Annotated in this window: 57 protein-coding genes and 2 pseudogenes (2 of these 59 cut by a window edge); 37 read left to right on the top strand and 22 right to left on the bottom strand. The window is 70.6% G+C overall.

Features of this window, described 5'->3' with window-relative positions; genetic code table 11:
* Positions 1 to 1123, bottom strand: partial view of an NAD-dependent malic enzyme gene (locus ACIA5D_RS01100; protein WP_396027788.1) — the 5' portion only. It extends 338 nt beyond the left edge of the window; only the first 1123 of its 1461 coding nucleotides appear in the window; it begins with the start codon at positions 1121 to 1123; the stop codon falls past the left edge of the window.
* Between the two features lie 216 nt (positions 1124 to 1339).
* Here ACIA5D_RS01100 and hflX point away from each other — a divergent pair, with 216 nt between their 5' ends.
* Both hflX and ACIA5D_RS01090 read left to right on the top strand, forming a co-directional pair.
* Positions 1340 to 2761: a GTPase HflX gene (gene hflX, locus ACIA5D_RS01095; RefSeq protein ID WP_396027787.1), complete on the top strand. Its 1422-nt coding sequence runs from the start codon at positions 1340 to 1342 to the stop codon at positions 2759 to 2761.
* Positions 2762 to 2832: 71 nt separating this feature from the next.
* Positions 2833 to 4566, top strand: a complete 1734-nt coding sequence (locus ACIA5D_RS01090) for a hypothetical protein (protein WP_396027786.1) — start codon at positions 2833 to 2835, stop codon at positions 4564 to 4566.
* Positions 4567 to 4633: 67 nt separating this feature from the next.
* On the opposite strand, the gene lexA is transcribed toward ACIA5D_RS01090, so the two are convergent.
* The gene (gene lexA / locus ACIA5D_RS01085; protein WP_396027785.1) at positions 4634 to 5422 is read right to left on the bottom strand and encodes a transcriptional repressor LexA; all 789 of its coding nucleotides are present in this window, start codon (positions 5420 to 5422) and stop codon (positions 4634 to 4636) included.
* 268 nt (positions 5423 to 5690) lie between these two features.
* Here lexA and ACIA5D_RS01080 point away from each other — a divergent pair, with 268 nt between their 5' ends.
* From ACIA5D_RS01080 to ACIA5D_RS01055, 6 genes are all read left to right on the top strand, one after another.
* Positions 5691 to 6011, top strand: a complete 321-nt coding sequence (locus tag ACIA5D_RS01080; RefSeq protein WP_396027784.1) for a LysM peptidoglycan-binding domain-containing protein — start codon at positions 5691 to 5693, stop codon at positions 6009 to 6011.
* A 306-nt stretch (positions 6012 to 6317) separates the two neighbouring features.
* Positions 6318 to 6770, top strand: coding sequence for a transcriptional regulator NrdR (gene nrdR / locus ACIA5D_RS01075; protein WP_396027783.1), 453 nt, complete (start codon positions 6318 to 6320; stop codon positions 6768 to 6770).
* A gap of 56 nt (positions 6771 to 6826) precedes the next feature.
* Positions 6827 to 9700: a vitamin B12-dependent ribonucleotide reductase gene (locus ACIA5D_RS01070; RefSeq protein WP_396028556.1), complete on the top strand. Its 2874-nt coding sequence runs from the start codon at positions 6827 to 6829 to the stop codon at positions 9698 to 9700.
* Positions 9701 to 9917: 217 nt separating this feature from the next.
* Positions 9918 to 10637 carry a hypothetical protein gene (locus tag ACIA5D_RS01065; RefSeq protein WP_396027782.1) on the top strand — a complete coding sequence of 240 codons (720 nt, stop codon included), beginning with the start codon at positions 9918 to 9920 and terminating at the stop codon, positions 10635 to 10637.
* Positions 10634 to 11044 carry a phage holin family protein gene (locus ACIA5D_RS01060; protein ID WP_396027781.1) on the top strand — a complete coding sequence of 137 codons (411 nt, stop codon included), beginning with the start codon at positions 10634 to 10636 and terminating at the stop codon, positions 11042 to 11044. The genes ACIA5D_RS01065 and ACIA5D_RS01060 overlap by 4 nt, the downstream gene beginning before the upstream one ends.
* Positions 11020 to 11619, top strand: a complete 600-nt coding sequence (locus ACIA5D_RS01055; RefSeq protein ID WP_396027780.1) for a DUF3618 domain-containing protein — start codon at positions 11020 to 11022, stop codon at positions 11617 to 11619. The genes ACIA5D_RS01060 and ACIA5D_RS01055 overlap by 25 nt, the downstream gene beginning before the upstream one ends.
* An 82-nt stretch (positions 11620 to 11701) precedes the next feature.
* Here ACIA5D_RS01055 and ACIA5D_RS01050 read toward each other — a convergent pair whose 3' ends face one another.
* A complete protein-coding gene (locus tag ACIA5D_RS01050) occupies positions 11702 to 12733 on the bottom strand; it encodes a LacI family DNA-binding transcriptional regulator (RefSeq protein WP_396027779.1) in 1032 nt (343 codons plus the stop codon).
* 124 nt (positions 12734 to 12857) lie between these two features.
* Between ACIA5D_RS01050 and ACIA5D_RS01045 the strand changes: the two genes are divergently transcribed.
* Positions 12858 to 14657 carry a glycoside hydrolase family 127 protein gene (locus ACIA5D_RS01045; RefSeq protein ID WP_396027778.1) on the top strand — a complete coding sequence of 600 codons (1800 nt, stop codon included), beginning with the start codon at positions 12858 to 12860 and terminating at the stop codon, positions 14655 to 14657.
* 205 nt (positions 14658 to 14862) lie between these two features.
* Here the strand turns inward: ACIA5D_RS01045 and ACIA5D_RS01040 are convergent, their stop codons facing one another.
* On the bottom strand, positions 14863 to 15282 hold the full coding sequence (locus ACIA5D_RS01040) for a hypothetical protein (protein WP_396027777.1): 420 nt from the start codon (positions 15280 to 15282) through the stop codon (positions 14863 to 14865).
* Positions 15283 to 15613: 331 nt separating this feature from the next.
* Here ACIA5D_RS01040 and ACIA5D_RS01035 point away from each other — a divergent pair.
* Positions 15614 to 16312: pseudogene (locus ACIA5D_RS01035) on the top strand (MGH1-like glycoside hydrolase domain-containing protein); the annotation flags it as partial.
* A 566-nt stretch (positions 16313 to 16878) separates the two neighbouring features.
* On the opposite strand, the gene ACIA5D_RS01030 reads toward ACIA5D_RS01035, so the two are convergent.
* Positions 16879 to 17064, bottom strand: coding sequence for a hypothetical protein (locus ACIA5D_RS01030; RefSeq protein WP_396027776.1), 186 nt, complete (start codon positions 17062 to 17064; stop codon positions 16879 to 16881).
* Between ACIA5D_RS01030 and ACIA5D_RS01025 the strand changes: the two are divergent.
* The 3 genes and pseudogenes from ACIA5D_RS01025 to ACIA5D_RS01015 all read left to right on the top strand — a co-directional run.
* Positions 17054 to 17422: pseudogene (locus ACIA5D_RS01025) on the top strand (discoidin domain-containing protein); the annotation flags it as partial. The gene ACIA5D_RS01030 and the pseudogene ACIA5D_RS01025 overlap by 11 nt on opposite strands.
* 373 nt (positions 17423 to 17795) lie before the next feature.
* A complete protein-coding gene (locus ACIA5D_RS01020) occupies positions 17796 to 17969 on the top strand; it encodes a hypothetical protein (RefSeq protein WP_396027775.1) in 174 nt (57 codons plus the stop codon).
* Positions 17970 to 18056: 87 nt separating this feature from the next.
* A complete protein-coding gene (locus tag ACIA5D_RS01015) occupies positions 18057 to 20495 on the top strand; it encodes a beta-L-arabinofuranosidase domain-containing protein (RefSeq protein WP_396027774.1) in 2439 nt (812 codons plus the stop codon).
* Positions 20496 to 20572: 77 nt separating this feature from the next.
* On the opposite strand, the gene ACIA5D_RS01010 is transcribed toward ACIA5D_RS01015, so the two are convergent.
* The 3 genes from ACIA5D_RS01010 to ACIA5D_RS01000 all read right to left on the bottom strand — a co-directional run bounded on the left by ACIA5D_RS01010 (position 20573) and on the right by ACIA5D_RS01000 (position 22415).
* Positions 20573 to 20977: an SRPBCC domain-containing protein gene (locus ACIA5D_RS01010; protein WP_396027773.1), complete on the bottom strand. Its 405-nt coding sequence runs from the start codon at positions 20975 to 20977 to the stop codon at positions 20573 to 20575.
* A gap of 83 nt (positions 20978 to 21060) precedes the next feature.
* The gene (locus ACIA5D_RS01005; protein WP_396027772.1) at positions 21061 to 21960 is read right to left on the bottom strand and encodes an alpha/beta fold hydrolase; all 900 of its coding nucleotides are present in this window, start codon (positions 21958 to 21960) and stop codon (positions 21061 to 21063) included.
* Positions 21957 to 22415, bottom strand: a complete 459-nt coding sequence (locus ACIA5D_RS01000; protein WP_396027771.1) for a hypothetical protein — start codon at positions 22413 to 22415, stop codon at positions 21957 to 21959. The genes ACIA5D_RS01005 and ACIA5D_RS01000 overlap by 4 nt, the downstream gene beginning before the upstream one ends.
* A gap of 127 nt (positions 22416 to 22542) precedes the next feature.
* Between ACIA5D_RS01000 and ACIA5D_RS00995 the strand changes: the two genes are divergently transcribed.
* Positions 22543 to 23100 carry a hypothetical protein gene (locus ACIA5D_RS00995; RefSeq protein WP_396027770.1) on the top strand — a complete coding sequence of 186 codons (558 nt, stop codon included), beginning with the start codon at positions 22543 to 22545 and terminating at the stop codon, positions 23098 to 23100.
* Between the two features lie 112 nt (positions 23101 to 23212).
* Here ACIA5D_RS00995 and ACIA5D_RS00990 read toward each other — a convergent pair whose 3' ends face one another.
* On the bottom strand, positions 23213 to 23917 hold the full coding sequence (locus ACIA5D_RS00990; RefSeq protein WP_396027769.1) for a metal-dependent transcriptional regulator: 705 nt from the start codon (positions 23915 to 23917) through the stop codon (positions 23213 to 23215).
* A 129-nt stretch (positions 23918 to 24046) separates the two neighbouring features.
* Here ACIA5D_RS00990 and ACIA5D_RS00985 point away from each other — a divergent pair, with 129 nt between their 5' ends.
* From ACIA5D_RS00985 to dtd, 3 genes are all read left to right on the top strand, one after another.
* On the top strand, positions 24047 to 25231 hold the full coding sequence (locus ACIA5D_RS00985) for an acetoin utilization protein AcuC (protein ID WP_396028555.1): 1185 nt from the start codon (positions 24047 to 24049) through the stop codon (positions 25229 to 25231).
* Positions 25232 to 25240: 9 nt separating this feature from the next.
* A complete protein-coding gene (locus tag ACIA5D_RS00980; protein WP_396027768.1) occupies positions 25241 to 27787 on the top strand; it encodes a GNAT family N-acetyltransferase in 2547 nt (848 codons plus the stop codon).
* A gap of 125 nt (positions 27788 to 27912) precedes the next feature.
* A complete protein-coding gene (gene dtd / locus ACIA5D_RS00975) occupies positions 27913 to 28335 on the top strand; it encodes a D-aminoacyl-tRNA deacylase (protein WP_396027767.1) in 423 nt (140 codons plus the stop codon).
* Positions 28336 to 28357: 22 nt separating this feature from the next.
* On the opposite strand, the gene ACIA5D_RS00970 is transcribed toward dtd, so the two are convergent.
* A complete protein-coding gene (locus ACIA5D_RS00970; RefSeq protein ID WP_396027766.1) occupies positions 28358 to 29146 on the bottom strand; it encodes a sporulation protein in 789 nt (262 codons plus the stop codon).
* Positions 29147 to 29390: 244 nt separating this feature from the next.
* Here ACIA5D_RS00970 and sigB point away from each other — a divergent pair, with 244 nt between their 5' ends.
* Positions 29391 to 30365 carry an RNA polymerase sigma factor SigB gene (gene sigB / locus ACIA5D_RS00965; protein ID WP_396027765.1) on the top strand — a complete coding sequence of 325 codons (975 nt, stop codon included), beginning with the start codon at positions 29391 to 29393 and terminating at the stop codon, positions 30363 to 30365.
* A 76-nt stretch (positions 30366 to 30441) separates the two neighbouring features.
* Here the strand turns inward: sigB and ACIA5D_RS00960 are convergent, their stop codons facing one another.
* Positions 30442 to 31107 carry a phosphotransferase gene (locus ACIA5D_RS00960; RefSeq protein WP_396028554.1) on the bottom strand — a complete coding sequence of 222 codons (666 nt, stop codon included), beginning with the start codon at positions 31105 to 31107 and terminating at the stop codon, positions 30442 to 30444.
* A 320-nt stretch (positions 31108 to 31427) separates the two neighbouring features.
* Positions 31428 to 31778 carry a hypothetical protein gene (locus tag ACIA5D_RS00955; protein ID WP_396027764.1) on the bottom strand — a complete coding sequence of 117 codons (351 nt, stop codon included), beginning with the start codon at positions 31776 to 31778 and terminating at the stop codon, positions 31428 to 31430.
* Between the two features lie 162 nt (positions 31779 to 31940).
* Here ACIA5D_RS00955 and ACIA5D_RS00950 point away from each other — a divergent pair, with 162 nt between their 5' ends.
* Positions 31941 to 32591, top strand: coding sequence for an HAD family hydrolase (locus ACIA5D_RS00950; RefSeq protein WP_396027763.1), 651 nt, complete (start codon positions 31941 to 31943; stop codon positions 32589 to 32591).
* A 43-nt stretch (positions 32592 to 32634) separates the two neighbouring features.
* On the opposite strand, the gene ACIA5D_RS00945 is transcribed toward ACIA5D_RS00950, so the two are convergent.
* Together ACIA5D_RS00945 and ACIA5D_RS00940 are read right to left on the bottom strand one after the other, a co-directional pair.
* On the bottom strand, positions 32635 to 34974 hold the full coding sequence (locus ACIA5D_RS00945) for an FtsX-like permease family protein (protein WP_396027762.1): 2340 nt from the start codon (positions 34972 to 34974) through the stop codon (positions 32635 to 32637).
* Entirely contained in the window at positions 34968 to 35702 is a 735-nt protein-coding gene (locus tag ACIA5D_RS00940; protein WP_396027761.1) for an ABC transporter ATP-binding protein, read from the bottom strand. Before ACIA5D_RS00940 ends, ACIA5D_RS00945 begins: the two co-directional genes overlap by 7 nt.
* Positions 35703 to 35822: 120 nt before the next feature.
* On the opposite strand from ACIA5D_RS00940, the gene ACIA5D_RS00935 reads away from it, so the two are divergent.
* From ACIA5D_RS00935 to ACIA5D_RS00920, 4 genes are all read left to right on the top strand, one after another.
* The gene (locus tag ACIA5D_RS00935; RefSeq protein ID WP_396027760.1) at positions 35823 to 37241 is read left to right on the top strand and encodes a histidine kinase; all 1419 of its coding nucleotides are present in this window, start codon (positions 35823 to 35825) and stop codon (positions 37239 to 37241) included.
* Positions 37238 to 37888 (top strand): response regulator, encoded by a 651-nt coding sequence (locus ACIA5D_RS00930; protein WP_396027759.1) that lies wholly within the window; start codon positions 37238 to 37240, stop codon positions 37886 to 37888. The genes ACIA5D_RS00935 and ACIA5D_RS00930 overlap by 4 nt, the downstream gene beginning before the upstream one ends.
* A 122-nt stretch (positions 37889 to 38010) precedes the next feature.
* Entirely contained in the window at positions 38011 to 38577 is a 567-nt protein-coding gene (locus tag ACIA5D_RS00925) for an HhH-GPD-type base excision DNA repair protein (protein WP_396027758.1), read from the top strand.
* 114 nt (positions 38578 to 38691) lie between these two features.
* The gene (locus tag ACIA5D_RS00920) at positions 38692 to 39075 is read left to right on the top strand and encodes a DUF3099 domain-containing protein (RefSeq protein WP_396027757.1); all 384 of its coding nucleotides are present in this window, start codon (positions 38692 to 38694) and stop codon (positions 39073 to 39075) included.
* Here ACIA5D_RS00920 and ACIA5D_RS00915 read toward each other — a convergent pair.
* Complete coding sequence (locus ACIA5D_RS00915; protein WP_396027756.1) at positions 39072 to 39947, bottom strand: carbohydrate kinase family protein; 876 nt, start codon at positions 39945 to 39947, stop codon at positions 39072 to 39074. The two genes, ACIA5D_RS00920 and ACIA5D_RS00915, sit on opposite strands and share 4 nt — an antisense overlap.
* Entirely contained in the window at positions 39944 to 40891 is a 948-nt protein-coding gene (locus ACIA5D_RS00910; RefSeq protein WP_396027755.1) for a pseudouridine-5'-phosphate glycosidase, read from the bottom strand. Before ACIA5D_RS00910 ends, ACIA5D_RS00915 begins: the two co-directional genes overlap by 4 nt.
* A 133-nt stretch (positions 40892 to 41024) precedes the next feature.
* Between ACIA5D_RS00910 and ACIA5D_RS00905 the strand changes: the two genes are divergently transcribed.
* Genes ACIA5D_RS00905 through ACIA5D_RS00880 form a run of 6 tightly spaced genes read left to right on the top strand, consistent with a single transcriptional unit; the run spans position 41025 to position 45548 of the window.
* On the top strand, positions 41025 to 41243 hold the full coding sequence (locus ACIA5D_RS00905) for a DUF3039 domain-containing protein (protein ID WP_396027754.1): 219 nt from the start codon (positions 41025 to 41027) through the stop codon (positions 41241 to 41243).
* Positions 41210 to 41845: a trimeric intracellular cation channel family protein gene (locus ACIA5D_RS00900; protein WP_396027753.1), complete on the top strand. Its 636-nt coding sequence runs from the start codon at positions 41210 to 41212 to the stop codon at positions 41843 to 41845. Before ACIA5D_RS00905 ends, ACIA5D_RS00900 begins: the two co-directional genes overlap by 34 nt.
* Positions 41846 to 41895: 50 nt before the next feature.
* Positions 41896 to 43626 carry a DEAD/DEAH box helicase gene (locus ACIA5D_RS00895; protein ID WP_396027752.1) on the top strand — a complete coding sequence of 577 codons (1731 nt, stop codon included), beginning with the start codon at positions 41896 to 41898 and terminating at the stop codon, positions 43624 to 43626.
* 16 nt (positions 43627 to 43642) lie between these two features.
* Positions 43643 to 44779, top strand: a complete 1137-nt coding sequence (locus ACIA5D_RS00890) for a lanthionine synthetase LanC family protein (RefSeq protein WP_396027751.1) — start codon at positions 43643 to 43645, stop codon at positions 44777 to 44779.
* Positions 44780 to 44820: 41 nt separating this feature from the next.
* Complete coding sequence (locus ACIA5D_RS00885; RefSeq protein ID WP_396027750.1) at positions 44821 to 45312, top strand: hypothetical protein; 492 nt, start codon at positions 44821 to 44823, stop codon at positions 45310 to 45312.
* The gene (locus ACIA5D_RS00880; protein ID WP_396027749.1) at positions 45312 to 45548 is read left to right on the top strand and encodes a helix-turn-helix transcriptional regulator; all 237 of its coding nucleotides are present in this window, start codon (positions 45312 to 45314) and stop codon (positions 45546 to 45548) included. Before ACIA5D_RS00885 ends, ACIA5D_RS00880 begins: the two co-directional genes overlap by 1 nt.
* 52 nt (positions 45549 to 45600) lie before the next feature.
* On the opposite strand, the gene ACIA5D_RS00875 is transcribed toward ACIA5D_RS00880, so the two are convergent.
* Both ACIA5D_RS00875 and ACIA5D_RS00870 read right to left on the bottom strand, forming a co-directional pair.
* Positions 45601 to 45840 carry a hypothetical protein gene (locus tag ACIA5D_RS00875; protein ID WP_133874972.1) on the bottom strand — a complete coding sequence of 80 codons (240 nt, stop codon included), beginning with the start codon at positions 45838 to 45840 and terminating at the stop codon, positions 45601 to 45603.
* 241 nt (positions 45841 to 46081) lie between these two features.
* A complete protein-coding gene (locus ACIA5D_RS00870) occupies positions 46082 to 47683 on the bottom strand; it encodes an RNA polymerase sigma factor (RefSeq protein ID WP_396027748.1) in 1602 nt (533 codons plus the stop codon).
* 217 nt (positions 47684 to 47900) lie between these two features.
* On the opposite strand from ACIA5D_RS00870, the gene ACIA5D_RS00865 reads away from it, so the two are divergent.
* Positions 47901 to 48704 carry an inositol monophosphatase family protein gene (locus tag ACIA5D_RS00865; protein ID WP_396027747.1) on the top strand — a complete coding sequence of 268 codons (804 nt, stop codon included), beginning with the start codon at positions 47901 to 47903 and terminating at the stop codon, positions 48702 to 48704.
* On the opposite strand, the gene ACIA5D_RS00860 is transcribed toward ACIA5D_RS00865, so the two are convergent.
* Entirely contained in the window at positions 48701 to 49249 is a 549-nt protein-coding gene (locus ACIA5D_RS00860; protein WP_396027746.1) for a LytR C-terminal domain-containing protein, read from the bottom strand. The two genes, ACIA5D_RS00865 and ACIA5D_RS00860, sit on opposite strands and share 4 nt — an antisense overlap.
* A 347-nt stretch (positions 49250 to 49596) precedes the next feature.
* Here ACIA5D_RS00860 and ACIA5D_RS00855 point away from each other — a divergent pair, with 347 nt between their 5' ends.
* Together ACIA5D_RS00855 and ACIA5D_RS00850 are read left to right on the top strand one after the other, a co-directional pair.
* Positions 49597 to 49893, top strand: coding sequence for a DUF4193 domain-containing protein (locus tag ACIA5D_RS00855; RefSeq protein ID WP_020512573.1), 297 nt, complete (start codon positions 49597 to 49599; stop codon positions 49891 to 49893).
* Between the two features lie 126 nt (positions 49894 to 50019).
* Positions 50020 to 50820: a hypothetical protein gene (locus tag ACIA5D_RS00850; RefSeq protein WP_396027745.1), complete on the top strand. Its 801-nt coding sequence runs from the start codon at positions 50020 to 50022 to the stop codon at positions 50818 to 50820.
* On the opposite strand, the gene ACIA5D_RS00845 is transcribed toward ACIA5D_RS00850, so the two are convergent.
* On the bottom strand, positions 50804 to 51307 hold the full coding sequence (locus ACIA5D_RS00845; RefSeq protein ID WP_396027744.1) for a DUF3093 domain-containing protein: 504 nt from the start codon (positions 51305 to 51307) through the stop codon (positions 50804 to 50806). The two genes, ACIA5D_RS00850 and ACIA5D_RS00845, sit on opposite strands and share 17 nt — an antisense overlap.
* 84 nt (positions 51308 to 51391) lie before the next feature.
* Between ACIA5D_RS00845 and dut the strand changes: the two genes are divergently transcribed.
* The 4 genes from dut to ACIA5D_RS00825 are packed head-to-tail and all read left to right on the top strand — an operon-like array spanning position 51392 to position 53712.
* On the top strand, positions 51392 to 51874 hold the full coding sequence (gene dut, locus ACIA5D_RS00840; RefSeq protein ID WP_396027743.1) for a dUTP diphosphatase: 483 nt from the start codon (positions 51392 to 51394) through the stop codon (positions 51872 to 51874).
* Positions 51861 to 52535, top strand: coding sequence for a DUF3710 domain-containing protein (locus ACIA5D_RS00835; RefSeq protein WP_396027742.1), 675 nt, complete (start codon positions 51861 to 51863; stop codon positions 52533 to 52535). The genes dut and ACIA5D_RS00835 overlap by 14 nt, the downstream gene beginning before the upstream one ends.
* Positions 52536 to 52567: 32 nt before the next feature.
* Positions 52568 to 52945 (top strand): OB-fold nucleic acid binding domain-containing protein, encoded by a 378-nt coding sequence (locus ACIA5D_RS00830; RefSeq protein WP_396027741.1) that lies wholly within the window; start codon positions 52568 to 52570, stop codon positions 52943 to 52945.
* A complete protein-coding gene (locus tag ACIA5D_RS00825; protein WP_396027740.1) occupies positions 52942 to 53712 on the top strand; it encodes a DUF3159 domain-containing protein in 771 nt (256 codons plus the stop codon). Before ACIA5D_RS00830 ends, ACIA5D_RS00825 begins: the two co-directional genes overlap by 4 nt.
* 113 nt (positions 53713 to 53825) lie before the next feature.
* Here ACIA5D_RS00825 and ACIA5D_RS00820 read toward each other — a convergent pair whose 3' ends face one another.
* Entirely contained in the window at positions 53826 to 54512 is a 687-nt protein-coding gene (locus ACIA5D_RS00820) for a potassium channel family protein (RefSeq protein WP_396027739.1), read from the bottom strand.
* Complete coding sequence (locus ACIA5D_RS00815; RefSeq protein ID WP_396027738.1) at positions 54509 to 55180, bottom strand: potassium channel family protein; 672 nt, start codon at positions 55178 to 55180, stop codon at positions 54509 to 54511. Before ACIA5D_RS00815 ends, ACIA5D_RS00820 begins: the two co-directional genes overlap by 4 nt.
* A 113-nt stretch (positions 55181 to 55293) precedes the next feature.
* Here ACIA5D_RS00815 and ACIA5D_RS00810 point away from each other — a divergent pair, with 113 nt between their 5' ends.
* Positions 55294 to 55860: the start of an APC family permease gene (locus ACIA5D_RS00810; protein WP_396027737.1), read on the top strand. Its footprint extends 1464 nt past the window's final position; the window shows 567 of its 2031 coding nt (coding positions 1–567); the start codon lies at positions 55294 to 55296; its stop codon lies beyond the right edge, outside the window.

Raw genomic sequence — 55860 nt, 5'->3', positions numbered from 1 at the left:
CCTCGCGCGGGTCGACCTCGGGGTCGGGGTTGGCCAGCGCGAACACGATCGAGCGGTCGGCCATCTTCGCGATGTCGTCGCCGGTCAGCAGGTTGGGCGCGCTCACGCCGATGAAGACGTCGGCGCCCACGATCGCGCCGGGCAGGTCGCCCGAGTAGTTGGCCTTGTTGGTGTTCTCGGCCAGCCACTGCCAGGTGGGCGTCATGTCGGGCATGCCGCGGTGCAGGGCGCCCTTCCGGTCGTACGCGATGATGTCGCCCACCCCCTGGCGCAGCAGCAGCTTCATGATCGCCGTGCCGGCGGCGCCGGCGCCCGAGACCACCACGCGCACGTCCTCGAGGTGCTTGCCGACCACCCGCAGCGCGTTGGTGAGCGCGGCCAGCACGCAGATCGCGGTGCCGTGCTGATCGTCGTGGAAGACCGGGATGTCCAGCTGCTCGCGCAGGCGCTCCTCGATCTCGAAGCAGCGCGGGGCGGCGATGTCCTCGAGGTTGATGCCGCCATAGGCCGGGGCGATCGCCTTCACGATCCGGACGATCTCGTCGGTGTCCTGCGTGTCGAGCACCACGGGCCAGGCATCCACCCCGCCGAAGCGCTTGAACAGCGCCGCCTTGCCCTCCATCACCGGCATGGCCGCCGCCGGGCCGATGTTGCCGAGGCCGAGCACCGCCGAGCCGTCGCTGACCACCGCGACCGTGTTGCGCTTGATGGTGAGCCGCCGGGCGTCGGCCGGGTTCTCCGCGATCGCCATGCAGACCCGGGCGACGCCGGGCGTGTACGCGCGGGACAGCTCGTCACGGTTGCGCAGCGCGACCTTGGAGTTCACCTCGATCTTGCCGCCGAGGTGCAGCAGGAACGTGCGGTCGGACACCTTGCGGACGTCGACGCCGTCCAGCTCTTCCAGCGTCTTGACGACCTGGTCGGCGTGGCCGGAGTCGGCCGTGTCGCAGGTGAGGTCGACGAGCACGTGGGTCGGGTCGGAGTCGGCGACGTCGAGCGCCGTCACGATCGCGCCCGCCTCCCCGACGCAGGTCGTGAGGCGGCCGATCGACGAGGCGTCCGCGGTAACGGCGATGCGAATCGTGATCGAGAATCCTGCGCTCGGCAGGCGGGTGGTCACCACGGTGTGTCCTCCGGATCGGGCGAATGCTTCACCGCATTGTTGCTCTTCCGGAATATCGGTTTCCAATCCGGTGGTTACCCCAGAGTCACTCACTCAGGGATAACGCTTTGATCCGGTGATGGGTGGTGGGGCGGGGCGGTTGGATGGGCCTGGCCCCGTTATGTGGATGCGCCCGCCCTCGCGACGTGCCACGATCGGGCCGAGGAGGTCACTTTTTTGCGAAACACTTACCAGGCACCCGTCCTCGACGAGTTCGAGGCGGACCCCACGACCGGCGAGCTCGAGCTCGAGGAGCGGCACTCGCTGCGACGCGTCGCCGGGCTCTCCACCGAGCTCACCGACATCACCGAGGTCGAGTATCGCCAGCTGAGGCTCGAGCGGGTCGTCCTGGTCGGCGTCTGGACCGAGGGCTCGATCGCCGACGCGGAGAACTCGCTGACCGAGCTGGCCGCGCTGGCCGAGACTGCGGGCTCCCAGGTGCTCGAGGGCCTCATCCAGCGGCGTGGCCGGCCCGACGCGGCCACCTTCATCGGCCGTGGCAAGGTCGACGAGCTGCACGACGTGGTGGTCTCCACCGGCGCCGACACCGTGATCTGCGACGGCGAGCTCTCCCCGTCCCAGCTGCGCAACCTCGAGCAGCAGACCAAGGTCAAGGTCGTCGACCGCACCGCGCTGATCCTCGACATCTTCGCCCAGCACGCGAAGAGTAAAGAGGGTAAGGCGCAGGTCGAGCTGGCCCAGCTGCAGTACCTTCTGCCGCGTCTGCGCGGCTGGGGCGAGACGCTCTCCCGGCAGAGCGGTGGCTCCGGTCGCGGTGGCGGCGCGGGTGGCGGTGTGGGCACGCGTGGCCCCGGTGAGACCAAGCTCGAGACCGACCGCCGGCGGATCAACAACCGCATCGCGCGCCTGCGGCGCGAGATCAAGGCCATGCGGACCGTACGCCAGACCAAGCGGTCCCGCCGCCAGAGCAGCGGCGTCCCGGCCGTGGCGATCGCCGGCTACACCAACGCCGGCAAGTCCAGCCTGCTCAACCGGCTCACCCAGGCGGGCGTGCTGGTCGAAGACGCGCTGTTCGCCACCCTCGACCCGACCACCCGGCGCACCGCGGCCGAGGACGGCCGGGTGTTCACCCTGTCCGACACGGTGGGCTTCGTCCGGCATCTGCCGCACCAGATCGTCGAGGCGTTCCGCTCGACGCTCGAAGAGGTGGCTCAGGCCGACCTGGTCGTGCACGTGGTCGACGGCGCGCACCCCGACCCCGAGGGTCAGGTCAGCGCCGTGCGCGAGGTGCTGGGCGAGGTCGGCGCCGACAAGATCCCCGAGCTGCTGGTCATCAACAAGGTGGACGCCGCCGACGAGGAGAGCCTGCTCCGGCTCAAGCGGGCCTGGCCCGACGCGGTCTTCGTCTCGGCGCACAGCGGGACCGGCATCCCCGAGCTGCACGCCGCGATCGCGCAGCGGCTGCCCCGCCCGGCGGTCGATCTGCGGGTCCTCCTTCCGTATGACAGGGGTGACCTGGTCGCACGGATTCATAGGTCCGGTCAGGTACTCAACACCCGCTATACGGATGAGGGGACTGAGCTGCAGGCGCGGGTCGACGAGAGGCTCGCTGCCGAGCTGGAGTCGTTCCGCGACTGAGAGTGGGCGGGCTGAGCTGGGTTGATCCACGCGTAACACCGGTTTGGGACGCCGCATGCGACACTGATCGGATGCGGCGTCTCGTGTTTCCGGTCATCGCGGCCGTTGGCCTGGTGATGGCCGGTCCCTCCAGTGCGTTTGCGGATGATCCGGCGCCCACCGTCAGCGTCAAGGCGACGGCGGGCAAGAAGATGTGCAAGGTCACCGATCCCCGGCTCGACGAGCTGTCCGGGATCGTGGCCACCAAAACCGGATTCATCGTGATCAACGACAGCACGAACGTCGACAGCCACAAGAAGGTGTTCTTCCTCGACACCAAGTGCAAGGTCACCGACGACGTCCCGTACTCGGGCAAGGGTCCGCTCGACCCCGAAGATCTGATCCTCTCGCCGGACGGCAAGACGTTGTGGATCGCCGACATCGGCGACAACAACTACAACAAGGAAGACGGCACCCGCCGCGAGAAGATCGCGCTCTGGAAGATGCCGGCCGACGGCTCCAAGAAGCCGGCGCTCTACCGGGTGAAGTACCCGGCCGGCGATTATCACGACGCCGAGGCGCTGCTGCTCACCGGAAACAACATCCCGCTGATCGTCACCAAGGAGATCGGCAAGGCGAACGTCTACGAGCCGTCCGGCCCGTTGGTGGCGAACAGCGAGGACGCCGTCGCGCTCAAGAAAGTGGCCACGCTCACCATCTCGGCGACCGAGACGGACGGCACGCCGATCGCCCGCATCGGCAACAAGTCGATCGACGGCGGCGCGATCGCCCCCGGCGGCGGCAAGGTGACGCTGCGCACCTACACCGACGCGCTGGAGTGGGACGTCCAGGGCAACGACGTGCTCGCGGCGCTGAAGGGAAAGCCGCGCTACACGGGCCTGCCCAACGAGCCGCTCGGCGAGGCGATCACCTACAGCTCCGACAGCAAGTACTACTACACCGTGTCCGATATGAACGGTGACGAGGAAACAGCCAACAACATCCTGCAGTACACGCCGTCCACCGAGGCCGCGGTCATCAAGAAGAGCTCCGCGGCCGCCGAGGGCGGCGGCAAGGCGTGGTACTCCGACCTGACGATCGACCAGATCACGTACGGGGTCGGCGCGATCGGCCTGGTTGGACTGGTGCTGGTCGGCGTGGGCGTGCTCGGCATCGCGCGGCACCGCAAGCGCCTGGCCGAGATGCCGCCGACGGTCGACCTGGACGACCCGCCGGGCGATCCCGAGACCGAGCTGATCGGCGTCGGTGGTGCGGCCGGTCAGCGGGCCGGTGTCTACGGCGGGGCCCGGTCGGGCCCGGTCGCCGGGGGTAGCGGCCCGGTCTACGGCGGCGCCCAGCAGCGTGGTGGCGGTCCGGCCTACGGCGGTGGCGCGCCGCAGTACGCGCGCTCCCCGCAGGGTGGCGGCCAGGGTGGCGGCCAGCCCCCGCGCGGGCCGCAGCGTCCCCAGCAGCCCGGTCGCAACGGCGTGTACGGCGCGCCCGGCGGCGGTCAGCAGTACGGGCAGCCGCCACGTGGGCCGCAGCAGGGCCAGCGTCCGCAGCGGCCGGCCGGCCCGCCGCCGGGCGGTCAGGGCGGCATGCAGCAGCCTCGCCCGCAGCAGGGTGGGGGTCCGCGCCCGCCACAGGGTGGTCGCCAGCAGCCGCCGCGCGGCCAGGGCGTCTACGGCCAGCCGAACGGCAGGGACGGTGCTCCTCGCCCGCCTCAGCGGGGCGGCGACGAGCGCGACTTCCGGTCCGAGGGTCGCTTCGACGAGCGTGACTTCCGGCCCGAGGGCCGCTTCGACAACCCCGGCTACCGCCGCTGAGAGTTCCTTCTCCCAAGGCCGGCCCACCGCGTGGGCCGGCCTTGGTCTTGTGTGGGGCCGATAGGGGTCAGACGCGACGCAGGACCGCGACCACTCGCCCCATGATGGTGGCGTCGTCGCCCGGAATCGGGTCGAAGGCCGGGTTGGCCGGCATGAGCCAGACGTGGCCGTCGCGTTGCCGGTAGCTCTTCACCGTCGCCTCGCCGTCGATCATCGCGGCCACGATGTCGCCGGCGTTGGCGGTGGGCTGCTGGCGCACCACGACCCAGTCACCGTTGCAGATCGCGGCGTCGATCATGGACTCGCCCTTGACCTCGAGCATGAAGACGTCGCCTTCGCCGACCAGCTCGCGCGGCAGCGGGAAGAACTCCTCGACGGCCTGCTCGGCGAGGATCGGGCCGCCGGCGGCGATGCGACCGACCAGCGGCACGTAGGCGGGCTGGGGTCGCGCGTGGCGGACCGTCTCGTCGTCGACGAGCTCGCTGGGCGCGCGCACGTCGACGGCGCGCGGGCGGTTGGGGTCGCGGCGCAGGAAGCCCTTGGTCTCGAGCGCCTTCAGTTGATAGGCCACGCTGGACGGGGAGACCAGCCCGACCGCCTCGCCGATCTCGCGGACGCTGGGCGGGTAGCCGTAGCGCTCGACCCAGTCGCGGATGAACTCGAGGATGCGTCGCTGGCGTGCGGTGAGGTCGGCGGTCACCAGGTCGGGGAAGTGGCTGACCACGGGCGTGACCGACCGCAGCTGCGGCGACTCGTTGCCCCGCGCCCGGCTCGGTGAGCGGCGGCGCAGCGTGTTCGCCGGCTCGGGCTTGGAGATCTGCTGTTGTTGCCGGCTCGTCCGGTCGTCGGTCGACACGTCCGCCCTCCCTGTCGGCCAAGTGCCTTGTCGGCACGTGGTGCGCTCGCGGAGCCGGCGCGGAATGCCGTGGGGATGGCGATCGCCCGGCTGACCCCTCTTGTCGGGAAACCGTAGTGGTGGGGTCCGACATATTCAAACATCTGTACGACTTTCCCTTCGGCGTGTCGCCCGAAGGTGCTCGACTTCCGTACGTGTGTTCTGGTAAACCGTCGTACGGGCGTTCTATCGAACGAGTGTTCCAATAGTGGATCTTGGGGGTCCTGGGATGGTCGCGCACACTGTTCGGCGGGCCGGGCCGTCGCTGCGATTGACCCGCCGCGGCCGGGTCGTGGTGCTGGTCCTGCTCGCTCTGATGGCCTCGGGGGCGAGCGCCGTGTTGTTCACCACCGCGTCGCGGGCCTCCGACGACCCCTCGACGCCATTGCCCACGATCACTGTCCGGCCCGGCGACACGCTGTGGGACATCGCGGCCTCGCTGCCCTCCCGGCGTGACGGCTGGGCCCGGGTCGACGAGATCCGCCGGCTCAATCATCTGGGCAGCGGTGATCTCCAGCCCGGCCAGGTTCTGGTCGTCCCGCGCGCGTGATCATGCGGCCAACGCCGCGTTGATCTTGCGTGAACGGCGGTCGGTAGTCGAGTGGTACACCGCACGTGTTGAGTCGCAAAATACGGCGCGTCGGCACGCCGCTGCGCTTGCGAACGCGTCCGCCGAGGCATAGCGTCTACCCCAACATCTAGTAGTTACAAGGGTGTAAGTCATCCACAGGTTGGGGTTTTCCTCCCCAGGTTATCCACAGGCCGTCCACGGCGGAGCGCTGGTAGTGACCTTCGCTACGCCGTGCTTTGCCGTGTCCGGAGAGACCATGGAAGAGGACTCCGGAAGGAGATCGCGGTGCGCTGCCCGTACTGTCGCCACGCCGACTCGCGCGTGGTCGACTCGCGTGAGGCCGATGATGGCGCGCTGATCCGGCGTCGTCGCTCGTGCCCCGAGTGCGGCAAGCGCTTCACCACGGTCGAGGAGGCCGTCCTCGCCGTTGTGAAGCGCAGTGGCGTGACCGAGCCCTTCAGCCGCACAAAGATCATGAGTGGGGTCCGCAAGGCCTGTCAGGGCCGGCCCGTCGACGAGGACTCGATCGCGAAACTCGCACAGCGCGTCGAGGAGACCGTCCGGGCCAAGGGAGCGGCCGAGATCCCGAGTCACGAGGTGGGGCTGGCGATCCTCACCCCGTTGCGGGAACTCGACCAGGTGGCTTACCTCCGGTTCGCCAGCGTCTACAAATCCTTCGACTCGCTCGACGAGTTCGAGAAGGAGATCGCAGAGCTGCGCGAACGCCAGAGCAACTGACGGAACACAGACGAGTGGTAGCAGCTATGAGGGGGAGCAGTATGGCCGGGGACGGCATCACAGCAGGGCGGCAGCGCAGCCGGGCGAACGGCAGCGCGGCCGTCGGGGGGCTGCGGGTCGAGCGGGTCTGGACCACCGAGGGCGTCCACCCGTACGACGAGGTCGAGTGGGAGCGCCGGGACGTCGTGATGACGAACTGGCGGGACGGCTCGATCAACTTTGAGCAGAAGGGCGTGGAGTTCCCCGCGTTCTGGAGCGTGAACGCGGCGAACATCGTCACCACCAAGTACTTCCGGGGCGCGGTCGGCACCCCGGAGCGGGAGTGGTCGCTCAAGCAGCTCATCGACCGTGTCGTCTCGACGTACCGCAAGGCCGGCGAGAAGCACGGCTACTTCGCCACCAAGGCGGACGCCGAGCTCTTCGACCACGAACTGACCTGGATGCTGCTGCACCAGGTGTTCAGCTTCAACTCGCCGGTGTGGTTCAACGTCGGCACCAAGTCGCCGCAGCAGGTCAGCGCCTGCTTCATCCTCTCGGTCGACGACTCGATGGACTCCATCCTCGACTGGTACAAGGAGGAGGGGCTGATCTTCAAGGGCGGCTCCGGCTCCGGCGTCAACCTGTCGCGCATCCGCTCGTCCAAGGAACTGCTGTCGTCCGGGGGGACCGCCAGCGGACCGGTGAGCTTCATGCGCGGCGCCGACGCGAGCGCCGGCACCATCAAGTCGGGCGGCGCGACCCGCCGGGCCGCCAAGATGGTCATCCTCGACGTTGACCACCCCGACATCGAAGAGTTCGTCACCACCAAGGCGCGCGAGGAGAACAAGATCCGCGCGCTGCGGGACGCCGGCTTCGACATGGACCTGGGCGGCGCCGACATCGTCAGCGTGCAGTACCAGAACGCCAACAACTCGGTGCGCGTCTCCGACGAGTTCATGCAGGCGTACGAGGAGGGCGGCCAGTTCGGTCTTCGCGGCCGGCTCGACGGCGAGGTCATCGAGACCGTCGACGCGAAGAAGCTGTTCCGCGACATCGCCCAGGCCGCTTGGGAGTGCGCCGACCCGGGCCTGCAGTACGACGACACCATCAACGACTGGCACACCAACCCCGAGACCGGCCGGATCACCGCGTCCAACCCGTGCTCGGAGTACATGTCGCTGGACGACTCGTCCTGCAACCTGGCCTCGCTCAACCTGATGAAGTTCCTCAAGGCCGACGGCGGCTTCGAGGTCGAGAAGTTCGTCAAGAGCGTCGAGTTCATCATCACCGCGATGGAGATCTCGATCGCGTTCGCCGACTTCCCGACCGAGAAGATCGGCGTCACCACCCGCGCCTACCGGCAGCTCGGCATCGGGTACGCGAACATCGGCGCCCTGCTGATGGCGACCGGCCTGCCGTACGACTCGGAGGGCGGCCGCGGGGTCGCCGCCGCGATCACCTCGCTGATGACGGGCACGGCGTACCGCCGCTCCGCCGAGATCGCCGGGGTCGTCGGGCCGTACGAGGGCTACGCCCGCAACGCCGACGCCCACAAGCGGGTCATGCGCAAGCACGCCGCCGCCAACGACGAGATCAAGTCGACCAACCCGGTCGCCACCTCGATCGTCAAGGAGGCCACCAAGCAGTGGCAGAACGGCATCAAGATCGGTGAGAAGAACGGCTGGCGCAACGCCCAGGCGTCGGTGCTCGCCCCGACCGGCACCATCGGCCTGATGATGGACTGCGACACCACCGGCATCGAGCCCGACCTGGCCCTGGTCAAGTTCAAGAAGCTCGTCGGCGGCGGCTCGATGCAGATCGTCAACCAGACCGTGCCGCGCGCGCTGCGCAGCCTCGGCTACCCCGAGGAGCAGGTCGAGGCGATCGTCGAGCACATCTCCGAGCACGGCAACGTCGTCGACGCCCCCGGCCTCAAGCCGGAGCACTACGCGGTCTTCGACTGCGCCATGGGCGAGCGCGCGATCGCGCCGATGGGTCACGTGCGGATGATGGCGGCCGTCCAGCCGTTCATCTCGGGCGCCATCTCCAAGACGGTCAACATGCCCGAGACGGCGACCATCGAAGAGATCGAGAACATCCACTACCAGGGCTGGAAGCTCGGCCTGAAGGCGCTCGCGATCTACCGCGACAACTGCAAGGTGGGCCAGCCGCTGTCGGCGGCCGGCACTTCGAAGAAGCCCGAGAAGGCGCCGGTCGAGGTCGCTTCGGCCCCCGTCGTCGAGAAGGTCGTCGAGTACCGCCCGGTCCGCAAGCGGCTGCCGAAGAAGCGCCCGTCGGAGACGGTGTCGTTCTCGGTCGGCGGCGCCGAGGGCTACCTCACCGCGTCGTCCTACCCCGACGACGGCCTCGGCGAGGTTTTCCTCAAGATGTCGAAGCAGGGCTCGACCCTGGCCGGCGTCATGGACGCGTTCTCGGTGGCGATCTCGATAGGGCTCCAGTACGGCGTCCCGCTCGAGACGTTCGTCGGCAAGTTCACCAACATGCGCTTCGAGCCGGCCGGCATGACCGACGACCCGGACGTGCGCATGGCGGCGTCGGTGATGGACTACATCTTCCGTCGCCTGGCGCTCGACTTCCTGCCGTACGACACCCGCGCCGACTTGGGCATCTTCACGGCCAAGGAGCGCGCCGCCCAGGTGCAGGCCGAGGCCGCAGCCGAGGCCCAGGCGGCATCGGCCGACCTGGCCGGCATGGCCGCGTCGGCCCCGGTCTCCGCCCCGGTGGGCGCGGCGACCTCGGACGCCCCGGCCCCCACGGCCGAGGTGGAGAAGGCGGTGCCGGTCTCGATCGGCTCGTCGACCGAACTGCTCGAGGCCGTGACGGGCCAGTCGGCCGACGCGCCGCTCTGCTTCACCTGCGGCACCAAGATGCGGCGGGCGGGCAGCTGCTACGTGTGCGAGGGCTGCGGCTCCACCTCAGGCTGCAGCTGATCAAAAAATAGGCGCGTGAATGCCGCTCACCCGGATTCCGGGTGGGCGGCATTTCGCTTTTCTTGATCCTTGCCTGACGACAAGAGTCCGGCGTATGCCCTGGCTACCCACCGTGCAGCGATATTAACTAGCAGATTTTTTCGCTCATCGATTCATGGATTAGAGGAGCGTGGGACGGGGGATTCGGTCGCAGAATCACTTCCATCCTGGAGGCAACGTGACCGACCTACCGACCGGCGCTTACACGCCGGACAGTTCCCCTGGTGGCGAGTCGTCGAAGGCCAAGCAGGTCGCCGAGCGGAGCGCTCAGGCGGCCGGCCACGCGGCGACGGACGTCAAGGACACCGCCACGCAGCAGGCACAACGAGTGGGCGCCGAGGCGAAGGCCCAGGCGCGTAACCTGGCCGGCGACGTGCGTGACCGGCTGAGCGAGCAGGCGCGCACGCAGAACGACCGGCTCTCCGGCAGCATCCGCCAGACCGCGGACCAGCTCGACGAGATGCGGGGCGACCGCGGCGACACGCCGGCCGCCGCGATCGTCTCGAGGGTGGCCGATGGCGGGCGCCAGCTCGCCGATTATCTCGATCGGAACGGGCCCGAGGGGGTGCTGCGCGAGGTGCAGGACTTCGCTCGGCGTCGGCCCGGCGCGTTCCTGGCGACCGCGCTCGCGGCGGGCTTCGTCGTGGGCCGGCTCGGCAAGGGTGTCGCCAAGGCCGGGTCCTCCGGCAGCGACGGCACCGGCGGCGCGAAGCCCGCCGCCGACGAGTTCTCCACCACCTATCCGCCGGCCACCAGCGCGTATCCGCCGGCCACCGGCACCGGGTATGCGGCCGACAGCGGGTACGCGGCCGGCACCGAATACGCGGCGACCGGCACCGGCCGACCGATCCCGGTGACCGAGGAATACCCACCGACCTCACCGGAGCCGCGGCGATGACAGCCCCCCGGAACCGTTCCGACGAGGTCGCTGAGACGTCGATCGGCGAGCTGATCGGCGATATCAGCGACGACCTGTCCCGGCTCTTCCGCCAGGAGGTCGAGCTCGCCAAGGCCGAGCTCAAGCAGGAGGCGTCGAAGGCGGGCAAGGCCGCGGGCATGCTCGGCGTGGCCGGATTCGCCGGCTACCTGGCCGTCGTGCTGCTCAGCTTCGCCCTGGTCTTCGCCCTGGCGAACGTCATCGACGCCGGCTGGGCGGCGCTCATCGTGGCCGTGATCTGGGCGGTCATCGGCGCCGTCCTCTATGCCAACGGCCGCAAGAGGCTCAAGACCGTGAACCCCGTTCCACGGCAGACGGTCGACACGATCAAGGAGGACGCGCAGTGGCTGAAGAACCCGACCGGCTGAGGCAGAACATCGAGAGCACCCGAGCCACCCTGACCCGCGACGTCGACCTGTTGGCCGAGAAGGCCAGCCCGCGGCAGGCGGCACGACGGCAGTGGACATCGATCCGGGAGAAGGTCATGGGAAGCGCCGAGCACGGCAAGAACGCGGTCGGCGACGTCGCGTCGTCCGCCAAGGGCACCGCCTCGTCCGCCGTGAGCACGGTGGGGGAGAAGGCCCAAGACGCCGCGGACGCGGTCCGATCCGCGCCGCAGGCGGTGGCCGGCCAGACGCAGGGCAACCCGATCGCGGCCGGAATCATCGCGTTCGGCGTGGGCATGCTCGCGGCGACGCTGATCCCGGTCACCGAGGCCGAGCGAAGCGCCGGGCAGGAGCTCAAGGACCGCAGCGGTGACCTGACCGACCGCGTCAAGGACGTGGCCGGCGACGTCAAGGACGATCTGTCGGGCTCGGTGCAGCAGGCGGTGGGCGAGGTCAAGTCGACCGCGCGCGACGCCGTCGACACCACCAAGCAGCAGGCACAGTCCTCGGCGCAGGACGCCAAGCAGGAGACCCAGCAGGCGGCCCGGAACGCCTGACCCTCCAGTTCCGGGACGGCCGATGCCTCCCACCCGGCACCGGGTGGGAGGCACGTTTCGCTACGGTCCTCGACCAGCTGTTCTAGCGTGGGCGGATCGGGCCGGCCACGGCTGTTGACTCGCGGACGACCAGGCGGCCCGGCTGGCGGATCACCCCGGAGTGGCGGTCGCCGTCCAGGGCGGCGAACAGATGCCGTACGGCCGTCGTGCCCAGCTGTTCGAGGTTGAGGTCGACCGTGGTCAGCGGCGGCCGGCACTCCGCCGCGAGGACCTCCCAGTTGTCGTAGCCGACGATCGCCACATCTTCGGGGACGGTGCGGCCCATGTCGCGCAGCGCCTCGGTCACGCCGGAAGCTATCTGATCGCTGCCGCAGAAGATGGCGTCGACGTCGGGGTGCGAGGCCAGCAGGCGGGCCGTCGCGTGCCGGCCCCAGCGCTGGGACCACTGGCCGAACAGGGGCTCGCCGACCAGCGGGAGGCCGGCCGCGTCCAGCACCTCGATCATGGCCGCGGAGCGGTCGCGGGCGGCGCGGTAGCCGGGGTCGCCGGTGATGTGGGCGATCTTCTTGCGGCCGAGGGTGACCAGGTGTTCGGCCGCGAGGCGGGCGCCGCCGGCGTCGTCGGCCACTATCGAGAGGTCGGCCGGGTCGTCGGATTCGCAGTACGCGTAGACGACCGGGACCGGGATCTCCTTGGACAGCGACGGCCGGATCTCGTTGTTGTCGCCCAGGATGATGAAGCCGTCGACCTGTCGGGCCAGCAACGCGCGAATGTAATGGCGGCGGCGGATCGCGTCGCCCCGGGCGTCGCAGAGCAGGACGCTCATCTGCTCGTTGCCGAGCGCGTTCTCGGCGCCCAGCAGCACCGGTATGGCGAAGCGGGCCTCCGACAGCTCGTCGGTGAGCAGCCCGACCGTACGCGTGTTGCCGGAGATCAGGCTGCGGGCCAGCACATTCGGCTGGAACGACAGCTCTTCGGCCGCCTGCAGCACCCGGTGCCTCGTGGCGGGGGCGACCTCGGCCCGCTCGTTGATCGCCTTGGAGGCGGTGGCCACCGAGACCCCGGCCCGCTTGGCGACGTCGGTCAGCGTCACCTGTGCGCGTTTCCTGCCCACCGAATGCCTCCCGAAACCTTTTCGGGAGCATAGCAGCCTTACTTCGAAATCGATCGTTGACACTGCGGAGTGAGGCCTGCCACTATTCCCGAAAAGGTTTTCGAACATTTCGGGGGTGGTGGCCATGACGGGACCTGTCGCGCCGTCGCGCGGTGCGTTGCGGCCCGTGGGACCGCAGCAGGTACGGCTGGCCGGAGGCTTCTGGGGCCGACGCCAGCAGATCAACGGCGCCGCCACCATGGAGCACAGCCGCACCTGGGAAGACCGGCTCGGCTGGACCGGGAACTTCCGCAACCCGCTCGCCGAACGGCGTCGCGGGTGGGAGTTCAGCGACTCCGAGGTCTACAAGATGACCGAGGCGCTGTGCTGGGAGACCGGCCGCCCGGGCGGCGTCCGGCACGACGAGGCGCTGGCCGAGCTCACGTCGCTCATCGGGGGAGCGCAGGACGCCGACGGCTACCTGCACACCGCGTACGGCCGGCCCGGCCAGCCGGCGCGCTACAGCGACATGAACTTCGGGCACGAGCTGTACTGCGCCGGGCACTTCTTCCAGGCGGCCGTGGCGGGGGCGCGCACCGGCGCGGCGCCCGGGCTGCTCGAGATCGCCACCCGGCTGGCCGACCACATCTGCGTCCAGTTCGCCGACGAGGGGTTCTGCGGCCACCCCGTGGTCGAGACCGGCCTGGTGGAGCTGTACCGGGTGACCGGCGAACGGCGCTACCTCGACCAGGCCGCCAAATTCGTGGCCCGGCGCGGCCACCGCACGCTGCCCGAGCACGAGTTCGGCTGGCAGTACTTCCAGGACGCGGTGCCGGTGCGCAACGGCGAAGTGTTCCACGGCCACGCCGTACGCGCGCTGTATCTCGCCGCCGGCGCGGTCGACGTCGCGGTGGAAACCGGCGACGACGAGCTGCTCCAGGCGGTGGCCCGGCAGTTCGACCGCACGCTCGCGCGTCGCACCTACATCACCGGCGGGATGGGTTCGCGCCACCAGGACGAGGCGTTCGGCGAGGACTTCGTCCTGCCGTCGGACCGGTCGTACTCGGAGACCTGCGCCGGGGTCGCAACGATCCAGCTCGCCCACCGGCTGCTGCTGGCCACCGGCGAGACGCGCTACGGCGACATCGTCGACCGGGTGCTGCACAACGTGATCGCCACCGCGGTCGCCGACGACGGCCGTTCCTTCTTCTACGCGCACACGCTGCACCAGCGGGTTCCGGCCGAGCCCCCGCGGACGGACCGCGAGCAACTGCGCTTCAGCGGCGGGGCGCGGGCGCCATGGTTCGAGGTGTCCTGCTGCCTCAACAACGTGGGCCGGCTGACCGCCTCGCTCGGCACCTATTTCGTCACCGAGGACCCGGGCGGCGTGCAGCTGCACCAGTACGCGCCGATGCGCGTCGAGGCCGGCGGGATGGTGCTGGACGTCGACACCGACTACCCGGACGCCGGCGTGGTCACCGTGACCGTGGTCGAGGCCCCTCCGACCCCGCGCACGCTGACCTTCCGGATCCCGGAGTGGGCCGCGGGTCCGGAAGGCGTACACCGCCGCGTCTTCGAGAAGAACGAGCAGATCCGGCTCGAGCTGCCGATGCGTCCACGGTGGACCTTTCCGGACCCGCGGGTCGACGCGCTGCGCGGCTGCGCGGCCGTCGAGGTGGGCCCGATCGTGATGTGCGCCGAGTCGACCGACCAGGAGGACGGCGTGCGCCTCGACGAGATCCAGGTCGACACGTCGGTCACTCCCGAGGCCGGCGCCGTCAAGGGTCATCGCGTCCACCCGGCCGATCCCGGCTGGCCGTACCAGAGTCACCGCACCGCCACCGAACGCCCCGATCCGGTCGTGGTTCCGCTACTCCCGTACCACCGGTGGGCCCGTCGCGGCCCGTCCACGATGCGAATCTGGTTGCCCGTCAACCCGTCCTGAAAGGAAACCGAAAGGGAGGTGACGCGATGCCGCATCCCCGGCTGGCACTCGCGTTGACAACAGTTCTCCTCAGCTCCACCGCCGCGATCACGCTGACTCCCACAGCGGCGGCCGCGGCACAGACGATCGGCTACCCGACGTTCTCCGGGTCGGCGATCCCGAACCCGCCCGTGGCCATGACCACCGGCAACACCATGCAGGCCATCTACAACGCGGAATCCGGCGGCACCGATTTCTGGATGGATCGGCTGCTGTCCCGCTCCGGCAACGACCCCGCCGGCACCTGGCTGATGAGCCGGGGCCGGGCGGTGTTCATGAAGACGCACACTCCCTCGGTGCTCGGCTTCGGCGGCACGGTCGCGTACTGGGAGAGCATCAACGACCAGCCGGCGTTCACGGTGACCGCCGGGTCGGGCACGTGGACCGAGCAGGTGGCGTCGCGCTGGCAGGCGCCGAGCCACTGGAAGAGCGTGCACACGAACGGCTCGCTGCGGGTCAACCAGACGAAGTTCATCACGCAGAACGACGTGGCCGTCGACAATCTGGCGATCACCAACACGGGTACGGGTTCGGCCACCGTCGCGCTGAGGGTGACCTCGCCGTACGCGACGTCGGGCAGCGGCACCGAACTGACCGGCCAAGTGAACGTTAAAAACGCACTTACTACTATTTATCCCCGTCTAAGCGGCGACGGGTTCACGGCGGCGAGCGGCGCGCTCACAAGATCGATCACGATCGCCGCCGGCGCTACCACCACGGTCAAGGTCCAGCTGGGCTTCATCGCCAACGAGATCCCTGACTCATTGTCCGAATATAATAGCTTTAAGGCTTTAAATCCAGACACAGCCTTCGCGACGCAGGTGCGGGCGTACAACCTCTGGTGGGCGCAGAACCTGCCGTACATCGACGTGCCCGAGCCGGCGATCAAGAAAGAGATCTACTACCGCTGGTGGCTGATGCGGTTCAACTACCTGGACGCCAACATCCCCGGCCAGGACTTCCAGTTCCCGATGAGCGTCGAGGGCGCGCTGGGATACAACAACGCGATCGCGCTGACCCAGCCCATGCACATCGACGACCTCAAGTACCTGCGCAACCCCGCCTACTCGTACGGCCCGTGGCTCTCGGTCGGCCAGGTCTCCAAGGGCGGCCGGTTCATGGACAATCCCGGCGACCCCGAGAACTGGTCCAACAGCTACACGCAGTACATCTCCGAGGCGGCCTGGCGCAGCTACGAGCTGCACGGCGGCCAGCCGGCGATCGCCGGGAACCTGGCGAAGTACGCCGAGGGTGACGCCAAGGGTCAACTGTCCTATTACGACCACAACAACGACGGCCTGATCGAGTACGACTGGGGCGCGCTCACCGGCAACGATGCGGACGCCGTCTCCTTCGACTGGCGCTCCGGCAACATGGACAGGGCCGAGTCCGCGTACGTCTACAGCGGCGCTCTCGCCTCGGCCCAGGCCTACGCGGCGATCGGCAACACCACCAAGGCCGCCGAGATGCAGGCCGTGGCCGACCGCATCAAGAACGCCATCGTCACGTACCTGTGGGATTCGACGAACAAACTCATCGAGCACCGGCACGTGGCCACCAACGCCCTGGTTCCCTGGAAAGAGATCAACAACTATTACCCGTACGCGGTCGGCGCGATGCCGAACACGGACGAGTACCGCCAGGCGCTGCGCCTGTTCGCCGACCCCGCCGAGTACCCGATCTTTCCGTTCTACACGGCGAACCAGAGGGACAAGGCGACCGCGGCCGCGGCCGGCTTCCCGGGCAGCAACAACTTCTCGACCATCAACTCGACGGTCCAGTTCCGCCTCTACTCCTCGGTGCTGCGCAACTACCCCAACCAGTGGATGAGCGCCGAGGACTACAAGAAGCTGCTGTACTGGAACACCTGGGCGCAGTACGTCGGCGGCAACACGGCCTGGCCGGACGCCAACGAGTTCTGGGCCGACTGGAACGCCGGGACCAAGAACATCGACTACCGGTCCTGGATCCACCACAACATCCTCGGCAGCAGCAACTGGACGGTCATCGAGGATGTGGCCGGCTTGCGTCCGCGCACCGACAAGCAGGTCGAGCTGTGGCCGATCAACATCGGCTGGCCCAACTTCGCGATCAACAACGTGCGCTACCGCAACGCCGACCTCAGCATCGTCTGGGACGACCCGGCCGACGGCGTGGTCAAGTACTCCGGCATCCCGCAGGGCTACTCGATCTTCATCAACGGCACCCGGGTCGCGACCGTCGACAAACTCGTCCGGCTGGTCTGGAATCCGGACACCGGCGCGGTCACGCTTCCGGCGGGCGGGGCCACGATCAACTTCAATGCCGCGTACGCCGGGCTGCAGTCACCCACCGGGGTGTCGCAGACCAGCTCGCAGATGGTCGACATGTTCAACAAGGCCGGCGTCGACCTGACCGCCGACCTGCCGAACTACGCGCAGGGCGTCTCGACCGCGGCGTCGTACACGGCCAGTGGCACTTCCGGGGCCAACGCGGTCGACGGCTTCCCGATCAACGAACCGACCTGGGGCACCTGGGGGTCGCCGAACGCGACCGACTATCTCCAGCTCAACCTCGGCACGGCCCGCACGGTCAACGAGGTCCGCCTCTGGTTCCGCAACGACCGGGCCACCAACCACTACCGCCCGCCCGCGTCGTACCAGATCCAATATCTCAACGGCAGCACGTGGACCAACGTCGGCTCGGCGGTGAAGACACCGGCCTCGCCGCAGTCCAACTACAACGTGGTGCAGTTCGGCGCGGTCAGCACTACCGGGCTGCGGGTGCAGGTCACGCACGCCTCCGGGGTCAAGACCGCCCTCACCGAGGTCAAGGCCTACAACCGCGGGGGAGTGGTGACGCCGCCGACGGACACCAACAAGGCGCTCACCGCGACACCGAGCGCCAGCTACACCTCGTCCTGGGAGAGCGTCGCCGCCCTCAACGACGGCATCGATCCGCCCTCGTCGAACGACACCGTGAACCCGCGATGGGGCACCTGGCCCAACACGGGTGAGCAGTGGGGCCTGCTGACCTGGTCATCGGCGCAGTCCCTGTCCAGTGCCGACATCTACTTCTTCGACGACAACGGGGGGCGTCCGCGTACCCGCGTCCTGGAAGTTGCAGTACTGGAACGGCACGGCCTACGTCGACGTGGCCGGCGCGTCCGGCTACCCGACCGCCCTCAACCAGTACAACCACGTCACCTTCACTTCGGTCGGCACCACAAGGTTGCGGGTGCTGCTGCAGAGCGGCGCCGGATCGGTCGGGCTGCTCGAAGTCAAGGCGTCCTGAGCTTTTCGACTCCCCAAAACGGGCCGCCCGCACTTCCGCGGGCGGCCCGGCGATACCCCCGTCCCCGTTTCGCCTGGGAGGTCCCTCGTGTCACCGCATCTGTCCCGCCGAACCCTGTTAGCCGGCTCGGCGGCCGTCGGCGCCGTCGCCACCCTTCCCCTGGCCGCGACCCCCGCCGCGGCCGCCGCCCGGCCGGACACCGGCGTCTCCGCCTATGCCTTTCCCCTCACCGCCGTCCGTCTGCTGACCAGCCCGTTCACCGCCAATGCCGGGCGCACCCAGTCGTACCTGCAGTTCCTCGACATCAACCGGCTGCTGCACACCTTCCGGCTGAACGTCGGCCTCTCGTCCACGGCCACCGCCTGCGGCGGCTGGGAGTCCCCGACGACCGAGCTACGGGGGCACTCCACCGGGCACTACCTCTCAGCGCTCGCCCAGGCCTACGTGAGCACCGGCGACGCGTCCTACAAGACCAAGGGCGACTCGATCGTCACCGTGCTGGCGCAGTGCCAGTCCCGGGCCGCGACCGCGGGCTTCAACACCGGATACCTCAGCGCGTTTCCCGAGAGCTTCATCGACCGGGTCGAGCAGCGGCAGAGCGTGTGGGCGCCCTACTACACGCTTCACAAGATCATGGCGGGCCTGCTCGACATGCACCTGCTGGCCGGCAACGCGCAGGCGCTGACCGTGCTCACCGGGATGGCCGCGTGGGTGAAGTTCCGCAACGACCGGCTCACCCAGACCCAGCGGCAGAACATGCTCGACACCGAGTTCGGCGGGATGAACGAGGTGCTGACCAACCTCTACCAGCTGACCGGCGACGCCGTGCATCTGGCGGCGGCGCAGCAGTTCGACCGCGCCGAGATCTTCGACCCGCTCGCGTCCAACGTGGACAGCCTGAACAACTACCACGCCAACACCCAGATCCCGAAGATCGTCGGGGCGATCCGCGAATACCACGCGACGGGGACGACCCGCTATCGCGACATCGCGGTCAACTTCTGGGACATCGTGGCCCGGCATCACACGTACGCCATCGGCGGCAACTCCAACGGCGAGTACTTCAAGGCGCCGGACCGGATTGCCGGCGAGCTCTCCGACACCACCGCCGAGTGCTGCAACTCGTACAACATGCTCAAGCTGACCCGGCAGTTGTTCCTCACCAACCCGGCCCGCGCCGACTACATGGACTTCTACGAGAAAGCGCTCTACAACCACATCCTCGCCTCGCAGGACCCGTCGTCGGCGCACGGCTTCCAGTGTTACTACGTCCCGTTGCGGGCCGGCGGGATCAAGACCTACAGCAACGACTACAACAGCTTCGTCTGCTGCCACGGCACGGGCATGGAGAGCAACACGAAGTACGGCGAGAGCATCTACTTCCATGACAACGGCACCACCCTCTACGTCAATCTGTTCATTCCCTCGGTTCTCACGTGGTCGGCTCGCGGCGTGACGATCCGCCAGGACACGTCCTTCCCGGAGGCCGGCAGCACCAAGCTGACCGTGACCGGCTCGGGCGCCTTCACCATGCGGATCCGGATCCCGGCGTGGACCTCCGGCGCGCAGATCAGGGTCAACGGCACGGTCTTCTCGTCACCGGCAGCGGGCGCCTATGCCACGGTCACCCGCACCTGGGCGTCCGGCGACGTGGTCGACGTGACGCTGCCGATGGCGCTCACCCGGGAAGCGACAAACGACAACAGCAACGTCCAGGCGGTGAAGGTCGGGCCGATCGTCCTCGGCGGACTCTTCGGCACATCGAATCTGACGGCGCTGCCGATGCTGGACCCGGCGTCCCTGTCACCCACGACCACGCCGCTTCAGTACACCGCCAACGGTGTCTCTCTGGCTCCTTTCTACAAGGTGCACGGGCAGCGCTACAGCGTCTATTGGTCGATAACCGGATCGACTTTGGTCGCGCACTACCCCTTCGACGGCTCGCCCGCCGACGCCTCCGGCAACGGCCGCACGGCGACGGTCTACAGCGCCGGCTACGTGGCCGGCCGCAGCGGCAACGCGCTCGACCTCAACGGCACGAGCGGGTACGCGGCCCTGCCCGGCGGCATCCTGGCCGGCGCCACCAACTTCACGGTGGCCTTGTGGGCCCGCCTCGACACGGTGACGACATGGAGCCGGATCTTCGACTTCGGCACCGGCACGGGCGCCAACATGTTCCTGACCCCGCGCTCGAGCACCGGCACGGCCCGCTTCGCGATCACCGCCGGCGGCGCGGGCGGTGAACAGCGCATCGACGCGCCTTCGGCCCTGCCCGCCGGCGCGTGGACGCACGTAGCGATCACCCGCAGCGGCAACCTGGGCGTGCTCTACGTCAACGGCGCCGAGGTGGCCCGCAACACCGCCCTGACCATCACCCCGGCCTCGCTGGGCAACACGACGCAGAACTGGCTGGGCCGGTCGCAGTACGCCGACCCCTACCTGGACGGCGCCCTCGACAACGTGCGCCTCTACAGCCGCGCGCTGAGCGTGGCCGAGATCTCGTCTCTCGCATCGAGCGGGAGCTGACCGTCGGCGGTCGGCTTTCGCGGTGTGCGGGCGCAGGCGGTCGGCTTTCGCGGTGTGCGGGCGCCGACCGCCGGTTACTAGCCGAGATGTGCCGGCAGTCGGCCAAGGCAGCTCTCCCAGCCGGCCCGGTACATCTCGGCGGTGGCGGCGTCGACCAGGTCGTGCACGACGACCAGGTCGGTGCCGCGGCCCCGCGCCGTGAGTGAGATCGTCACGCGGCTGTCCCGGTCGTCGCCGAGCCAGCGCCACGCCTGCACGATCCGTTCCGGAAAGTCCAGCTCGACGTACTCGCCCTCGAAGCCCATGCCATCGCCGCTGATCCCGAACCGCCCGCCGGCGACGGGATCGGATTTCGCGATCGGATGCACCGACTGCGGCCAGTACCAGGCCGCCAGCGCATCGGCGTCGGTCAGCGCCGCCCACACCCGTTCCGGCGTGGCCTCGACGTGCGTCGAGATCACCGCGGACTCGTCATGCTCCATCCGCTCACCCTTCCATCGATGGCTCGGACGCGCTGCCCCGGTCGCAGATCCGCGGCCCCGCCCGGCCAGCCGGTCCCGAACCGCTAGCGGCTGCCCGTGACGAAGTCGGTGATCAGACCGGCCAGGACGGTCGGCTGCTCGATGACCATGGCGTGTGAGGCGTCGGCCAGGGAGAGGTAGCGGACGCCGGAGGCCGCGGCCTGGTCGACCAGGTAACGGCGGTGGGCCGCGTAGAGCTCGGCGAACGGCTCCTGCTCGGGCAGGTCGCGGGTGGGCAGCACAACGAGCTCGGGGCAGGTCGTGGCGGCGTAGACGGGCGCAAGGTCGAGCTCGTTCATCAGTTTGCGCAGCTGGGACGTGGTGGCGGCGGACGGGCGGGTCGAGGTCTCGCCGTTCTCGTGGACCAGGTTGCGGCGGAAGCCCTCGATCCAGACCTTCTCGTTGGCGCCCATGTCGCGGGCGGCCATCTGCTGGCGCTCGACCAGGTCGGGGAGTTGGTCGGCCTCGATCACCTGGCCGGCCGCCGCCTCCATCTGGTCGAAGATCGCGTGCAGGCGGGACAGCTCGGCGGCCGCCTTCTCGGGGTCGAGGCCGGGCAGGTGGCCGGGGCGCGTGGGCGGTGGGTTGCCGTCGAGGCTGATCACCGCGGCGGCCTCGGGGTGGCGCTGGCCCCACAGCGCGGCGAGCATGCCGCCCAGCGAGTGGCCGACGACGGCGGGGCGGTCGACTTCCATCTGGACGCAGACGGCGGCCAGATCGCCGAGCGCGGCATCCCAGCTCCAGACCCCGTCGCCGGAGCGGCCGTGGCCACGCAGATCAACGGTGATGACCCGGTGGTGCGGGCGGAGCGCGCGGGCCAGCGTGGTCATGTGGGCGAGGTTGCCGCCGGCGCCGTGCAGCAGCAGCAGCGGGGGCGCGTCGCCGCCGAAGTCGCGGACCGCGAGCGGAAGCTCCCCGGCGTCGATCAGGCGGTCGTTGATCACGGTGTCTCCTCGTTCTTGCGGCCGCGCAAGCGGTCGCGGACGGCTTCGGACGGCACGCCACCGTCGGGATGACGGGGTAGGCGGCCGCGTCTTACCAGGTCGTGGACGCCCTGCCGGGTGATGCCGAGCATCGCGCCGGCGGTGGCGTACGAGACCGACTCGGACCAGGGGTGCCCGGCGCGGACGGCCACCGCCTGGCCGAGCGGGCTGGTCCACCAGTCGGGTGGTGGGTCGAAGGCGCGGTCGCTCGGGTAGAGCGTGGCGATCAGCCGGGCCGCCGTCAGCACGGCCGTGCGGTCGTCGCCGTGCTGCATGGTGTCGGCCCAGCGGCGGGCACGCAGCCGCACGAGCTCGCGCACCGCGTCGACCGCGTCGTCGCCGTCGAGCAGCACCTCGAGCGGGTCGAGCAGGCGCACGTCGAGCAGGCGCACGATCTGCTCCACGAGGTCGGTCATGCCGTCATGTTACTTGACGCTCCCCGTCAAGTCCTACGCAGCGTGTGCCTTTGGTGCCTGACTCGGCCTTTCGCCCGATCGCCGGGCAAAGTACGGTGTGCCCCGAAAACCCTCGGGAGGATCACTCGTGCGTTCGCGTTCCGTCGTGCTCGGCGCCGCCCTGCTCCTCAGCCTGGCCGCCTGCGACAACCGCGCCGAGGCGAGCAAGCAGGAGCCGCTGGCCCCGGTCGAACTGATCACGCAGCCGGCGGCCTCGGCGGGCGGCGCGTGCATCCTCTGGGACTACCAGCTGATCAAATCCAAGATCGGTGTCACGTTCGACGTGGCCGCCTCCGACCAGGTCGACGACACCTCGACCTGCGTGGTGCAGACGGTGAACGGCGACTGGCCCGACCTGGCGCTCTCCGTCGTGGAGAGCACCCAGGCCGACGCCGAGCTGTTCCTGTCGGACCTCAAGCCCGACAAGGCGACCAAGCTCAAGGGTCTGGGCAAGGCCGCCTATCGGTTGAACACGGCGGCGAGCGGCGGGCACGGGCCGGTCATCGAGATCGGCTGGCTCAGCGAGGCGAAGCAGCTGCAGACGCTGCGCTTCACCTTCGCCAAGACCGCCAAGACCGCCGATGTGACGGCCATGAACACCAAGCTGCTCGCCCTCGCGAAGGTGATGGACACCACCGCCGGCTAGCGCTTCCGTCCTTTCGGCGCGCGACCTTCAGTGCGGTCCGGCCTTCAGTGCGGTCCGGCCTTCAGTGCGGTCCGGCCTTCAGTGCGGGCCGGCCTTCAGTGCGGGCCGGCCTTCAGTGCGCCGCGACGAACACCCGGGACGCCACCTCGCGCGGCAGGCGGATCTTGTCGCCCGAGCGGTCGATGGTCACGGCGTCGCGTTCCTGGGCCACGGTCACGGTCGTGCCCGGGTCGATCCCCGCGGCGTGCAGCTGGCGCAGCACATCGGAGTTGGTCTGCACGCTCTCGCAGATACGCCGCACCACGACGCTGCCGGTGAGACCGGGGAACGCCAGGTTGCGCTCGCCCTGGCTGCTCACGCTGGTCGCGGCGCCCTCGCTGAGCTCGTCGTCCTCCGGCAGGCCCAGCTTGTCGAGGCCGGGGATCGGATTGCCGTACGGCGAGCGGGTCGGCCGGTTGAGCAGCTCGTAGACCTTGCGCTCGACCGTGTCGCTCATGACGTGCTCCCAGCGGCAGGCTTCCTCGTGGGCCTCCTCGTAGGGCATTCCGATCACGTTGACCAGCAGCAGCTCGGCCAGGCGGTGCTTGCGCATGACGGCAACGGCGGCCACCCGGCCGGCCCCGGTCAGCACCAGATGGGGGTCGCCCTCGACGGTGAGCAATCCATCGCGCTCCATCCGCGCCACCGTCTGGCTGACCGTCGGGCCGCTCTGATGGAGGCGCTCGGCGATCCGCGCGCGCAGCGCCGGAACACCCTCCTCCTCCAGCTCGAGGATGGTGCGGAGATACATCTCCGTAGTATCAACAAGGTCATTCACGGTGCGGCCCTCCCAGCAGCGATGTTACCCCGTTGACAGGGGTTGACAGCCGCGCCGAACTTGTGTGGCCCCGACCCTACCCGACCGCGCTCCGGGAAACTGTCGGAGGACCGTGGCAGCATGACCGTCATGGCAGACCGGACGACCGCCGTGGTGTGGGATCAAGCCCTGCTCGACTACGACATGGGCGACCATCCGCTCAACCCGGTGCGCGTCGAGCTGACCATGGCCCTCGCCCGCGAGCTCGGCATCCTCGATCGCCCCGGCGTGCAAATGATCACGCCTCGCCCCGCGACCGACGACGATCTCACCCGCATTCACCATGCTGACTATCTCGATGCCGTCCGGCTCGCCCCGAGCGACCCCTTCTTCCGCGGCTGGGGCCTCAACACCCCCGACAATCCCGTTTTCGACGGTATGCACGAGTCGTCGGCGCGCATCTGCGGCGCGAGCATCGCGGCGGCCGAGGCGGTCTGGGACGGCGCGGCTACGCGCGCCGTCAATGTGGCCGGCGGCCTGCACCACGCGATGGCCGCCCGAGCGTCGGGGTTCTGCGTCTACAACGACCCGGCGGTCGCGATCGCCCGCCTGCTCGCCCGCGGCGCCCAGCGGGTCGCCTATCTGGACGTCGACGTTCATCACGGCGACGGCGTGCAGGCCGCGTTCTACGACGACCCGCGGGTGCTCACGATCAGCCTGCACGAGTCGCCGCTCGCGCTCTTCCCCGGCACCGGTTTCTCCGACGAGATCGGCGGCCCGGGCGCCGAGGGCATGGCGGTCAACGTGCCGCTGCCGCCCGGCACGTCCGACGCGGGCTGGCTGCGCGCGTTCCACGCGATCGTGCCGTCGGTGGTGCGCGCGTTCGCACCCGAGATCATCTTCAGCCAGTGCGGCGCCGACACCCACCGCCTCGACCCGCTGGCCGACCTGCGCCTGTCGGTCGACGGCCAGCGCGCGGCCTACCTGGCGATGCGCGACCTGGCCGACGAGCTCTGCGATGGCCGATGGGTTGCCACCGGCGGCGGGGGCTACGCGCTGGTCGAGGTCGTCCCCCGCGCCTGGACCCATCTGCTCGCCGTGGCCACCGGCGACCCGCTCGACCCGGCGACCCGTACCCCCGCGGCCTGGCGCGCCTACGCGGCAGAACGGTGCCCGGGCCATCACGTGCCCGAGACGATGACCGACGGCGCCGATCCGCCGATCGAGCCCTGGCAGCCCGGCACCACCCCCGACGCGGTCGACCGGGCCATCCTCGCCACCCGCACAGCCGTGTTCCCGCTGCACGGCCTCGACCCACACGACCCTCGCGACTAGGGCGGCGTAGTGGACAAGAGCGCTGACGTCCTGCTCTCCGACGGATCCGCCGCCCACCTGCGGCCGATCCGCCCGGAAGACGCGCCGGCCATTGTGGAGTTCCACTCCCGCATGAGCGAGCGCACGCGTTACCTGCGCTACTTCTCGCCGTACCCGCGCATACCCGAGCGCGATCTCGAGCGCTTCGTCAACGTCGACCACGGCGACCGCGAGGCGTTCGTCGTCGTGAGTGGCCCGCGCATCATGGCCGTCGGCCGCTACGAGCGCCTGGGGCACGACTCGCCCGAGGCCGAGGTGGCCCTGGTGGTGGAAGATGCGCACCAGGGCAGGGGCATCGGCTCGGTGCTGCTCGAGCACCTCGCCCAGGCCGCGCGCGAAAACGGCATCAAGCGGTTCGTGGCCGAGGTCCTCCCCGAGAACGGCGGGATGCTGCGCGTCTTCAGCGACTTCGGCTATCTGATCCAGCGCCGCTACGCGGACGGCGTGGTGCACCTCGAGTTCCCGATCGAGCCGACCGAGAAGTCGCGCGAGGTGCAGGAATCGCGCGAGCAGCGCACCGAGGCCCGGTCGATCGCCCGGCTGCTCGCTCCACGAGCGGTCGCGGTCTACGGCGCCAGCGCGAGCGGGCAGGGCATCGGCGCGGCCATGCTGGGGCACCTGCGCGACGGCGGTTACACCGGGACGATCGTGCCCGTGCACCGGCGGGCGCGGCGGGTCGCGGGCCTTCCGGCGTACCGGTCGGCGACCGAGGCCGGCGTCACGGTCGACCTGGCGCTCATCGCGGTGCCGCCCGAGGCGGTCGGCGAGGCGGTCGAGGATGCCGCCGCGAGCGGCGCCGGTGGGCTGGTGGTGGTCTCGGCCGGCTTCGCCGAGGCGGGCGCCGCGGGCGCGGCCGCCCAGCGGACGCTGGTCGAGCGCGCGCACGACGTGGGGTTGCGTGTGGTGGGGCCCAACAGCATGGGAATAGCCAACGCAGACCCTTCCGTACGCCTCAACGCGACGCTCGCGCCGACGCTGCCGTCGCCGGGCCGGGTTGGGTTCTTCAGCCAGAGCGGCGCGCTCGGGGTGGCGCTGCTCGCCGAGGCCGACCGGCGCGGGCTGGGGCTGTCCAGCTTCGTCTCGGCCGGGAACAGGACCGACGTCTCCGGCAACGACCTGCTGCAGTACTGGCAGGACGACCCGGGCACCGACGTGGTCCTGCTCTACCTCGAGACCTTCGGCAACCCGCGCAAGTTCGCCCGCCTCGCCCGGCGTATGTCCCGGGTCAAGCCGGTGGTGGCGGTGGCCTCGGCGACCCGCCCGCCCGGCCTGGCCGGCGACCTGCCGGGCCCCGATGCCAACGCGGTGACCGCGCTGTTCGCCCGCTCCGGCGTCATCCGGGTCGACACGGTGCAGGAGCTCTTCGACGTCGGCCTGCTCCTCGCCCACCAGCCGTTGCCCGCCGGCCGGCGCGTGGCGGTGGTCGGCAACTCGTCGGCCCTCTCGCAGCTCGCCGTGTCCGCCTGCAGTGCGTCGGGTCTGGTGGTCGCCGAAGGCTACCCGCACGACATCAGCCCCCAGGCCGGGGCGCACGAGTTCGCCGACGCGCTGGCCGACGCCGCCGTCGACGCGCGGGCCGACGCGCTCGTGGTGGTCTTCGCGCCGCCGCTGCCCGGTCAGCTCCCCGATGAGGACGCCGACTTCGCCGCGGCCTTGGCGAGCGTCGCCCTGGCGGGGGAGAAACCGACCGTGGCGACTTTCCTGCTGGGCAATCTGGCGCCGCGGGTGCCGTCGTATCCGTCGGTCGAAGAAGCGGTGCGGGCCCTGGCCCGGGTGGCGAACTACGCGGACTGGCTGCGCCGACCGCCGGGCGTGCTGCCGGCGCTGTCCGACATAGACCCGTCGGCCGTCGATCTCGAGGGGCCGCCGGCGGCGCTGCTGGCCGCGTACGGGATCGACGTGGTGCCGTCCACTCTGGTCACCTCGGTCGAGGCGGCGGTCGCGGCGGCCGCGACGCTGGGGTATCCGGTGGCGTTGAAGGCGGCCAGGAGCGCGCTGCGGCATCGCATCGACCTCGGCGCGGTGCGGCTGGCGCTGGCCGACGAAGACGATGTGCGGGCGGCGTACGGCGATCTGGCCGCCGGCTTCGGACCGGACGTGCTGGTGCAGACGATGGTGGCGCCGGGCGTCGCCTGCACGGTCGAGGTGGTGGAAGACCCGGCGTTCGGGCCGGTCGTGGGCTTCGGGCTGGGCGGGGTGGCCAGCGAGCTGCTCGGCGATCTCGCGTGGCGGGCGGCGCCGCTGACCGACCGTGCGGCCGAGGCCCTGGTCGGCGAGCCGCGGGCGGCGCCGCTCCTGCACGGCTATCGGGGGTCGGCGCCGGTCGACCGCGCGGCTCTGATCGACCTGCTCCTGCGGGTGGGGCGGCTCGCGGACGATCACCCGCGGCTGCGGTCGCTGATGCTCAACCCGGTGCTGGCGCGGCCCGACGGCATCTCGGTGCTGCACGCGGCGACCGAGTTGGGGCCGCCGATGTCCCGGCCAGATACGGGGCCGCGACGCCTGCGCAGTCCATGAGGAGCTGAACCTTTAGGCTGGCAGGGCGCCAAAGGACCAAGCGGGCCTCGGCGGCAAATCGGGCGCTGAGCTGATTGCCGCTGCCGTTTGCCGACGGCGGCGGCAACGCCGGAGAGGGGAGATCGATGCGGGCGCTGGTGCAGACGGTGAGCCGGGCCGGTGTGACGGTCGACGACGAGGTCATCGGCAAGATCGAGGACGGGCTGCTCGTGCTGGTCGGGGTCACCCACGACGACACGCCGGCCAAGGCCGCCGAATTGGCTCGCAAGACCTACGAGCTGCGGATTCTCGACGACGAGGCGTCCGCCTCCGATGTGGGCGCGCCGCTGCTGGTGATCAGTCAGTTCACGCTCTACGGCGACGCGCGCAAGGGGCGGCGGCCGACCTGGAGCGCGGCGGCGGCGGCCGAGATCGCGGAACCGCTGGTCAGCGCGTACGTCGAAGCGCTGCGCGCCCGGGGAGCGACCGTGGAGACCGGCCGCTTCCGGGCGCACATGCTCGTCGAGAGCGTCAACGTCGGGCCGCGCACGCTGCTGCTGGAGATCTAGAAGACACGCTGCCGCTGGAGATCTAGAAGAACAGCCCTCGCCGCTGGGCGGACTGCCGCAGCCAGTTGTCGAGCTGACCGGCCCAGTCGACGCGGTCGACCGTGGCGTAGTCGACGTCGAACTTGCCGAACGAGTCGTGACCCTCGGTGAACATGCCGCCACGCTTGTCGATCTCGAGGATCACCTGGAGGCGGTGCGGCGTCGGGATGAAGGTCAGCTCGAGCTGGTTGATGCCGTGGGCGTAGGCGGACGGCGGGTGGAACTCGATCTCCTGGTAGAACGGCAGTTGCTGCTCCACGCCGTAGACCCGGCCCCGCTCGACGTCGGCCCGGCTGAATCGGAAGCCCAGCCTGAGCAGCGCGTCGAGAATGCTCTCCTGCGCCGGCAGCGGGTGTACCGCCACCGCGTCGAGATCTGATTTGTCGACGGCGCGCGCTACCTCGAGCTCGGTCGTCAGGCCCATGGTCATGCCGTGCAGGTGCTGGCCGTACACCTCGGTGATCGGTGTTTCCCACGGCACATCGAAGCGGAACGGCACGTCGTAGCGCGCGCCCGGGTCGAGCCGGAACGAGCCGGTCAAGCGCTGCCGGTGGAACTCCTGATCGGTGTTGTACTCGCTGTCGCCGCTCTCCACCTCGACCCGGGTGATCAGTCCGACGGCGAGATATTCCACGTCAACCGCGTGATCGCCGCCCTGCACGTGCACCTGGCCCTCGAGGAATCCACCGGGCCGGCAGTTCGCGTTGGCGAGGATCGTCTCGACCGACGGACCACCCACACCCATCGCTTGCAACATCTTCTTGAAGACCACTGAACCGAACCCTCCTGGACGGCGTTTGCAGAACATTATCGGCGCATCACAACAACCCAGATCCGGCATTCCACCCACTTGTCGGCTTGGTGACGTCAGGGTTCTCCCTGATTCATGCCACCTGGACGCTTGCCTCACCTCCGCTTAACGCGTCCCGGGCCAAGCTATCGATCACCGGCACGAAGCGGCTGGGAAGCACGAGACGGTTTATCAGCGGGGAGGGGACTGAAAGGTGGTCCTGCAGATGAAGGCCTCTGACGAGAACAGCATGACCGACGGTGTCGAGATCCTGGTCGACCTGGACGCTACGGACGAGCGTGGAGTCTCCGCCGACCTGGTGCGGGCCTACCTGAACGGCATCGGCCGCACCCGCCTGCTCACCGCCGTCGAGGAGGTTGAGCTTTCCAAGCGCATCGAGGCCGGGCTCTACGCCGAGGAGAAACTTCCCGAGGCGGGCGACGACCTTGCCCCCCTGCTCGAGATCATCATCATCGAGGGCAAGGCTGCGAAGAACCACCTGCTCGAGGCCAACCTGCGGTTGGTCGTCAGCATCGCGAAGCGCTACACCGGCCGCGGCATGGCCTTCCTCGACCTGATCCAGGAGGGCAACCTCGGCCTGATCCGCGCGGTCGAGAAGTTCGACTACACCAAGGGCTACAAGTTCTCGACGTACGCGACGTGGTGGATCCGGCAGGCGATCACCCGCGCGATGGCCGACCAGGCCCGTACGATCCGCATCCCGGTACACATGGTCGAGCAGGTCAACCGCATGGTCCGGGCCCGGCGCGACCTCGCCGCGACGCTCGGCCGCGAGCCGAACATCGCCGAGATCGCCCAGGCCATGAGCGTGCAGGAGTTCCAGGTCATCGAGCTCATCTCGTACGACCGGGAGCCCGTCAGCCTCGACCAGGCCGTCGGCGAGGACGGGGAGAGCGCGCTGGGCGACTTCGTCGCGGCGGTCGACCCGAACCCGGCGAACACCATCGGCAGGGGCGAGCTCCGCAACGAGGTGGAGATCGTTCTCGCCACGCTCTCCGAGCGCGAGTCCGCGGTGATCCGCCTCCGCTTCGGTCTGGACGACGGCCGGCAGCGCACCCTCGACGAGGTGGGTCGCGAGTTCGGGCTCTCCCGCGAGCGCATCCGCCAGATCGAGAAGGTCACGATGCTCAAGCTCCGCGACCCCGAGCGGGCCTCCCGCCTGGAGGCCTACGCGGGCTGACCCCCGCCCGCTTTCCGATTCTGTCGACTCTCTCGACCGCCCGGCGGAGCCTCCCCTTCCGCCGGGCGGTCGTTTGTCATCGAACGCCGGCCCGCACCCGGGCGGCCGCGGTGCCGATCATCGCGACCTCCTCGGGGGACATGGTGAGCTGGCGGCGGCGGTATGCGGCAGCGTCGTCGAGGAGACGCACCGGGTCGCCCGGGGCCAGCTCGAGGAACCGGTCGAGCATGGCGTCGATCGACGCGCCGAGCGGATGCTCGATGGAGCCGATCGCGACCTGCGCGATGATCAGCGCACTCAGCGCCGTGTCGAGGTCGGCGGGCCCGTCGTCCGCGTTCCGCCAGTCGATCACCACCGGGCCGCGCTCGGTGATCAGGACGTTCTCCGGGTGCAGGTCGAGATGGATGATCGTCTCCTGACGGCCGGCAGCGCGCGCCGGAAGCTCGTGCAGGCGGCGCAGCAGCCCGGCAAGCATCACGGCGGCGTCCTCCAGAGCCAGGTCGCCGGAGAGCGCCGCCTCCGCCATGGTCGGGCCGTGCAGTCGTTCCATCACCATGTCGGGCCCGCTCGCGGCGTACACCTCAGGGACGGGGTAACCGTGACTCGCGGCGTACGCCATGATCTCGGCCTCGTGCGCGGTGTCCGCCGCGGTGCGATAGTGCCGCAGCACCCTGCCGTCATCGAGCAGGAAGACATCGGCCTCCCGGCCCGCGGCGAACGGCTCGTCCGCAACAGGCCGAATCGCGACAGGCTGGCCTGCAGGCGGCTGGCCTGCAGGCGGCTGGCCCGCAGGCGGCTGGCCCGCAGGCGGCTGGCCCGCAGGCGGCTGGCCCGCAGGCGGCTGGCCCGCAGGCGGCTGGCCCGCAGACGGCTGGCCCGCAGACGGCTGGCCCGCAGACGGCTGGCCCGCAGACGGCTGGCCCGCAGACGGCTGGCCCGCAGACGGCTGGCCCGCAGACGGCCGGCCCGCGGCAGTCCAGCCCGTGGCCGGCTGGCCGGCGGACGGGGTCGGGGCCGGCGGCTGGTTCGTCACGCCGCCGACGGTAGCGAGCGGCGGCCAGGTCAGTCGACCGCGTTACTGCTGGCGTCGCTCGTGTAGCTGTCGACCGGGGTCTCCAGGGCGCCGGTGGTGGCGTCGCCGGTGGTCGTGTTCGCGACACCCGGTCCCGTGCGCGGGTGGGTGCGGAAGCTGTTCGGCCCGGCCGTGCCGCCGGTCGTGGTCATCACGCCGTGCTCGGGGTGCGGACCGCCGTCCTGAAGCTGGTCGACGTCGGTGCCCGCGGCCAGGGTGCTCGACAGGCCGGCCTCGTCGTCGCCCTTCTCCGGCCGGGGAGTGTCCGGCTCGTCGAAGACCCCCGGACCGTAGTCGCCGCCGGCGATCTCCCGCTCGATGCTCTCGTACGAGTCGCTCATCTTCGTACCCCTTTCTACGGACCGGTCACACGCCGCGACGTTACCCGCGTGCGGTGTATCCCGGCTTGGCGCCTTGGACCCGGGACGGTGGCGTTCGTCTCTGTGATCCGCGTCCCTGCGCTGGCGGCCGCCGTGTTTGTCGGCCCAGCGGATGATGCTTGTGTGCTGAAGGCGATCATCTTCGATCTAGACGGGACGATCCTGGACACCGAGACCCCCGAGTTCACCTCGTGGCAGGAGGCGTACAGCGCCCACGGTGCCTCGCTCGACGCCGCCGTCTGGTCGCAGACGATCGGCACCTCGGACTCGGGCTGGGATCCGTACGACCATCTGGAGGCCCTGGTGGGCAGGCCGGTCGATCGGATGGCGCTGCAGGCGGCGCGGCATGCCCGCTTCGACGACCTGATGGCCGCGGCCGAGGCCCGGCCGGGGATCGTCGCCTGGCTGGACGAGGCCCGCGACCTCGGACTGCGGGTAGGCCTGGCCTCGAGCTCCGGCGCGGCCTGGGTGTCGCGCTTCCTCGACGCGCTCGGCCTGCGGGACCGGTTCGCGGTACTGGCCACCCGCGACCGGGTCGCGCGCAGCAAGCCCGCGCCCGACCTGTACGAGCTGGCGCTGAGCGACCTCGGCGTACGGGCGGACGAAGCGCTGGCAGTCGAGGACTCGCCGAACGGCGTGGCGGCGGCCAAGGCGGCCGGGCTGTTCTGTGTGGCGGTGCCCAATCCGTTGACGGCCGATCTCGCTCTGGACGGCGCGGACCTCGTGCTGGGCTCGCTGGCCGAACGCTCGATCCGTGACGTCGCCGGCATGTGAGACCTCACGGCAGCTCCGGGTCCGGGGTCGAGCGGGTGCGGCTTCACGACAGCTCCCGGGCAGGATCGAGGCGGGTCAGTCTCGCCCTGGCGGGGAGCACGGCGGCGGCCAGGGCGAGGGCGAGGCAGACGCCGACCGCGATGGCGGCGGTCGGCCACGGCACGGTCAGAGGCACGGCGGCGCCGGTCTGCTCGCGCAGCCCGGCCACGCTGCCCCACAGGGCCAGGATCGCCGCGGCGCTGCCGAGCGCCGCGCCGATTGCGACGACCAGCGCGGACTCGCCCGCGACGGCCAGCAGGACCTGGCGCGGTGTGGCGCCGGCCAGCCGTAGCAGCCGGTAGTCGGGTTCGCGGCGGGCCGTGGCCATGAAGAGGGTGTTGGCCACCGCGAGGGCGCCGTAACCGACCGAGACCCCGATCAGTAGCAGCGTAAAGATCCAGATGAGACGGTCCTCCTCGGCGTCCGCCTGCCGGGCGTAAGCGTGCACATCGACCACGCGTGCGCCGAGCGCCGCGTTCGATCCGATGCTGGGCGTCGCGTCCGGCTCGGCGCCGGCCGTCGCCAGCGCCGACGGGTCGTGCTCGCGCACGGTGGCGCGGGCGAGCACCACCTCGGCCGGAGCCGCGTCGTCGGGAAGGACGGCCACCACGCGCAAGCGAGCCGGCAGCCCGTCGGGGAAAGTCGCGGCGAGCGTGTCACCGATCCCCAGCCCCGATTGCGCAGCCCACGACGCGGAGAGGGCCACCGCGTCCGGCCCCGCGAGGGAACGCTCCGGTCCAGGAGTGGACGGCGCCGAGGGATCCACGCCGGCGGCGGCCACCACGGTGTCGGTCAGGTAGAGGCCGGTCGGCAGCGGCGCCGACGGCGCTGCCGCGTCGCTCAGACCGGGCGTCCCGTCCGGAACCAGGACCGTGCCGCTCGGCATCGCACCGGCGCGCTTGTCCGCGTACGCCGTAGCCGAGGTCTGCACATTGCCCGCGATGAAGACCGCGAATGCGACCGTCAGCAGCACCGGCGCAGCTGTCGACGCGGTGCGCTGGGCCCCGGCCAGCGCACTTTCCCGCATCACCGTGGCGATCGGCCCCCGAGCCGGCCGCAGCAGGACCCGCACGAGCAGCGGCACGGCGGCCGGCGCCAGCACAGTCGCCCCCACCACCAGTGCCATCGCCCCCAGCAGCGCAAACGTCGCGAGGTCGCTCACGTCGTCGGTCACCGTGGTGGCAAGGCCGGCCGCCATGCCCCCGGCCGTGAACAGCAACCCGGTGATCCAGCGGAGCCGCGTCATCGGCCGCGGCTCGACCTGCGCCTGCCGCAGCGCCTCCAGCGGGCCGACCCGGGCCGCACGGTGGGCGGCCGTCAATGATCCCGCGACGGCGAGCAGCGGGCCCGCCGCGACGCCCGCCAGCACAGCCCAGAGATGGAAGCCGACTGCGAACGATCGCGGCTCGAACCCGGCATCGACCAGCACCCTCCCGATCAGCGGTGAGAGGACGACCCCGAGCAGCGTGCCCGCGGTTCCGGCCACGATCCCGACCAGCGCGGCCTCCCGGATCACCGAGCGGCGCACCTGGGCGGGCGTGGCGCCGGTCGCCCGCAGGAGGCCGATCTCGCGCCGTCGCTGGTGGACGGTGAGCGCGAACGTCGAGGCGATCACGAAGGCGCACGCAAACGCCGACAACGCGGTCATGGCGGTGATCACCTGAAGACCGATCCACCGCGTCCGGGCGTCGGACCGCGGTTCGAGCTCGCCCAGCGCCGAGCCGTGCAACACCGTCGCGCCACCGGCGAGAGCGCGGACTTGCGGCAGGCGAGGGCTTCCGGTGAGGCCGATGACGCGTACGCCGGGCGCCATGCGCGCCGCGGTCGCATCCGAGACGTAGAGCCGGTCCGCGTCGACGAGCCCGGTCACCCGCCACCAAGACGGCCCGGTCGCCGTCAGCATCGGCACCGAGCCGCCGACCGGAACTCCGGAGCCGCGGGAGAGGACGACCTCGCGCTCGCCCGTCGGTGGCCTGCCGGCGACCAGGGTGTCGGCCGCCAGCGCCGTGCTCGCCCAGCCGTGGCCTTCTTGCACCGCCGGCGATGGGCGGCCGTTGAGCACTGGCTGGGCGTAGAAGCGTCGATCGGGGATCGCGGCCGCGACGCCAGGGGCCGCGGCCAGGCGGGCCGCCAGCGCGGTCGCCTCGGCGGACGACCAGGGCCGGGGCTCGGGGAACGGGTCGGCAGGGGTCGTCACCCGAGGGCTCTGCACGGCCACGGCGACCGCCGCGTAGCGGTCCGGCACACGCGGGTGGGCCGAACCCAGGAGCGTGAGGGTCAGGGCTACGGCGGCCGTACCGAACAGGACCGCGACAAAAGCGCCCAGCCGGTCTCTCGTCAGCATGTCGCCTCCACCGCGGCCATGCGGGCGGCGATCGACTCGGCGGAGGTCGCCGCCAGGCGATCGATCAGACGGCCGTCGGCCAGCAGCAGCACCTGATCGGCCACGGCCGCCGCCACCGGGTCATGGGTGACCATCACGATCGTCTGGCCGCGCTCGTCGACCAGGCCACGCAGCAGGGCGAGCACCTGGCGGGAGGTGGTGGCGTCCAGCGCGCCGGTCGGCTCGTCGGCGAAGAGCACGGACGGGCCGGTGAGCAGCGCGCGGGCGATCGCCACCCGCTGCTGCTCGCCGCCGGACAGCTCGACCGGACGGTGCCCGGCCCGGTCGGCGAGACCCACCCGTCCCAGCGCCGCGGCCGTCTCGCCGGAAGCGACACGGCGGCCGGCCAGGCGGGCGGGGAGAGCGACATTTTGTGCCGCGGTGAGCGAGGAAATCAGGTTGAAGGCCTGGAAGACGAAGCCGACACGCTCGCGCCGGAGGACGGTGAGTCCGGTCTCGTCGAGCTCGCTCAACCGCACGCCGTCGAGGACCACCTCGCCGGAGGTCGGCCGGTCGAGCCCGGCGGCGCAGTGCAGCAGGGTGGACTTGCCGGAGCCGGACGGGCCCATGACGGCCGTGAAGGTGCCGGCCGGAAGATCGACCGTGACACCGTTCAGGGCCGTCACCCGATCGCGGCCGGAGCGGTACTCCATCCGTAAGTCGTGGAGCGCGACCGTTGCTGTCGTCATGGCTGTCGACGATCCCGCGTGGCCGGGCGAAAATCGTCAAACCCTGGTCCACAGTTGGAGATCGCGAACATCAGACCGTGGTCTGACGCGCCCGGCGGGACTTCTGATTACTGTCGCGGCATGACGACCGCCGCGCCCTCCGTTTTCCTCCGCGGGCTCAGCCGCCGCCAGCTGATCGCTTGTGACGCGGTGCTGGCGGTGGGGGTCGCGGTGCTCGGCTGGCTCGCCGCGGCAGAGGTGCCGCTGTCGTCCTCGCGGGTCTCCTGGCACGAGCCGGCCTGGGTGTCGGTGCTGATCGGCGTGCTGCTGGGCGTGCCGGTGGCGGCGCGCCGGCTGCGGCCCGAGGCCGCGGCCTGGTCGGCCATCGCGCTCTGCGTGTTCGCCTCGGGCACCGGGGCGATACCCGACTACGCCGGGATAGCGCCGAGCCTCGTGCTGGGGCTGGTGCTCTACACGGTCGGCACCGACGTCCGGCGGCGCCGGTCGGTGCTGGTTGTCATCCTGGGCATCGCCGTCCTGGGGGTGGCGTTCGTCTGGTCGACCCGCGAGCCGTACCAGGCCGGGCTGGTGCTGTGGGTGCTGGGCATCTGCTGGACTCTCGGCCGCGCCATCCGGGAGCGCCGGGCCTACGCCGCGCAGAGCGCCACCCAGGCGACCGAGCTGGCGCTGCGCGCGGAACGGCTGCGCATCGCCCGCGACCTGCACGACATCGTGGCGCACAACATGAGCGTGATCGTGGTCCGGGCCACGGTAGCTGACCACATCGCTGAGGTGCGCCCCGAGGAGCTGCGCGAGTCGCTGCGACTGATCGCGACCACCAGCCGGGAGACGCTCGCCCAGCTTCGCGGTGCGGTCGGGGCGCTGCGCGCCGAGGCGGTCGTCGCGCCCACCCCGGGCCTGGCCGATCTCGGTGAGTTGGTCGCGGCGGCTCGCTCGGCCGGGCTCGCCGTCGATCTCGAGGTCCGCGGTGATCGGGCCGTTCCGGAAAGCGTCGGCGTGGCGGTGTTCCGGCTGGTGCAGGAGGCGGTCACGAACGTGCTCAAGCACGCCCGCGCGACGACATGCCGGATCGAGGTCGACCTCGCGCCCGGCGAGGTCCGGCTAAAGGTGACCGACAACGGCAAAGGCGTCGGCCCAGCGGCCGACGGCAGCGGCGGCGCGGGAGCGGCGACTGCCATGGCGACCCGCGCCACCGGCCGCATGGGCGCGGCGATCGGCGGCACGGGCACGGCGATCGGCGGCACGGGCGCGGGCTATGGCATCGGCGGCACGGGCGCGGGCTATGGCATCGGCGGCGCGGGCGGTGGCGGCGTGGCGATCGGCGGCGTGGGCGGTGGCGGCGTGGCGATCGGCGGCGTGGGCGGTGGCGGCGTGGGCGGTGGCGTTGACGGTGGTGGGGGAGACGAAGCGGGCGGGACAACGGGGCAGGGGTTGATCGGTATGCGGGAGCGGGCCGCGATGTTCGGCGGGGAACTCGTGGCCGGGCCCGGGCCGGAGGGTGGCTGGCGGGTGGCGACGACCCTGCGGTACTCGGCATGAGCGACGACGTGCGGGTGGCGCTGGCCGACGATCAGCCGCTGTTGCGGGCCGGCTTCCGGCTGCTCATCGACAACACGCCGGGGCTGGTCTGTGTCGGCGAGGCGGCGACCGGGCGGGAGGCGGTCGAGATCGCGCGCCGGGAGCGGCCCGATGTGATCCTCATGGACGTGCGGATGCCGCAGATGAACGGCATCGAGGCGACCCGGCTGATCTGCCAGGGCAACGCCGGACTGCGCACGCGGGTGCTCGTGCTGACGACCTTCGACCTCGACGAGTACGTGTTCGGGGCGATTCGGGCCGGGGCCAGTGGCTTTCTGCTGAAGGAGGTCCTGCCGGACGATCTGATCAACGCCATCAAGGTGGTCGCGGCCGGTGAAGCGCTGCTGACGCCGGGGGCCACACGGCGGCTGATCGAGGCCTACACCGAGCTGCCCGAGCGCAAGGTCACGCCGTTGCCGCACATCACGGCCCGGGAGCGAGAGGTGCTCGAGCTGATCGCGCGGTGCCGGTCGAACGAGGAGATCGCCGCCGATCTGCAGGTGAGCATGGGAACCGTCAAGACCCATATCACCCGGTTGCTGGCGAAGCTGGGCGCCCGCGACCGGGCTCAGTTGGTCGCCCTGGCCTACGAGGCCGGCATGCGCTGAAGAGGGGCGTGCGCTGAAAGGGGGCGTGCGCTGAGAGTCGGCATGTGCTGAAAGGGGGCATGTGCTGAAGGAGGGTCGGTGCGTCTGGACGGGAGGGGAGCGGTTGGCGGCAAGATGGGGGCATGACGCTCAGCTTGCCGATCGACGCCGAGGCCAACAAGCTGCTGTCCAGCGATCCGCTGGCGTTGCTCATCGGGATGGTGCTGGACCAGCAGATCCCGCTGGAGAAGGCGTTCACCTCGCCGTGGGTTCTGGGCCAGCGGCTCGGGCACGCTGCGACCGCGGTGGAGATTGCGGAGTTCGATCCGGAGGCGCTGGTGGCGATCTTCGCGAAGCCGCCGGCGCTGCATCGGTTTCCCAAGGCCATGGCCGCGCGGGTTCAGGAGGTGTGCCGGGCGCTTGTCGAGCAGTACGACGGGGAGGCGGCCAACCTCTGGGCCGGGGTGACGGACGGCAAGGAGCTGCTCAAGCGGGTGGCGTCGCTGCCGGGGTTCGGCAAACAGAAGTCGCAGATCTTCGTGGCGCTCCTCGGGAAGCAGTACGGGGTCGAGCCAGCCGGGTGGCGCGAGGCCGCGGGCGGCTACGGCGAGGCCGGATCGTTCAAGTCGGTGGCCGACATCGTCGACGGTGAGTCTCTGGGCAAGGTGCGCGCCTACAAGAAGGAGATGAAGGCCGCGGCCAAGGGGTGACATTCAGGAGGCGGGCCGCGGGGTGATGATCGCTTCGAGGGGCGTGCATCCGCGGACTGGGTGGGCATCGATGGCTTCTCGGTGCAAGGATGAGGGGTCGATCGGAGTTCCACCGTGAAGAAGCAGCCGGTCCTGATCACCGACGCCGCCCGCAGTCAGGACGAGCAGTTCCACAGCCGGCAGGTCCGTTACGTGACGATGATGGGCCTGCGTGCCGTCTGCCTGGTCGTGGGCGCGATCCTGATCAGCGTCCATCCCCCGCTGCTCGCGCTCTGGCTCATCCTCTGCGTGGTCGGCATGGTCAGCCTGCCGTGGATGGCCGTGCTGATCGCGAACGACCGGCCCGCCCGCAGCAAGGCCGAGCGGGCAGCGGCCGCCGCCGAGCGCGAGAAACCCCAGCCGTCGCTCACCCAGCACACCGACGAGCAGGTCGAGTACCTGACGATCGACGTCGACTGGGCGACCACCGAAGCGGAACGCGAGCGCAAGCAGCACTAACGAGGCCGGGCGCCGATCTGGGCGACCGCCTCGGCGCCGAGAGCCGCCCCGGCCGCGAGCGCTGCCTGCGGCCCCGCACCGGAACACCAGGCGTCGAGCAGACCGGCCGCGAAAGCGTCGCCCGCGCCCGTGGGGTCCTTCATCGGTACGCGCGAGACCGTCCCATGCCAGATCCGCCCGGCGCGATCCGCCCAGCACGCCCCGGCCGCGCCCCGTTTGACCACGGCGTTCGCCACGTGCGCGGTCAGCCCGGCTGCCTGCTCGGCCGGCGCGCCCGGACCGGCCAGCACCTCGGCCTCGTCCGCGTTGCACAGGAGCAGGTCGGCACCGCGTACCCAATTCAGGAAAGCCCGCGCACCCACGGCCCGCAGCGGCGCCGCCGAGGCCGCATCGACGCTCGTCGTGAGACCTCGCTCGGAGGCGGCCGCCAAGGCGGCGAGGCCGGCCGGACGCGAGCCGTCATGCAGCAGCGGATAGCCGGAAAGGTGCAGGTGGGTGGCGTCGGTGGCCTTGATCGCGGCGATTACGTCGGCGGGGTCGAGCAGAAGCGAGGCGCCCCGGTCGGTGACCATCGTGCGCTCCTCGGGGCCGGCCAGCACCACCACGCTCCCGGTCACGGCCCCGGCGTGCGCCCGCACCACGCAGCGCACCCCGGTCGCGGTCAGCTCGGCCACCCGCTCGCGGCCCGCCGGATCGTCGCCCACCGCCGCCACCAGCGTCACCCGGCGGCCGGCGTGGGCCAGCCATGCGGCCGTGTTCGCCGCCTGGCCACCGCCGCCCACGGTGATCGCCGCGGCCGTGTCCGAGCCGATCTCGATCGGGCCGGCGTGCGACACCAGCACGTCGGTGACCAGGTCGCCGACGACGATCACGCGGGTACGGAGAAGCCCAGCGTGGCCGGCGTCGCGGTGCTCGCCACGGCGATCTCGGCGGCCAGCGCGGCGTTGCGCAGGATGATCCGGACGTTCACCGCCAGGCTCTGCCCCTCGGTGCTCTCGTGGAAGTGCGAGAGCAGGAACGGGGTGACCGCCTTGCCGGTGACGCCGTCGCGGGCCAGCAGCGCGAGCCCTTCCTGCAGCGTGCGGTCGTGCAGCGCCGGGTCGAGCTGCTCGTCGGCGGGCAGCGGGTTGGCCAGGATCAGCGCGCCGGCGCCGACCGCCTGGTCGGTGCGGGCCCGGATCACGTCGGCGACCTGCTCGGGGGAGTCGAGCTCCCAGTCGATGTCGAAGCCGCCGTCGGTGATGAAGAAGCCCGGGAAGCGCCTCGTGCGGTAGCCGGCCACGGCGACGCCCAGCGTCTCGAGGCGCTCCAGCGTCGCTCCCACGTCGAGGATCGACTTGACCCCGGCGCAGACCACGACGATCGGCGTGCGGGCCAGGGTGACCAGGTCGGCCGACTCGTCGAACGTGACGCTCGCTTCCCGGTGCACGCCGCCGAGGCCGCCCGTGGCGAACACGCCGATCTCGGCGGCCGCGGCGACCGCGCTGGTCGCGGCGACCGTGGTGGCGCCGTCGGCCCCGCGGGCGGCGGCCACGGCCAGGTCGCGGACGCTGAGCTTGGCCACGCCCTCGGCGAGCGCCAGGTGCTGAACCTGGTCGTCGTCGAGGCCCACCACGAGCTCGCCGCCGATCATGCCGATCGTCGCGGGCACCGCGCCGTTGTTCCGGACAGTCTGCTCGATCTCGCGGGCCACCCGCAGGTTGTCGGGGTGGGGGAGGCCGTGGGAGATGATCGTGCTCTCCAGCGCGACCACCGGCCGCCCGTCCCGGCGGGCGCGGGTTACGTGCTCGCCGTATCGAATCGCGAAGTCAGTCACGAGGCAACCGTACGGTGCCGTTGGACCGTCCCGCTGTGAGGTGTCAGACTTGCTGGTTGGAGCTTCGTACCCTCCGCCGGGCTGGGGGCGCCGGCGGTATGACTCGAGTTGAAGACGGAAGGGCAGATTCGTCGTGAGCACGCAGATTCTGGAGCGGCCGGAGACCAAGGACGCCGACACCGGACCGGAGATGTTCCATTACGTCCGTAAGGAGAAGATCGCCGAGAGCGCGGTCATGGGCACCTTCGTCGTAGCGCTGTGCGGCGAGAAGTTCCCGGTGACCAAGACGCCGAAGCCCGGCTCCCCGGTCTGCCCGCAGTGCAAGGAGATCTACGAAGCGATGACGCACTGAGCGGTCTGCTCGTCGGCGATCTCGTCGGCGTCGCGGTCTTCGCCGCTTCCGGCGCGTCGGCCGCGATCGCCAAGCGCCTCGACCTGTTCGGCGTCGCCTTCGTCGGTTTCGTGGCTGCGCTCGGCGGCGGCATCCTGCGCGATCTGGTGATCGGCGCGGTGCCGCCGCTGGCGTTCGCCGACTGGCGGTACGCGGTGACCGCGGTCACCGCCTCGGTCGCCGTCTTCTGGCTGCACCCTCAGCTCTCCCGGCTGCGCCGCGCGGTGCTGCTGCTGGACGCGGCCGGGCTCGGCCTGTTCACCGTCACCGGCACGCTCAAGGCGCTGGACGCGAACGTGCCGCCGGTCGGGGCGTGTCTCATCGGCATGATCACCGCGATCGGCGGCGGTCTCGCCCGCGACCTTCTCACCGGCGAGATCCCGGTGGTGCTGCAGCGTGACATCTACGCGGTCGCCGCGCTCGGCGGCGCGATCCTCATCACGATTGTGCACGGTCTGGGGCTGGTCGGTCCGATCCCGACGGTGGCTGCGGCCGTGCTCATCACGGGTGTGCGCCTGCTCGCTCTCTATCGCCGGTGGTCCGCGCCGATCGCCGTGCCCTGACCCGTACCTGGCTATGCTGGCGTCTCTGTGCCGGAACTGAAGGGAAGTTCGTGAGCCCGCCTTTACCGGATCTGGAGACGTTCCCGCCGCTGCGGGCCTGGCAACGAAAGGCGCTGGTGGAGTACCTCCGCCGCCGTTCCGATGACTTCATGGCCGTGGCGACACCCGGGGCCGGCAAGACCACCTTCGCCCTCCGGATCGCCGCCGAGCTCCTCGCCGACGGCACCGTCGAGGCGGTCACCGTGGTCTGCCCCACCGAGCACCTCAAGTCCCAGTGGGCGGCCGCCGCCGGCCGGGTCGGCATCCAGCTCGACCCGACCTTCCGCAACGCCGACGTGCACTCCTCGCGCGACTTCCACGGCGCGGTCCTCACCTATGCCCAGGTCGGCATGGCCCCGGCCGTGCACCGGCGGCGCACGATGACCCGCAGCACGTTCGTCATCCTCGACGAGATCCACCACGCCGGCGACTCGCGCACCTGGGGCGACGGGGTCAAGTCTGCCTTCGAGGAGGCCACCCGCCGGCTCATGCTCACCGGCACCCCGTTCCGCTCCGACGAGAACCCGATCCCGTTCGTCGCCTACGAGCGCGGCGAGGACGGGATGCAGCGCTCCCGGGCCGACTCCGTCTACGGGTACGCGGACGCGTTACGCGACCGGGTCGTGCGGCCGGTGCTGTTCATGGCGTACTCGGGCGAGACCCGGTGGCGCACCAACGCGGGGGACGAGCTGGCCGCGCGCCTCGGCGAGCCGATGACCAAGGATCTGGTGGCGCAGGCGTGGCGTACGGCGCTCGACCACCGCGGCGACTGGATGCCGCAGGTGCTGCGGGCCGCCGACGCCCGGCTCTCCCGGCTGCGCGAGCACGGCATTGCCGACGCGGGCGGCCTGGTCATCGCGAGCGACCAGCAGACCGCCCGGGCGTACGCGAAGCTGCTGCACGAGATCACCGGGCGGCCGGCCGTGGTCGTGCTCTCCGACGACGAGGGCGCCTCGGGCCGGATCGCCTCGTTCGCCGCCTCCGAGGATCGGTGGATGGTCGCGGTGCGGATGGTCTCCGAAGGCGTCGACATCCCGCGCCTGGCGGTCGGCGTCTACGCCACCAGCGCCTCGACCCCGCTGTACTTCGCGCAGGCGATCGGCCGCTTCGTGCGGGCCCGGGTGCCGGGCGAGACCGCGACGGTGTTCCTGCCCAGCGTGCCGCACCTGCTCGGGCTGGCCAGCGAGATGGAGGCGCAGCGCGACCACATCCTGGGCGCGCCGAAGCAGAAGGACGGCCTCGACGACGACCTGATGGAGCGGGCGCAGCGCGAGGAGGACGCCTCCGGCGAGCTGGAGAAGCAGTTCGAGGCGCTGTCCTCGATCGCCGAGCTCGACCAGGTCATCTACGACGGCACCTCGTTCGGCACCGGCGCCCGCACGGGCACCGCCGAGGAGGAGGAGTACCTCGGCATTCCCGGCCTGCTCACGCCCGATCAGGTGTCGGTGGTGCTGAACAAGCGGCAGGCCGATCAGATGGCGGCGCAGAAGCGGCAAAGGGCGGCCGAGCCGGCGTCGGTGCCGGCCCAGCGCGATCCGGCGCCCGTGCCGATGACCGCGGGGGAACGGCGCAACAGCCTTCGCCGGCAGCTGAACACGCTGGTGGCGGCCCATCACCACCGCACCAACCTGCCGCACGGCAAGATCCACGCCGAGTTGCGGCGGCTCTGCGGCGGCCCGCCCAGCGCTCAGGCGACCATTGAGCAGTTGGAAGAGCGGATCGCGACAATCCAGACATTGTGAGGTCGTTGTGTCGTCGGTGGCCCGTCAGGCGTTCGAGTGGATCGAGTCGGTGGGGGTGCCGGGCGACGACGGCGGATCGGCCTGGCTCGAGGGCGGCGAGGTCGTCGACTTCCTGTACTCGGGCGCGGCCGGTGTGCTGCTCGGCTGCGCTGAGGCCCGTGCCGCCGGGCTGGACGTCGATGCTCTGGCGGGCCGGGCGCGAGACCGCCTGATCGGGCTGTCGTTGGCCGACGACGGGCTCTTCGACGGGCAGGCCGGGATCGTGGTCGCATTGCGCGCCTGGGGAGACGACGCCGCCGCTCCGGCGGCCGCCGGCCTCGCCGAGCGGATCCTGCGGCGGGACGCCGACCCCGCCCGCTGCACCGACATCATCTCGGGCGACGCGGGCATCCTGCTGGCGCTGCTCGACCCCCTGCAGCCCGAGGCCGTCGCCACGCTCGCCGACGGGCTGGTCGCGCTCGCCGACGACCGGCCGGACGGGCTGCACTGGTGGATGCGCCCCGACTATCCGAACCTGATGCCGGGCTTCTCCCATGGGACGGCCGGCGTCGCGTACGCAATCTTGCGGGCCGGAATCGCACTCGGCCGCACCGACCTCGTGGACGTCGCCGTCCGCGCCGCGGACGGCCTGCTGGCCCTCGGTCACCACCCGGACGGCTGGGCGGTCCCGCTGCTGATCCCGCCCGAGCCCGGCCGGCCGGCGGTGAACTTCGGCTGGTGCCACGGCCCCACGGGCACGCTGCGGCTCTTCGGGCTCCTGGAGCAGGTTGACCCACACCCACGCTGGTTTTCCGGCGCCCAGGCCTGTCTGGGGGCCCTGGGGGCCGCCCGGCTGCCGGCGCGGCTCCACCCGGGCTACTGGGACAACGTGGCCCGCTGCTGCGGCACCGCGGGCGTCGGCCAGGTCCTGCTCGACCGCTACCAGGCCACCGGCGACCCGGCCCTGCTCGCGTTCTCGCGGCGGCTGGCCGACGACGTCCTGGCCCGCACGGTGACGATGCCGCACGGCGTGGCCTGGTCGAACACCGAGCACACCGCCACGCCGCCCGACCTGCCGCCGGAGCCGGGCTTCATGCAGGGGGCCGCCGGGATCGCCGGCTGGCTCGCCCGCCTCGACGCGCCCGGAACCCCGGCGGCCGTGCCGTGGTGTTAAGTCCTCTTGACGTCAAGAGGACTTAACATGATGATGGACGCATGGCGACATCAGTGCTCGACCGCGTGGTGCGGTGGAATCTCGATCTGGACGGCGATCTCTACGGCGACGAGCGGGAGCGGTATCGGTGGTATGAGGGCATCGCCACCGCCTCCCAGCTCCAAGCGATCCTCATCCCCTGGGCGGCGGCGATCGCGGTGTGGCCGCTCGGCGAGGACTCGGTGGTGCCGCTGGCGCTCATGCTGCTCGCGTTCTGGCTCCCCGCCGTGCTCGGCACGGTCTACGTCCGGGCCCGCAAGGTCGAGACCGCTCCGCGCAGCTGGAGCCCCAAGCGGGCTCTGCTGACCGCCCTGGCCGCCCTGCCCTACGGGGTGTTCGTGGCCGGGGCGTTCTACGTCCACAACCCCGACAGCGCGACCTGGATCGGCGCGATCATGGGCGGCGCGCTCGGCGCGGCCATCAGCGTCGTGGCCCTGACCGTCAAGGGCCGGGAGCGGCGACGGCGCGAGGCGCTCGCCAAGGACGACGACTGATGGCGCCACCCTCCGGCCCGGTGCGGGCCGCGGAGGCCGACGGCGCGGCGGGCGCCTGCATCCGGGCGGCCCGCAAGGAGGCCGGTCTCACCCAGCAGGGGCTCTCGGCGGCGGTCGGGGTGAGCCGGCAGACCATCATCGCGATGGAGACCGGCGATTACGCCCCTTCGGTGTACCTGGCCATCAAGATCGCCCGCGCGCTGGGCGTCACCGTGGAAAGCCTCTGGGACGCGTGAAGAGGGACGCCCCACACCTGGGCGTCCCTCTTGCTACGTCTTTGCGGGGGATTTAGTTGGAGTTAGACATCATGTCCGCGCCACGCCAGGTGAACTCCGGGTCCGCCGCGTACTGCACTGCGATCTTCACCAGGTCCTCGGCGTACCGGTTGGCGTGGTGTCCGCAGAACACCAGCTCACCGCCACCAGCCAGGGTCAAACGGAGCTTTCCTGCTGCATTGCAGCGGTCGCACCGTTCATCGGCTGCGGTGCCGGCCAAACTACCCGCCGGCGGCGTGAGAGTCGGGGTCATCGCCTTCCTCCTCTGTTCGAACCGATGAACACGTTCCTCGGCTACTGCTCACATCGTGCAACACCCTGCACCGTTGCAGCCTTCCCACTGTGCCCCAGGGGGACCGGGGTCACACGTGTTCCGGCTAGTGTGCCGTGATCCAAGGGTGCCACGTCAACGATCACTTCTGCACAACGGTCTGACCACCACCCGTCGATGTACGGGTGGTGACCAAACAGACACGCAGTGTTGACTGCTTGATCTAGTCCAGGTAATCCCGAAGAACCTGCGACCGGGACGGGTGACGCAGCTTCGACATCGTCTTGGACTCGATCTGCCGGATCCGCTCGCGGGTGACGCCGTAGACCTGACCGATCTCGTCCAGCGTGCGCGGCTGGCCGTCGGTCAGCCCGAAGCGCAGCCGGACCACGCCGGCCTCGCGCTCGGAGAGCGTCTGGAGCACCTGCTGGAGCTGGTCCTGCAGCAGCGAGAACGAGACCGCGTCGACCGCGACGACCGCCTCGGAGTCCTCGATGAAGTCGCCGAGCTGGCTGTCGCCCTCGTCGCCGATCGTCTGGTCGAGCGAGATGGGCTCCCGGGCGTACTGCTGGATCTCCAGCACCTTCTCCGGGGTGATGTCCATCTCCTTGGCCAGCTCTTCCGGGGTGGGCTCGCGGCCCAGGTCCTGGAGCAGCTCACGCTGTATGCGGCCGAGCTTGTTGATGACCTCGACCATGTGTACCGGGATGCGGATCGTGCGGGCCTGGTCGGCCATGGCGCGGGTGATCGCCTGCCGGATCCACCACGTCGCGTACGTCGAGAACTTGTAGCCCTTGGTGTAGTCGAACTTCTCGACCGCGCGGATCAGGCCGAGGTTGCCTTCCTGGATCAGGTCGAGGAAGGCCATGCCGCGGCCGGTGTAGCGCTTGGCCAGCGACACCACCAGACGCAGGTTGGCCTCGAGCAGGTGGTTCTTCGCCCGCTCGCCGTCGCGGCCGATCCAGCGCAGGTCGCGCTCCATCGTCCGCTCGAGCTTCTCCTCGCCCTCGTCGCCGGCGCGCAGGCGCTCGGCCGCGTACAGCCCGGCCTCGATGCGCTTGGCCAGCTCGACCTCCTGCTCGGCGTTCAGCAGGGGGACCTTGCCGATCTGCTTCAGGTACGCGCGTACGGAGTCGGCGGACGCGGTGAGCTCGGCGTCGCGGCGGGCCTGCTTGAGGGCCTCGGACTCCTCGTCGTCCCACTCGAAGTCGCCGTCGGTGGCCGAGCTCGCGGCGTCGGTCGCGGCGGCCGCGACCATGGCGGCCGGCTCCTCGACGACCACGTCCTCGATCTCGGCGGCCAGCTCCTCGGGATCGATGTCCTCGGCGGCTTCCCCGGGCGCACCCTCCTCGCCCGGAGCGGCGGCCTTGCCGGGCGCGGCCTTCTTGGCGGGAGCGGCGGACTTGGCCGCCTTCTTGGCGGGGGCCGCCTTCTTCGCCGGAGCGGCCTCGGCCTCGGCAGCAGGCGCCGCGGAGGCGCTCTGCTTCGGGGCAGCGGCCTTCTTGGTGGCCGGAGCCGCCTTGGCGGTGGTGGCCTTGGAGGCGGGAGTCGCGGCCCGGGCCGCGGCGACCTTGCGACGGGTGCTCGCCGAGCCGTCGACGACCACGGTGACGCCCGCGTCCACGAGCCCGCGCAAGATCTTCTTGGCCTGAGCCGGGTTCACCTCGGCGGACTCGAGCGTGCGCGCGACCTCGGCCGATGTGAGCTGCCCGCCGGCGCCCTGCGCATGGGCGATCAGGGCCTCGGTGAGAGAACGAACGTCGGCACCGTTCTGGTGGGCTTCTGTCACGAAAGACCTTCCGGAGGCGATGAGTTGCACGGCCATGAGCCCAGCGCAGCGCACGGCGAAGAGGCTGGCCGGTGTTGGTGTGGGGACCCCCGGAACACGGACGATCGGAGCATCTGATGTCCGCGAAGCGGTGGGCAGGGGTGAATTGTAGCGCCGTCCAGCTAGATCCTCCCGCCGCAGCACGCCGCAGGGGGTCGCCGACCTCGCCGGAGACGCTTGGCGCGAGAATGGTATCGGCGGAAAGGGCGAACAAATGAGCGAGTTTCCGGCGGCCGACGAGCTGCTTTCGATCGCCGTGCCGATCGCGCGGGAGGCCGCGGCCACCGCGCGGCGGATGCGGGCCGAGGCGATCACCGATGTGTCGACCAAGAGCACCCTGACGGACGTGGTCACCGAGGCCGACCGGGCGGTGGAACGGCAGGTGGTCGAGGCCCTGCGTGCCGCGCGTCCCGCGGACGGCGTGTTGGGCGAGGAATACGGCGAGTCGTCATCCGGTGCGGTGCGCTGGATCCTCGACCCGATCGACGGAACGGTGAACTACCTGTACGGCATCCCGGCGTACGCGGTGTCGCTGGCCGCCGAGGCGGACGGCATGGTGGTCGCCGGCGTGGTGATCAACGCGGCCACCGGAGACGAGTGGACCGCGACCCGCGGCGGCGGCGCCCGGCGGGCGGGGCGGCGGCTGCGGTGCTCGTCCCGGACCGACCTGTCCCAGGTTCTGCTCGGCACCGGTTTCGGCTACGACGCCAAGCGCCGGGCGCACCAGGGCGCCGTCGTCGCCCAGTTGATCACCCGAGTGCGCGACATCCGGCGCATCGGCGCGGCGTCGCTCGACCTCTGCTCGGTCGGCGAGGGGGTGCTCGACGCGTACTTCGAGAAGGGTCTCAATCCTTGGGATCATGCGGCCGGTGGTCTGGTCGCCACCGAGGCCGGCGCGATCGTCCGCGGCCTCGACGGCGCGCCGCCGAGCCTCGACATGGTGGTCGCGGCCCCGCCCGCGATCTTCGGGCCCCTTCAGGACCTGCTGGTGGAGCTGGATGCCGCCGGAGGAGCTTAGGAGTCGTCGTCCTTCTTCTTGATCGGCTTGATGCACGCGCCCGGCGGCAGCGTCGGCTCGCCGACCTCGACCAGCGACTGGTTGACCTCGGTCGTCGTGGCGAGCTGCCGGAACTGGCTGCCGATCACGATGTCGATGGCGGCGCCCTTGCGCTTGGCGTTGTATTCCATCTTCGACTGGGCCAGGAAGTAGGCCCGCAGCAGCTGGGCACGCCCGACCGCGTCCGGACCGAACCGGATCTCGGCGACGCCCTTGTATTTGGTCTTGCTCTCGGCCGGCTTCTGCACGGTGAAGCGCCGGTTCTTGAATTCGTTGGTGACGCTGTCGGCCAGCCCGGGGGTGTTCGTGCCGTTGAGGATCTTCACGGTGACCTCCGCCGGGTCGTCCGGCAGCGTCACGTCGGCGAGCGGGGAGCCCGCGGGGCAGTCCTCGCCGGTCACTGCGTCGCCCTGCGTGTCGCGGACCAGGGCGGTCACGACGAAGACCACCGCGGCCACGGCGAGCACGCCAACGACGACGAGCGCTCGGACGCGGGCAAAGCTCATGGGGCTGGCTCCAGGATTTGACTAAGGCGGCCGCGGGGGACGCGGTGCCTGTCGAGAGGTTAGCGTCTGTGCGCCAGGCATGCGGAAACAGGGAATCCCTCCGGCGCGCCGACGATGATCCAGAGCGTTTCGCCCCTACTTTGATGTCGCCTCGGTCACATCGGGAACAATGGGCCGCCTGTATGCGTACAACGATGCCGCGACGCAGGTAAGGTTCCGCGCTCGCCGGGGCAGTTTCTACAGGTCAGTCCGAGTGTCAGAAATCGTCCGCCGGAAGCGGGAACCGAAACCTCGTCACAGGCGTTACTAACGCCAAGTGACTCATCGATACAGGAGAGTGAAAACCGATGGCCACCGACTACGACGCCCCGCGTCGCGATGAGGTCGACCTCGGCGAGGACAGCCTCGAGGAGCTCAAGGCCCGTCGCGCCGACTCGCAGTCGGGCTCAGTGGACGTCGACGAGGTCGAGGTGGCGGAAAGCTTCGAGCTGCCCGGCGCCGACCTGGCCGACGAGGAACTGACCGTCAAGGTGCTGCCCATGCAGCAAGACGAGTTCCGCTGCGCCCGCTGCTTCCTCGTTCACCACCGCAGCCAGTTGGCCGCGGAACGGAACGGGGAGCTGATCTGCCGCGAGTGCGCCTGACCGGCGGCTCGCGCGCAGTGCGCCACCCGGCCGCGTTCCCCCGACTGGACCGTGCTGGTTTCAATGGGGGACACGACCGGGCATTCGGCTTCACAGCTGATGCCACGCACCATGGGGAGGACGACCATGAGCCACCCTTCACCTGACGTCGAGCCGGGCGCCGCCACGCCCATCGAGCCCGATGTCGACGGCGACGCCGACCTCGGCAAGACGGTCGCGGCGCTGACCGCCGACGATCTCGAGCCCACCTCCCGGCGGGAACTGCTCGGCCGCCTGGTCGGCGACATCCGCCGGCGGGGGCTGGGCCAGCTGTTCCGTCCCAAGGCCGCGTTGCGCTGGATGGCCGACGTGGTCACGGACGTGGCGCCGCACGTCCCGATCCGCGATCGGGCCATGCTCCACCGCCACTTCCCCGGCCTGGACGACGACGACCTGGCCGAGCGCCTGATCCGCAACGCCGCGCGGTCCACCGCGAGCATCGGCGCGGTCGGCGGCGGCGTGGCCGCCGTCGAGTGGGTCGCCACGCCCACCCTGCTCTCCATGCCGGTGCTGCTGGCGGCCGAGACGGTGGCGGTGGTGGCGATCGAGCTCAAACTGCTGGGCGAGCTGCACGAGGTCTACGGGCGGCCGATCAGCGGCACCCCCAGCCAACGCGCCCTCGCGCTGCTCCAGGCGTGGTCGCAGCAGCGTGGGATCAACCCGTTGCTGCCCGGCGTGGGAGTGGCCACCGTGCTCGGCACGGCCGCCCGCCGCGACCTGCAGAACAGCATCCTGCGCCGCTTCGGCCGCAGCCTGAGCACGTTGGGGCCGCTGCTCACCGGCGCCGCGGTCGCCGGCTATCTCAACCGGCGGGCCACCCGGTCGCTGGGCGAGCGCGTGGGCAAGGACCTGCGCCGTTCTCGGCCGAAGATCATCGAGTCTTCTTGAGCCCACCGCGCTCGACCGCGTCGAGCAGCGCGGTCGCCAGCTCCACCGGGCGCCGCGTGCTGATCACCCAGAAGGGCGTGGGGTCGGCCGGATCGTCGAGCAGCACCTGCACCGCCGGACCGATCCACGGCCGCTGGATGACGAAGGCCATCGGGTGGGCGCCCACGCCGAGCGCCTCCCGCTTGCCGGCGGCGTCGAGCGCGACCACGTCGGCGATCACGGCGAGCGGCAGCCGGGCGTCGTCGACCTGGAGCTCGTCGGCGGTGACGGTCACCCGGATGCGGCCGAACCAGACCAGCAGAGCCGCGGTGGCGGGCAGCAGCACGACGAACGGCAGCCAGGCCGGGAACTCGGGAAAACCGAGCAGGATCTCGAATCCGACGATCAGGTCGACCGCCAGCGCGGCCAGCCAGGCCCACACGGTGAGCCCCAGCCGCTCGGTGTAAGCGGCCGGTGCCGTGCTGCGCGCGGGGGACTCCGGTGTCACCCTGGAAGGGTACGGCGCGCCTCCGAAGCCGGGCACGGCAGGATGGCAGGGTGGGGTGCCCTGCCTTGATGAAGGAAGCTTGCCTTGACCGACGTAGTGATCCCGATCCGCCGGCTCGACCCCGACCTGCCGCTGCCGGCCTACGCCCACCCCGGTGACGCCGGCGCCGACCTGGTCGCCGCCGAGGACACCGAGCTGGCGCCGGGCGGGCGTGCCGCCGTGCGCACCGGCGTCGCGGTGGCGATCCCGGAGGGGTACGTCGGCCTCGTGCATCCCCGCTCCGGCCTGGCGGCCCGGCTGGGTGTGACCGTGCTCAACGCGCCCGGTACGGTCGACGCCGGCTACCGCGGCGAGGTTCTTGTCATCCTGGTGAACCACGACCGGGAGCAGACCGTCAAGATCTCTCGCGGCGACCGCATCGCCCAGCTGGTCGTCCAGCGGGTCGAGCGCGCCGTGTTCCACGTGGTCGACACCCTCGACGACACCGCGCGCGGTGCCGGCGGCACGGGGTCGACCGGTGGGCACCAGTCTTTGACCACGGAAGGTGGCAGTGATGTTCTCCCGTAAGCGCCCCAAGCACGTGCGTGCCACCGATGCGCCGCCGTCGGAGGCGCTCGCGCAGAGCCTTGCGGCCGACAACGACGCCCCGGCGCCCGAGCGCGGCCCCTGGGACTCCAGGCACGCCCCCGAGGGGGTGCAGAGGCTCGACCTGGGCAGCCTGCAGATCCCCGCGATCGAGGGCGTCGAGGTGCGGGTGCAGGCCAACCCGGACGGTGGCGTCGAGCAGGTCGTGCTGGTCGACGGCGACAGCGCGCTCCAGCTGGGGGTGTTCGCCGCTCCGCGTACCGACGGCATCTGGGACGAGGTGCGTGCCGAGATCGCCCAGGCGATGACCGCCGACGGGGTCTCGCCGCGCGAGCTTCAGGGCCCGTACGGCGTCGAGCTCACCGCGCGGGTCAACACCCCGGAAGGGCCGGCCGACGTGCGGTTCGTCGGCGTGGACGGGCCGCGCTGGATGGTGCGGGCGCTCTACCAGGGCGCGGCGGCGGCCGACCCGGGCCGCGAGGGCGCGCTCGGCGAGGTGCTCTCCGGGCTCGTGGTGGTCCGCGACGCCGAAGCCCGCCCGGTCCGCGAGGCGCTGCCCCTGCAACTGCCCAAGGAGATGCACGACGAGGCCGCCGCCGCCCAGGCCCAGGAGCAGCAGGGTCCCAACGGCCACCGCCCGTGATTCGGCCCGCTTGACGGCGTACCGTGGACCACATGTCCACCGATGAGCGCACCGGTCTGCGGAAGTTCTTCGACCGGTTGACCGCCAGCGACTCGGAACTCGATGCGGAGCATCTCCAACGGGAGAGCGCCAAGTGCGGCGCCATGCCGGCCGGCCAGTGCACCCGGGGGCAGGTCGTCTCGGTGTCCGGCCGGTTGCGCACGGTGGCGTACACTCCTCGGACCAACCTGCCGACGCTGGAGGCCGACCTCTACGACGGCAGCGACGTGGTCACGCTCGTCTTCCTGGGCCGCCGGTCGATCGCCGGCATCGAGCCGGGCAGGCAGCTCACCGCGCGTGGCCGAATAGCGATCCGGGACGACCGCAAGGTCATCTACAACCCGTACTACGAGCTGGAGGCGCCCCGGTGACACCCGGCAATGAGCCGCCGCGTCACGCCGCGCAGGAAACCGTGGAGGAACGGATCGCCGAAGAGGTGGTCGAGGAGCTGGACCTCAAGGAAGTTTCCTCAGATGACGAGGAACCATTTCCCTCGATGAGCGAGCAGATCGCCGAGCAGCTCGGCGGCGTCCGCGGCCTCATCGAGTCGAGCCTTCCGGTCCTCGCGTTCGTCCTGCTCAACGTTCTGCTCGGCGACGCCGTCCTCGGCCTCGACAAGCGCACCGCCCTGTATTGGGCGATCGCCGGCTCGGTGATCTCGGCGGTCGGCATCGGCGTCTTCCGCCTGATCCGCAAGCAGCCGGTCCGGCACGCGGTCAACGGCCTGTTCGGCATCGCGATCGGCGCCTTCCTGGCGTGGCGCACCGGCGAGGCCAAAGACTTCTACCTCCCCGGCATCCTGCTGACCTTCGGCCAGGCTGCCGTGCTGCTGCTCTCCGTGGTCGTGCGCAAGCCGATCATCGGGTACGCCTGGGGCATCATGGCCAACAAGGGACACCAGGACTGGTTCGGCAACGCCCGGCTGTTCCGTACGTTCCAATGGCTCACCCTGGTCTGGGTGGTCTCGCTGTCGCTCCGCGCCGGCATCCAGTACTACCTGTGGGCGCTCGGCGAGGCGAACGCGCTCGGCATCGTCCGCATCCTGATCAGCTGGCCGATCTACGCCGCCACGTTCGCCTACACGGCGTGGGCCATCCACCGCGTCACCACCGAGCAGAAAACCCCGGCCCCGGCCTGATCTGCCCTTGTTGCAGCTCAGCCCGCAGCGGGCGGCACCGGGGCCGGGACGGCAGCTAGCGCGCCCGGCTCGGCGGGGGCCTGGGCGGCCGCGTACGGAAAATGGGGTTGAATTTACGGGGTGTTTTCTCGGCCTTCGCTGCCCAGGACGACGGCGCGGATCTGGTCTTCCACCTCGGTGGTGCAGACGAAGATGAGTTCGTCGCCGGCCTCGAGGGGGTCGTCGGCGGTCGGGACCACGACTCGCTTGCCGCGCAGGATGGCCACCAGGGCCGAATCGCGGGGGAGCGGGACGTTGCGGACGGGCTGGCCCTCGTAGGGAGCGTTCCGAGGCAGCGTGATCTCGACGAGGTTCGCCTCGCCCTGGCGGAAGGTCATGAGGCGGACGAGGTCGCCGACCGTTACCGCCTCCTCGACCAGCGCCGCCATCAGGCGGGGCTTGCTGACCGACACGTCGACGCCCCACTGCTCGGTGAAAAGCCACTCGTTCTCGGCGCGGTTGACCCGGGCGACCACCCGCGGCACCGCGAACTCGGTCTTGGCCAGCAGCGAGACGACCAGGTTGGCCTTGTCGTCGCCGGTGGCGGCGACCACGACGTCGCAGCCGGCCACGTCGGCCTCCTCGAGGCTGGACAACTCGCAGGCGTCGGCGAGCACCCACTCGGCCTCGGGCACCCGCTCCGGTCGCAGCTGGCGCGGCTGTCGCTCGATCAGCATGACCCGGTGGCCGTTGCCGATCAGCTCCTGCGCGATCGACCGGCCGACGTTGCCTGCCCCAGCGATGGCGATGCGCATGGTCAATTCCCTTCCCTCAGCGAGCCCGAGCCCGCGGCGATGTCCAGCACATCGCCCACGGTGTCGTCGGTGACCAGCATGAAGATCTGGTCGCCGTCCTGGATGACGGTGGACGGGTTGCCGAGCGTGCCCATCCCGAAACGCATCAGGTAGGCCACCCGGGAGCCGGTGGCATCCTCCAGCGACTTGAGCGGGCGGCCTACCCAGTCGCGGTGCATCGGCACCTCGACGATGGAGACCACGCTGGTCGGATCGCGGAACACCTCGACGGTGCCTTCCGGCACGAGGTGGCGCACCATCCGGTCGGCGGCCCACCGGATCGTCGCCACCGTGGGGATGCCGAGCCGCTCGTACACCTGGGCGCGGCGCGAGTCGTAGATGCGGGCCACGACGCGGGACACGCCGAAGGTCTCGCGGGCCAGCCGGGCCGAGATGATGTTGGAGTTGTCGCCGCTGGAGACCGCGGCGAAGGCGTCGGCCCGCTCGATGCCGGCCGCGCGCATGACGTCGCGGTCGAAGCCGACCCCGGTGACCGTGATGCCGCCGAAGTCCGAGCCCAGGCGGCGGAACGCGTCCGCGTTCTGATCGATGACCGCGACCGAATGGCCTCGGCTCTCCAGGTTGTGCGCGAGCGTGGAGCCGAGCCGGCCACACCCCATGATCACCACATGCACGTGTCGCGCCCTCCCGGATCAATGCTGATATCAGTGAGCGTGCCATGCGCGTCCGGGCGACGGCCGCCGGGGCGGGGTACACGGCCCGTTGACCGCCCGTACCCTTGGCACTCGTGGCAAGTTCGACCTCCCTCGCCAAGCGGCTGCTGCTGGGCAGACCGTTCCGCTCCGACAAGTTGCAGCACACCCTGCTGCCCAAGCGGATCGCCCTGCCCGTTTTCGCCAGCGACGCGCTGTCGAGCGTGGCGTACGCGCCCGATGAGATCCTTCTGACCCTCTCGATCGCGGGCGCCGGCGCCTTCGCGATCTCGCCCTGGATCACCCTCGCCGTCGCGGTCGTGATGATCACCGTGGTGGCCAGCTACCGGCAGAACGTGCACGCCTACCCGTCCGGCGGCGGCGACTACGAGGTGGCCACGGTCAACCTCGGCCCGCGGGCCGGGCTCGGCGTGGCCAGCGCGCTGCTGGTCGACTACATCCTCACCGTGGCCGTGTCGACCTCGTCGGGCGTCGCGGCCCTGGGCGCGGTGTGGCCGCTGGCCAAGAACAACCCGGTCGCCTTCTGCATCGCCGGGATCGTCATCCTCACCGCGCTCAACCTGCGCGGCCTGCGCGAGGCGGGCACGGCCTTCGCCGTGCCGACCTACGCCTTCATCGTCGTCATCGTCTTCGTGATCCTC

Origin of the sequence: Actinoplanes sp. NPDC051513, assembly GCF_044454685.1 — a bacterium.
Classification (GTDB): domain Bacteria; phylum Actinomycetota; class Actinomycetes; order Mycobacteriales; family Micromonosporaceae; genus Actinoplanes.
The sequence above is the reverse complement of the archived record's forward strand: the minus strand, read 5'-3'. Positions and strand labels throughout refer to the sequence as shown.

Bases quoted from the DNA above. Each gene is read 5' to 3' on its own strand.
- ACIA5D_RS01090 (WP_396027786.1), top strand. From the start codon at position 2,833: ATGCGGCGTCTCGTGTTTCCGGTCATCGCGGCCGTTGGCCTGGTGATG.
- ACIA5D_RS01080 (WP_396027784.1), top strand. From the start codon at position 5,691: ATGGTCGCGCACACTGTTCGGCGGGCCGGGCCGTCGCTGCGATTGACC.
- ACIA5D_RS01060 (WP_396027781.1), top strand. From the start codon at position 10,634: ATGACAGCCCCCCGGAACCGTTCCGACGAGGTCGCTGAGACGTCGATC.
- ACIA5D_RS01045 (WP_396027778.1), top strand. From the start codon at position 12,858: ATGACGGGACCTGTCGCGCCGTCGCGCGGTGCGTTGCGGCCCGTGGGA.
- ACIA5D_RS01030 (WP_396027776.1), bottom strand. From the start codon at position 17,064: ATGTCGACCATCTGCGAGCTGGTCTGCGACACCCCGGTGGGTGACTGC.
- ACIA5D_RS01010 (WP_396027773.1), bottom strand. From the start codon at position 20,977: ATGGAGCATGACGAGTCCGCGGTGATCTCGACGCACGTCGAGGCCACG.
- ACIA5D_RS01000 (WP_396027771.1), bottom strand. From the start codon at position 22,415: ATGACCGACCTCGTGGAGCAGATCGTGCGCCTGCTCGACGTGCGCCTG.
- ACIA5D_RS00985 (WP_396028555.1), top strand. From the start codon at position 24,047: ATGGCAGACCGGACGACCGCCGTGGTGTGGGATCAAGCCCTGCTCGAC.
- dtd (WP_396027767.1), top strand. From the start codon at position 27,913: ATGCGGGCGCTGGTGCAGACGGTGAGCCGGGCCGGTGTGACGGTCGAC.
- sigB (WP_396027765.1), top strand. From the start codon at position 29,391: ATGAAGGCCTCTGACGAGAACAGCATGACCGACGGTGTCGAGATCCTG.
- ACIA5D_RS00955 (WP_396027764.1), bottom strand. From the start codon at position 31,778: ATGAGCGACTCGTACGAGAGCATCGAGCGGGAGATCGCCGGCGGCGAC.
- ACIA5D_RS00945 (WP_396027762.1), bottom strand. From the start codon at position 34,974: ATGCTGACGAGAGACCGGCTGGGCGCTTTTGTCGCGGTCCTGTTCGGT.
- ACIA5D_RS00940 (WP_396027761.1), bottom strand. From the start codon at position 35,702: ATGACGACAGCAACGGTCGCGCTCCACGACTTACGGATGGAGTACCGC.
- ACIA5D_RS00935 (WP_396027760.1), top strand. From the start codon at position 35,823: ATGACGACCGCCGCGCCCTCCGTTTTCCTCCGCGGGCTCAGCCGCCGC.
- ACIA5D_RS00930 (WP_396027759.1), top strand. From the start codon at position 37,238: ATGAGCGACGACGTGCGGGTGGCGCTGGCCGACGATCAGCCGCTGTTG.
- ACIA5D_RS00925 (WP_396027758.1), top strand. From the start codon at position 38,011: ATGACGCTCAGCTTGCCGATCGACGCCGAGGCCAACAAGCTGCTGTCC.
- ACIA5D_RS00885 (WP_396027750.1), top strand. From the start codon at position 44,821: ATGGCGACATCAGTGCTCGACCGCGTGGTGCGGTGGAATCTCGATCTG.
- ACIA5D_RS00880 (WP_396027749.1), top strand. From the start codon at position 45,312: ATGGCGCCACCCTCCGGCCCGGTGCGGGCCGCGGAGGCCGACGGCGCG.
- ACIA5D_RS00875 (WP_133874972.1), bottom strand. From the start codon at position 45,840: ATGACCCCGACTCTCACGCCGCCGGCGGGTAGTTTGGCCGGCACCGCA.
- ACIA5D_RS00870 (WP_396027748.1), bottom strand. From the start codon at position 47,683: ATGGCCGTGCAACTCATCGCCTCCGGAAGGTCTTTCGTGACAGAAGCC.
- ACIA5D_RS00865 (WP_396027747.1), top strand. From the start codon at position 47,901: ATGAGCGAGTTTCCGGCGGCCGACGAGCTGCTTTCGATCGCCGTGCCG.
- ACIA5D_RS00860 (WP_396027746.1), bottom strand. From the start codon at position 49,249: ATGAGCTTTGCCCGCGTCCGAGCGCTCGTCGTCGTTGGCGTGCTCGCC.
- ACIA5D_RS00855 (WP_020512573.1), top strand. From the start codon at position 49,597: ATGGCCACCGACTACGACGCCCCGCGTCGCGATGAGGTCGACCTCGGC.
- ACIA5D_RS00850 (WP_396027745.1), top strand. From the start codon at position 50,020: ATGAGCCACCCTTCACCTGACGTCGAGCCGGGCGCCGCCACGCCCATC.
- ACIA5D_RS00835 (WP_396027742.1), top strand. From the start codon at position 51,861: ATGTTCTCCCGTAAGCGCCCCAAGCACGTGCGTGCCACCGATGCGCCG.
- ACIA5D_RS00830 (WP_396027741.1), top strand. From the start codon at position 52,568: ATGTCCACCGATGAGCGCACCGGTCTGCGGAAGTTCTTCGACCGGTTG.